Source organism: Bacillota bacterium, from assembly GCA_013178305.1.
Taxonomy (GTDB): domain Bacteria; phylum Bacillota; class Sulfobacillia; order JABLXB01; family JABLXB01; genus JABLXB01.
This window is the reverse complement of sequence record JABLXB010000006.1, coordinates 1-57,671: the sequence shown is the minus strand read 5'-3', so window position 1 is coordinate 57,671 and position 57,671 is coordinate 1. Positions and strand designations below refer to the sequence as shown.

52 protein-coding genes, 1 tRNA gene and 1 pseudogene (1 of these 54 running past the window's edge) are annotated in these 57,671 nt (G+C 62.8%); 11 read left to right on the top strand and 43 right to left on the bottom strand.

The genetic code is table 11. From position 1 onward, the window contains the following. The 9 genes from HPY55_12145 to spoIVA form a co-directional block, all read right to left on the bottom strand. Nucleotides 1-14: transfer RNA gene (locus HPY55_12145), tRNA-Pro, on the bottom strand (it extends 64 nt beyond the left edge of the window). Nucleotides 15-297: 283 nt separating this feature from the next. Beyond that, nucleotides 298-1,464 carry a SpoIIE family protein phosphatase gene (locus HPY55_12140; protein ID NPV71375.1) on the bottom strand — a complete coding sequence of 389 codons (1,167 nt, stop codon included), beginning with the start codon at nucleotides 1,462-1,464 and terminating at the stop codon, nucleotides 298-300. A gap of 5 nt (nucleotides 1,465-1,469) precedes the next feature. After that, nucleotides 1,470-3,212: a PAS domain-containing protein gene (locus HPY55_12135; GenBank protein ID NPV71374.1), complete on the bottom strand. Its 1,743-nt coding sequence runs from the start codon at nucleotides 3,210-3,212 to the stop codon at nucleotides 1,470-1,472. A gap of 17 nt (nucleotides 3,213-3,229) precedes the next feature. Continuing rightward, nucleotides 3,230-3,487: a (2Fe-2S) ferredoxin domain-containing protein gene (locus HPY55_12130; GenBank protein ID NPV71373.1), complete on the bottom strand. Its 258-nt coding sequence runs from the start codon at nucleotides 3,485-3,487 to the stop codon at nucleotides 3,230-3,232. A gap of 79 nt (nucleotides 3,488-3,566) precedes the next feature. Then, nucleotides 3,567-5,660, bottom strand: coding sequence for a 4Fe-4S dicluster domain-containing protein (locus tag HPY55_12125; GenBank protein ID NPV71372.1), 2,094 nt, complete (start codon nucleotides 5,658-5,660; stop codon nucleotides 3,567-3,569). Nucleotides 5,661-5,679: 19 nt separating this feature from the next. Then, the gene (locus tag HPY55_12120) at nucleotides 5,680-8,106 is read right to left on the bottom strand and encodes a 4Fe-4S binding protein (GenBank protein ID NPV71371.1); all 2,427 of its coding nucleotides are present in this window, start codon (nucleotides 8,104-8,106) and stop codon (nucleotides 5,680-5,682) included. Between the two features lie 41 nt (nucleotides 8,107-8,147). Next, complete coding sequence (locus HPY55_12115; GenBank protein ID NPV71370.1) at nucleotides 8,148-8,690, bottom strand: helix-turn-helix transcriptional regulator; 543 nt, start codon at nucleotides 8,688-8,690, stop codon at nucleotides 8,148-8,150. Nucleotides 8,691-8,880: 190 nt separating this feature from the next. Beyond that, a complete protein-coding gene (locus tag HPY55_12110) occupies nucleotides 8,881-10,287 on the bottom strand; it encodes a polysaccharide deacetylase family protein (protein NPV71369.1) in 1,407 nt (468 codons plus the stop codon). Between the two features lie 120 nt (nucleotides 10,288-10,407). After that, nucleotides 10,408-11,886 carry a stage IV sporulation protein A gene (gene spoIVA / locus HPY55_12105; GenBank protein ID NPV71368.1) on the bottom strand — a complete coding sequence of 493 codons (1,479 nt, stop codon included), beginning with the start codon at nucleotides 11,884-11,886 and terminating at the stop codon, nucleotides 10,408-10,410. Between the two features lie 183 nt (nucleotides 11,887-12,069). Between spoIVA and HPY55_12100 the strand changes: the two genes are divergently transcribed. Then, on the top strand, nucleotides 12,070-13,935 hold the full coding sequence (locus HPY55_12100) for a bifunctional homocysteine S-methyltransferase/methylenetetrahydrofolate reductase (protein NPV71367.1): 1,866 nt from the start codon (nucleotides 12,070-12,072) through the stop codon (nucleotides 13,933-13,935). Nucleotides 13,936-13,938: 3 nt separating this feature from the next. Here the strand turns inward: HPY55_12100 and HPY55_12095 are convergent, their stop codons facing one another. The 6 genes from HPY55_12095 to HPY55_12070 form a co-directional block, all read right to left on the bottom strand. After that, nucleotides 13,939-14,949, bottom strand: coding sequence for an NAD(P)-dependent glycerol-3-phosphate dehydrogenase (locus HPY55_12095; GenBank protein ID NPV71366.1), 1,011 nt, complete (start codon nucleotides 14,947-14,949; stop codon nucleotides 13,939-13,941). A gap of 53 nt (nucleotides 14,950-15,002) precedes the next feature. After that, nucleotides 15,003-16,346 carry a ribosome biogenesis GTPase Der gene (gene der, locus HPY55_12090; GenBank protein NPV71365.1) on the bottom strand — a complete coding sequence of 448 codons (1,344 nt, stop codon included), beginning with the start codon at nucleotides 16,344-16,346 and terminating at the stop codon, nucleotides 15,003-15,005. Next, the gene (locus HPY55_12085; GenBank protein ID NPV71364.1) at nucleotides 16,343-17,635 is read right to left on the bottom strand and encodes a DUF512 domain-containing protein; all 1,293 of its coding nucleotides are present in this window, start codon (nucleotides 17,633-17,635) and stop codon (nucleotides 16,343-16,345) included. Before HPY55_12085 ends, der begins: the two co-directional genes overlap by 4 nt. An 82-nt stretch (nucleotides 17,636-17,717) precedes the next feature. Beyond that, nucleotides 17,718-18,737: a DUF3189 family protein gene (locus HPY55_12080; protein NPV71363.1), complete on the bottom strand. Its 1,020-nt coding sequence runs from the start codon at nucleotides 18,735-18,737 to the stop codon at nucleotides 17,718-17,720. A gap of 17 nt (nucleotides 18,738-18,754) precedes the next feature. Beyond that, a complete protein-coding gene (locus tag HPY55_12075) occupies nucleotides 18,755-19,990 on the bottom strand; it encodes a stage II sporulation protein P (GenBank protein NPV71362.1) in 1,236 nt (411 codons plus the stop codon). Beyond that, nucleotides 19,987-20,760, bottom strand: a complete 774-nt coding sequence (locus HPY55_12070) for a DUF1614 domain-containing protein (GenBank protein NPV71361.1) — start codon at nucleotides 20,758-20,760, stop codon at nucleotides 19,987-19,989. The genes HPY55_12075 and HPY55_12070 overlap by 4 nt, the downstream gene beginning before the upstream one ends. 215 nt (nucleotides 20,761-20,975) lie before the next feature. Here HPY55_12070 and HPY55_12065 point away from each other — a divergent pair. Next, nucleotides 20,976-21,263: pseudogene (locus HPY55_12065) on the top strand (hypothetical protein). Nucleotides 21,264-21,345: 82 nt separating this feature from the next. Here the strand turns inward: HPY55_12065 and HPY55_12060 are convergent. From HPY55_12060 to HPY55_11930, 27 genes are all read right to left on the bottom strand, one after another. Further along, nucleotides 21,346-22,944: a recombinase family protein gene (locus tag HPY55_12060; GenBank protein ID NPV71360.1), complete on the bottom strand. Its 1,599-nt coding sequence runs from the start codon at nucleotides 22,942-22,944 to the stop codon at nucleotides 21,346-21,348. Between the two features lie 392 nt (nucleotides 22,945-23,336). Beyond that, entirely contained in the window at nucleotides 23,337-24,311 is a 975-nt protein-coding gene (locus HPY55_12055; GenBank protein ID NPV71359.1) for a hypothetical protein, read from the bottom strand. Between the two features lie 57 nt (nucleotides 24,312-24,368). Next, complete coding sequence (locus HPY55_12050; protein NPV71358.1) at nucleotides 24,369-25,046, bottom strand: hypothetical protein; 678 nt, start codon at nucleotides 25,044-25,046, stop codon at nucleotides 24,369-24,371. Nucleotides 25,047-25,589: 543 nt separating this feature from the next. Continuing rightward, nucleotides 25,590-26,057: an ethanolamine utilization protein EutQ gene (locus HPY55_12045; protein ID NPV71357.1), complete on the bottom strand. Its 468-nt coding sequence runs from the start codon at nucleotides 26,055-26,057 to the stop codon at nucleotides 25,590-25,592. A 136-nt stretch (nucleotides 26,058-26,193) separates the two neighbouring features. Beyond that, nucleotides 26,194-26,658, bottom strand: coding sequence for an ethanolamine utilization protein EutP (locus tag HPY55_12040; protein ID NPV71356.1), 465 nt, complete (start codon nucleotides 26,656-26,658; stop codon nucleotides 26,194-26,196). A gap of 21 nt (nucleotides 26,659-26,679) precedes the next feature. Beyond that, nucleotides 26,680-27,768 carry an ethanolamine utilization protein EutH gene (gene eutH, locus HPY55_12035; protein ID NPV71355.1) on the bottom strand — a complete coding sequence of 363 codons (1,089 nt, stop codon included), beginning with the start codon at nucleotides 27,766-27,768 and terminating at the stop codon, nucleotides 26,680-26,682. A 55-nt stretch (nucleotides 27,769-27,823) separates the two neighbouring features. Beyond that, on the bottom strand, nucleotides 27,824-28,747 hold the full coding sequence (gene eutC / locus HPY55_12030) for an ethanolamine ammonia-lyase subunit EutC (protein ID NPV71354.1): 924 nt from the start codon (nucleotides 28,745-28,747) through the stop codon (nucleotides 27,824-27,826). Then, nucleotides 28,740-30,143 (bottom strand): ethanolamine ammonia-lyase subunit EutB, encoded by a 1,404-nt coding sequence (locus HPY55_12025; protein ID NPV71353.1) that lies wholly within the window; start codon nucleotides 30,141-30,143, stop codon nucleotides 28,740-28,742. The genes eutC (HPY55_12030) and HPY55_12025 overlap by 8 nt, the downstream gene beginning before the upstream one ends. Continuing rightward, complete coding sequence (locus HPY55_12020; protein NPV71352.1) at nucleotides 30,140-30,454, bottom strand: hypothetical protein; 315 nt, start codon at nucleotides 30,452-30,454, stop codon at nucleotides 30,140-30,142. Before HPY55_12020 ends, HPY55_12025 begins: the two co-directional genes overlap by 4 nt. A gap of 40 nt (nucleotides 30,455-30,494) precedes the next feature. Continuing rightward, nucleotides 30,495-31,052 (bottom strand): BMC domain-containing protein, encoded by a 558-nt coding sequence (locus HPY55_12015; GenBank protein NPV71351.1) that lies wholly within the window; start codon nucleotides 31,050-31,052, stop codon nucleotides 30,495-30,497. Further along, entirely contained in the window at nucleotides 31,049-32,410 is a 1,362-nt protein-coding gene (locus HPY55_12010) for an electron transport complex protein RnfC (GenBank protein NPV71350.1), read from the bottom strand. The genes HPY55_12015 and HPY55_12010 overlap by 4 nt, the downstream gene beginning before the upstream one ends. Nucleotides 32,411-32,415: 5 nt before the next feature. After that, on the bottom strand, nucleotides 32,416-32,724 hold the full coding sequence (locus tag HPY55_12005) for a EutN/CcmL family microcompartment protein (GenBank protein NPV71349.1): 309 nt from the start codon (nucleotides 32,722-32,724) through the stop codon (nucleotides 32,416-32,418). Further along, the gene (locus HPY55_12000; GenBank protein ID NPV71348.1) at nucleotides 32,681-33,601 is read right to left on the bottom strand and encodes a hypothetical protein; all 921 of its coding nucleotides are present in this window, start codon (nucleotides 33,599-33,601) and stop codon (nucleotides 32,681-32,683) included. The genes HPY55_12005 and HPY55_12000 overlap by 44 nt, the downstream gene beginning before the upstream one ends. A 16-nt stretch (nucleotides 33,602-33,617) precedes the next feature. Then, nucleotides 33,618-34,442 (bottom strand): ethanolamine utilization protein EutJ, encoded by an 825-nt coding sequence (eutJ, locus tag HPY55_11995; GenBank protein NPV71347.1) that lies wholly within the window; start codon nucleotides 34,440-34,442, stop codon nucleotides 33,618-33,620. Beyond that, nucleotides 34,439-35,107, bottom strand: a complete 669-nt coding sequence (pduL, locus tag HPY55_11990; protein ID NPV71346.1) for a phosphate propanoyltransferase — start codon at nucleotides 35,105-35,107, stop codon at nucleotides 34,439-34,441. The genes eutJ and pduL overlap by 4 nt, the downstream gene beginning before the upstream one ends. A gap of 3 nt (nucleotides 35,108-35,110) precedes the next feature. Beyond that, nucleotides 35,111-35,884, bottom strand: a complete 774-nt coding sequence (locus HPY55_11985; GenBank protein NPV71345.1) for a cobalamin adenosyltransferase — start codon at nucleotides 35,882-35,884, stop codon at nucleotides 35,111-35,113. A gap of 90 nt (nucleotides 35,885-35,974) precedes the next feature. Further along, nucleotides 35,975-36,256: a BMC domain-containing protein gene (locus HPY55_11980; protein NPV71344.1), complete on the bottom strand. Its 282-nt coding sequence runs from the start codon at nucleotides 36,254-36,256 to the stop codon at nucleotides 35,975-35,977. 27 nt (nucleotides 36,257-36,283) lie between these two features. Next, complete coding sequence (locus HPY55_11975; GenBank protein ID NPV71343.1) at nucleotides 36,284-37,765, bottom strand: acetaldehyde dehydrogenase (acetylating); 1,482 nt, start codon at nucleotides 37,763-37,765, stop codon at nucleotides 36,284-36,286. Then, complete coding sequence (locus HPY55_11970) at nucleotides 37,755-38,399, bottom strand: BMC domain-containing protein (GenBank protein ID NPV71342.1); 645 nt, start codon at nucleotides 38,397-38,399, stop codon at nucleotides 37,755-37,757. Before HPY55_11970 ends, HPY55_11975 begins: the two co-directional genes overlap by 11 nt. Nucleotides 38,400-38,427: 28 nt before the next feature. Further along, on the bottom strand, nucleotides 38,428-39,084 hold the full coding sequence (gene eutL / locus HPY55_11965) for an ethanolamine utilization microcompartment protein EutL (protein NPV71341.1): 657 nt from the start codon (nucleotides 39,082-39,084) through the stop codon (nucleotides 38,428-38,430). Between the two features lie 50 nt (nucleotides 39,085-39,134). Next, nucleotides 39,135-40,010, bottom strand: coding sequence for an ethanolamine ammonia-lyase subunit EutC (gene eutC / locus HPY55_11960; protein NPV71340.1), 876 nt, complete (start codon nucleotides 40,008-40,010; stop codon nucleotides 39,135-39,137). A 25-nt stretch (nucleotides 40,011-40,035) separates the two neighbouring features. Continuing rightward, on the bottom strand, nucleotides 40,036-41,400 hold the full coding sequence (locus tag HPY55_11955) for an ethanolamine ammonia-lyase subunit EutB (protein ID NPV71339.1): 1,365 nt from the start codon (nucleotides 41,398-41,400) through the stop codon (nucleotides 40,036-40,038). A 26-nt stretch (nucleotides 41,401-41,426) separates the two neighbouring features. Further along, nucleotides 41,427-42,878 (bottom strand): ethanolamine ammonia-lyase reactivating factor EutA, encoded by a 1,452-nt coding sequence (locus HPY55_11950; GenBank protein ID NPV71338.1) that lies wholly within the window; start codon nucleotides 42,876-42,878, stop codon nucleotides 41,427-41,429. A gap of 18 nt (nucleotides 42,879-42,896) precedes the next feature. Then, nucleotides 42,897-43,232 (bottom strand): ethanolamine utilization microcompartment protein EutM, encoded by a 336-nt coding sequence (gene eutM / locus HPY55_11945; protein ID NPV71337.1) that lies wholly within the window; start codon nucleotides 43,230-43,232, stop codon nucleotides 42,897-42,899. Nucleotides 43,233-43,396: 164 nt separating this feature from the next. Continuing rightward, nucleotides 43,397-43,978 (bottom strand): response regulator, encoded by a 582-nt coding sequence (locus HPY55_11940; protein NPV71336.1) that lies wholly within the window; start codon nucleotides 43,976-43,978, stop codon nucleotides 43,397-43,399. Beyond that, the gene (locus tag HPY55_11935; protein ID NPV71335.1) at nucleotides 43,950-45,419 is read right to left on the bottom strand and encodes a histidine kinase; all 1,470 of its coding nucleotides are present in this window, start codon (nucleotides 45,417-45,419) and stop codon (nucleotides 43,950-43,952) included. The genes HPY55_11940 and HPY55_11935 overlap by 29 nt, the downstream gene beginning before the upstream one ends. A 15-nt stretch (nucleotides 45,420-45,434) precedes the next feature. Continuing rightward, nucleotides 45,435-45,773 (bottom strand): BMC domain-containing protein, encoded by a 339-nt coding sequence (locus tag HPY55_11930; GenBank protein NPV71334.1) that lies wholly within the window; start codon nucleotides 45,771-45,773, stop codon nucleotides 45,435-45,437. 202 nt (nucleotides 45,774-45,975) lie between these two features. On the opposite strand from HPY55_11930, the gene HPY55_11925 reads away from it, so the two are divergent. From HPY55_11925 to HPY55_11890, 8 genes are all read left to right on the top strand, one after another. Then, a complete protein-coding gene (locus HPY55_11925) occupies nucleotides 45,976-46,887 on the top strand; it encodes a hypothetical protein (protein NPV71333.1) in 912 nt (303 codons plus the stop codon). 70 nt (nucleotides 46,888-46,957) lie between these two features. Next, nucleotides 46,958-47,884: a DUF2935 domain-containing protein gene (locus HPY55_11920; GenBank protein ID NPV71332.1), complete on the top strand. Its 927-nt coding sequence runs from the start codon at nucleotides 46,958-46,960 to the stop codon at nucleotides 47,882-47,884. 115 nt (nucleotides 47,885-47,999) lie between these two features. Further along, nucleotides 48,000-49,109, top strand: a complete 1,110-nt coding sequence (locus HPY55_11915; GenBank protein NPV71331.1) for a sigma 54-interacting transcriptional regulator — start codon at nucleotides 48,000-48,002, stop codon at nucleotides 49,107-49,109. A 5-nt stretch (nucleotides 49,110-49,114) separates the two neighbouring features. Continuing rightward, the gene (locus HPY55_11910; GenBank protein NPV71330.1) at nucleotides 49,115-49,756 is read left to right on the top strand and encodes a sigma-54-dependent Fis family transcriptional regulator; all 642 of its coding nucleotides are present in this window, start codon (nucleotides 49,115-49,117) and stop codon (nucleotides 49,754-49,756) included. Between the two features lie 304 nt (nucleotides 49,757-50,060). Beyond that, on the top strand, nucleotides 50,061-51,626 hold the full coding sequence (locus HPY55_11905; protein ID NPV71329.1) for an acyl CoA:acetate/3-ketoacid CoA transferase: 1,566 nt from the start codon (nucleotides 50,061-50,063) through the stop codon (nucleotides 51,624-51,626). Between the two features lie 12 nt (nucleotides 51,627-51,638). Continuing rightward, nucleotides 51,639-52,379: a 3-oxoacyl-ACP reductase FabG gene (gene fabG, locus HPY55_11900; GenBank protein NPV71328.1), complete on the top strand. Its 741-nt coding sequence runs from the start codon at nucleotides 51,639-51,641 to the stop codon at nucleotides 52,377-52,379. A 70-nt stretch (nucleotides 52,380-52,449) separates the two neighbouring features. After that, nucleotides 52,450-53,730 (top strand): GntP family permease, encoded by a 1,281-nt coding sequence (locus HPY55_11895; protein ID NPV71327.1) that lies wholly within the window; start codon nucleotides 52,450-52,452, stop codon nucleotides 53,728-53,730. Nucleotides 53,731-53,829: 99 nt separating this feature from the next. After that, nucleotides 53,830-55,005 carry an acetyl-CoA C-acetyltransferase gene (locus HPY55_11890; GenBank protein ID NPV71326.1) on the top strand — a complete coding sequence of 392 codons (1,176 nt, stop codon included), beginning with the start codon at nucleotides 53,830-53,832 and terminating at the stop codon, nucleotides 55,003-55,005. 107 nt (nucleotides 55,006-55,112) lie between these two features. On the opposite strand, the gene HPY55_11885 is transcribed toward HPY55_11890, so the two are convergent. Further along, nucleotides 55,113-56,288 carry a class I SAM-dependent RNA methyltransferase gene (locus HPY55_11885; protein ID NPV71325.1) on the bottom strand — a complete coding sequence of 392 codons (1,176 nt, stop codon included), beginning with the start codon at nucleotides 56,286-56,288 and terminating at the stop codon, nucleotides 55,113-55,115. A gap of 229 nt (nucleotides 56,289-56,517) precedes the next feature. Between HPY55_11885 and HPY55_11880 the strand changes: the two genes are divergently transcribed. After that, complete coding sequence (locus HPY55_11880; protein ID NPV71324.1) at nucleotides 56,518-57,129, top strand: hypothetical protein; 612 nt, start codon at nucleotides 56,518-56,520, stop codon at nucleotides 57,127-57,129. Nucleotides 57,130-57,671: the final 542 nt, after the last annotated feature.

Here is a 57,671-nt window from a genome sequence, read left to right as displayed (position 1 = left end):
TGCGCTACAGCCCGACGCTCCATATTGCGCAACACGCACGACTATGATAGCACGGCCGGCACCCATTGTCAAAACCACGGAAACCCAGTAATACAGCAGCGCACCTGCGGTTTTGCCTTGGGCCGCCCCCTCCGCGGCCCCACCGTACGATCCGCCGGGACGCCCTGGCCGGCGCCGGACGTCCTCCAAAAAGAAAATGCAGGAGGGGGTAGTCTCCTGCGTTCAAAGGGTACCTGGAGTTGAGGTTACCCGAAACCTGTCCACGAATGAGCCAGGGCTCGGCTCGCCGGCGGGCCTCTAATGGTACTCCACTGTCACCCGCTTGCCGAGCCGCCTGAGATGCCTCACGATATCGTCGATGATCTGCGGCTTCAGCGCCAGGAGCGGCGGAACCCCGGGACTCTGGTGCGCGGGGTTTATCGCCCTCCCGACTATGAAATGAACCCTGTCCGATTGGAGAAGAGTCACCGTCAAGATGCTGGCGCCGTCAGTGTTGAAGAACATCCTCGACAGGGGCACGCCTTCCTTCAGATTGTTGAGTACCCTGACGAGGGTAAGCATCCCCTCGGTGACCAGGTCGATGCCCTCGATGACGCCGATCGGCGGGACTTCGCCATCGGCGCAGCCCAGGTCCACCTCGATCTTCTTTCCGAGGACGCGTGCGACCATGTTCCCCGTGGTGCCGCCGCAGACGACCTTCTTCCCCGGCGCCCGCGCGAGCTTCGCTACCACCTTCGGGTCGTCGGCCGGCTCCCTCGGTGGCCCGACAAGCACGGTCACCGTTCGTGGCGCGCGGATTCTGACCACCACGGCGGAAGCGTCGTCACCGGGCTTGCCGCCGTAGAGCTTCTTGCACAGTGCGGTGATTTCCGCGGCGAACTCCTCCGCGGGAAGGTCCTTGGTGGCGAGCTGCTGCACGTAGGCGCCTACCCTGTCCCAGCCCCAGCCCAGATTCCAGATCCCGCCGATGCCGGCGTGCAGCACGCCGTCACTCACAAGGCACAGCCAGTCGCCGTCGTCCACCGTGAAATACGTTTCCCTGATGCTCCTCTCCCCGACTTTCCTCTCATTGAACGACAGCGGCGGGGAGCCGTTCTTGCCACCGGCAAACACGGCGGGATTGTCGTATTCGGCCAGGTATGCCCTTCCATCCTTGAATATCTGCAAGATGCTGAACGTGCTGTATGCGAGGTGCCTCACCTTACAGACCGGAAGCGTCGATGCCAGCGTCCCGATGACCTCGTCGATCTTGCAACCGCTCTTGAGCATCGTCGAGGCTATCCTCGTCGTCAGAGAGGACAGGATGTTGGCTTTGACGCCGCTCCCGAGGCCGTCCGACACGATGACGATGGTCGAGTCGGCGGTGTGGCTGATGTCGATCGAGTCCCCGCAGAGCTCCTCGCCAGCCTTATTCAGTTGGGACTTCCCGATCTCGATGAACAGCCCTTCCGGCCGCGCTGGCATCTTGCTCATTCCTTCTGCATCAATTCAATCAACCTGGTGAGCAGGACCTTAGTCTCGGCGGTGGTCTCGCCAAGCAGGCCCGCGATCTCCTGGGCGACCTTCATCTGCTTGTCGATGACCTCCTGCGCTCGGCTCACGACAGACTGCCGCGTCTTCTGTTCCTCGCTGCGCCGCTTTGCCTCTTCGGTCCTGTCCACGAATATGCCGATGACCACGTTTTCCTTGTCCACGTAGAAGATCGACTGGTCGGTGTTCAGCGAGTACTCAGGGTACCCTACTCTCACCCTGAGCAGCCTCTTTGTCTCGAGCGCCTTCTCAAAGTTGGACGGGTCGATGATAGTCGACAGGGGTTTGCCGACAACCTTTTGAGCGCTGCAACCGAACATCGCCTCAGCCGCACGGTTGACCTCGACAACGTCAAGCCTCGGGTTGACGACGATGATCCCGTTCGGGGTGGTCGATATGATAACATTGGACATGGATTCGGCGCGCTCGCGCATGTACGGCATGCACATCTGGATGTCCGCGAAGCCGTGGAACACCGCGACCGCTTTCTCGCGGCAGGAACCGTACCCGCACGCGCCGCAATTCAGCTCGTCGTCCGGGCCCATCTTCCCTGTCTGGGCGAGGATGCCGCGGATCGTGACTTCGTCCGGGGCCAGCGTATCGGGTCTCCGGTCGGAGTAGCCCCGCCGGAGGTCGATCTCGGGCCGAACATCGCTTTCGCTGTTTTCACCGGCCACGGCTCCGGCGCCCGAGCGGGCGTGGTAATACTGCAGTACCGCGCGGCGTCTCGAGTTCGAGTCCGGCTCCACGCCTTCGCATGTAACGAGTCCAGGGCCTGAGATGCACCCGCCCGCGCAGGCAAGCATCTCGACCATCTTCATCCGCTTCACGGAGTCGCCGCCGGACCTGACCTCCTGCAGGAACTGCATGCAGTTGTCGAGCCCGGTTACTACGCGGTATTCCTCCGACAGCATGTCGGTGGGCAGGGCAGCCGTTTTCAAGAGCCCGCCGTCCAGCGGGAACAGCCGTGATACGTCCGGCGCAGGGCCGTCGAACGACGATTCATCGAGCGACGATACGTCGACGTGCTCCTGCCGCAGCCAGTCGGCGAGTTCGGCGAAAGTGAGGGCTGCGTCGACCTCGCCACTGGGCTCGGCCTCTTCCTTCTTTGCGACGCAGGGTCCCACGAAGACGACAGCGGAACCGGGGTGCGCCGCTTTCAGGTAGCGCGCGTGGCCGACCATAGGCGAAACCACCGGCGCAAGGTGCGGCATCACTCCGGGGTAATACATCTCGATGAGGTTGACTATGACAGGGCAGGAGCTGGTTATCGACGGCGGGGGGACATCCCCCGCAGTACAAGCGTGCTCCTCCGCCACGGGACCCGCCGCGTACGCGGTCTCCTCCACCCTGCTGAAGCCGAGCTTCCTCAGGGCTGACACCACGCGCCCGTGGCGTTCGCTCACGAACGCGCCGGCGAACGACGGCGCCAGGCTCGCGATGACCTCGCGGCCGTTGCGGATCAGATCCTTGACCTTGTCGACGTCGGGGCGGACCTTCTTCGCTTTCTGGGGGCAGACGAGGAGGCACGTCCCGCACAGCACACATCGCTCGCCCATGACCTTGGCCCTGAGCTCGGACTTGGACGAGCCCCCCACGAACCGTATCGCCTTCACGGGGCAGGACCTGAGACACCTGTAGCAGTCCTTGCACCGCGCTTCAATGGTGCTGATTACGGGCACAGGATCACCCCCCGGCTTCACGAGCCGAGTTCCAGGGCAGGCAGGACCTCGCCCTGGAACAACCCCTCGACATCTTCCTTGTGTACCTGCGTGAATACCTTGTCCCCGATCTTCAACGTAACGCCGTTGGTGCAGCGTTCCATGCAGAAGCTCCCCTTGAGCACGACCCTGTGCTCCAGGCCGCGCGAAGCGAGGAGCTTCTTCAAGATCTCCACGATCTCTCCCGAGCCCCTGAGGAAACACGAGCTACCCATGCAGATCTCGATTGTCACCAACCCGTATCACATCCCCCGGGTAGGCGCCGGGCTGGGCAGGCGCACTCGCCCTGCGTCCCTGCCCAGCCTCAGCCCTGTGTCACTTCAACCGCGACAGCACATTATCGGCGAACACGGATTCGGCGTTCGCTTTGTTGACACCTGTAATGATTTCGTCGTTCACTTTCACGCTAACACCCTCACCACAGCGCTCCAGGCAGAACGTCGCCTGGAGGTTGACCTTCTTCTCCACGCCGTTCTTCTTCGCCGCGCCGAGGAACCTGTCGAGCACGTCGTAGGACCCCTTCAGGAAGCAGCCTGTCCCGACACACACCGAGACGTCCACCGCATCCGGCTCGGTCGACCGCAGTATTCCCGCGATGCGCTCTTCCTTGATCCTCTTGCGGTGTACGTAGTGGGTGTGCAGCGCGTGATGCGCCACCTCCCCGCCGGGCTTCCCGAGCCACTCGGCGTATACCTTGTCCAGGAAGGGGTTCTCCTTTGGATTCTTTATCTGGAGTTCGCGGTCTATCGAGTACAAACCGGAGATCCTCTGCGCCTTACGCCCGCCCGCTACCGCCAGCGGCTGCGCGCCGCTCGACACCGGTTGTCCCCCGCCGCCGACGCACCCGCCGGGGCAGGCCATGACCTCCACGGCGTCGTACGATTCGCTACCGTCCTCGATCGCCTCGATCAGCCGCTCAGCATTCGAGAGGCCTGACACCACGGCCATCCGGATCTTCTGGGAGCCTAGCTGGACCCCGGCCTTCTTGATGCCGTCCAGCCCGCGAACCGGCTCGTACTCGATGTCACCGAGATCCCCGCCGGTCGTGAGGGCGTACGCCGTCCTCACAACAGCCTCCATCACGCCGCCGCTCGCGCCGAAAATCACGCCTGCGCCGCTCACCATGCCGAACGGGGCGTCGAGCGCCGAAGGTTCGATCGCGTCAAACAGTATACCGGCCTGCTTGAACATTGCCGCCGCCTCCACCGTTGTCAGCACGGCGTCGACATCGCGCGAATCCTCCGTAGTGAATTCTGGCCGCTGCGCCTCGAACTTCTTGGCGGTGCAGGGCATGATAGAGACCACGAACACCTCCTTCGGGCTCTTGCCGAGCTTCTTCGCGTAGAACTTCTTCACCAGCGCACCGAACATCTGCTGCGGCGACCTGCACGTCGACAGGTTGTCCAGGAGTTCGGGGTGGAACTGCTCGCAGTACTTCACCCAGCCCGGGCAGCACGACGTGAATATCGGGAGTCTGCCGCCGCCGCTCTTCCTCTCGAGGAACTCGAGCGTCTCCTCAAGTGCCGTCATGTCGGCGGTGAACACTGTGTCGAACACCTTGTCCACGCCTATCATCCTGAGCGCGCTGGCTATCTTGCCGGTGGCCGCCTCGCCCGCCGGCAGGCCGAACTCCTCGCCGAGCGCCACTCGGACAGCGGGGGCTATCTGCACGACCACCGTCTTCGACGGGTCGTGTATGGCGCCCCACACCCTGTCTATCTCGGGCTTCGCCGTGAGCGCGCCCGTGGGGCACACGGCCACGCACTGGCCACAGTTGATGCACTCGACGTCCGCCAGATTCTTCCCGAACGCCGGTACGACGGCAGTCTTCGGGCCGCGGTGCGCGAACTCGAGCACGCCGACGCCCTGGACCTCGCGGCACATCCTCACGCAGTCACCGCACAGGATGCACTTCTTCGGGTCCCTGACGATGGACGGGCTGCTCGTGTCCATCGCGAACTGAGCCCTGGCCGCGGGGCTGCCATCCGCCGGCTTCCCGCCGTACCTTATCGTCGAGACGCCCACCTGGTCGGCCAGCCGCTGCAGCTTGCACTGCCAGTTCTTACCGCAGGTCGTGCACTCCCTGTCGTGTTCCGCCAGGATGAGCTCCAGGATCATCTTGCGTATCTTCTGCGCCTGCTCCGTGTTCGTCCTGATGACCATGCCCTCGCGCGGCTCGATGGAGCACGACGCCTGGAGGCCCATTCCGTCTACCTCCACGAGACACATCCTGCACGCCCCGTAAACGCTGAGCTCCGAGTGGTAGCAGAACGACGGGATCTCAATTCCATTGTTCCTGGCCAGCTCGAGCACATTTCTCTCGCCCCTGATGGGTACCAGCCGGCCGTTCAGGTTCACGCGGCCCTGAGTCGCGGTCACAGCCGCGGCCGCGGTTGCGCTATCTGCCATCCTGATCTCCTCCCCGCCGTTACGACACCCCGATGGCGCCGAACTTGCACTTCTCCACGCACGTGCCGCACTTGGTGCACGCGTCCTGATCGATCACGTAAGGCTTCTTGATCTCGCCGGATATCGCGCCCGCGGGGCACGCCTTCGCGCACACACCGCATCCCTTGCACCTGGACGCCTCTATCCCGTACTTCACCAGCGCCTTGCACACGCCGGCGGGGCACCGCCTCTCCCGGACGTGCGCCATGTACTCGTCCCTGAAGTACTTCATGGTGGTGAGCACGGGGTTCGGCGCCGTCTTACCGAGGCCGCACAGGGCGCTGTTCTTCACGTTCATCGCAGTCTCGTACAGCAGGTCGACGTCCTGCTCGGTCGCCTTGCCCTCGGTGATCTTCTTGAGGAGGTCGAGCATGCGCTTGGTCCCCTCGCGACAGGGAACACACTTGCCGCACGACTCGCTCTGCACGAAGCCCATGAAGAACTTCGCCATCTCGACCATGCAGGTGCCGTCGTCGACCACGACGAGGCCGCCGGAACCGACCATGGCGCCTACGGACGTCAGCGCCTCGTACTCGAGCGGCAGGTCCAGGTGGTCCTTTGTGAGGCATCCGCCCGACGGTCCGCCGATCTGGACCGCCTTGAAGGGCCTCTCGCGCCTCATCCCGCCGCCAATGCCGAACACGACCTCGCGCAGGGTCATGCCCATCGGGACTTCGATGAGCCCCGTGCGGGCGACCTGGCCCGCGAGCGAGAACGTCTTGGTGCCTGCGCTCTTCGCCGTGCCATACTTGTTGTAAGCCTTCGCCCCGTTCGCGATGATGTACGGGACATTTGCATAGGTCTCAACGTTGTTGATCAGGGTGGGCTTGCCCCACAGGCCTGACACCGCAGGGAACGGCGGCCTCGGCCTCGGCATGCCCCTTTTACCCTCGATTGACTGCAGGAGCGCCGTTTCCTCGCCACACACGAACGCCCCGGCGCCCTCCTTCAGCGTCACCCTGAACGAGAACCCCGTCCCGAGGATGTTGTCGCCCAGGAGGCCAGAGCCTTCGGCGTCGGCGATCGCCTTGCGGAATCTCTTCACAGCGAGCGGGTACTCCGCGCGACAGTAGATGTATCCCTCGTCCGCTCCGACCGCGTATCCCGCGATCATCATGCCCTCGAGCACGCGGTGCGGGTCACCCTCGAGCACGCTCCTGTCCATGAACGCGCCCGGGTCGCCCTCATCCGCGTTACACACGACGTACTTCTTGTCGCCCTTCGATTGCCTGGCGAACTGCCACTTCTTGCCTGTGGGGAATCCACCGCCGCCGCGACCCCTGAGGCCGGACGCGGTCACTTCCTCGATGACCCGCTCCGGCATCATTTCGGTGAGTGCCTTTGCGAGTCCCTGGTATCCCCCGATCGCGATGTACTCCTCGATGTCCTCGGAATCGATGAGCCCGCAAGTCCGCAGGACTATCTTCTTCTGACCACTGTAGAACGGGATCTCGCTCTCGCTCCGCGCGACCTTCCCAGTCGCGGGGTCCTTGTATAGTAGCCTCTCGACGATCTCGTTCTTCTCAATGGTCTTTCCGACTATGTCCTCGGCGTCCTCCGGCTTGACCTTGATGTACATGACCGAGCCGGGCTCTATCTTCACGAGCGGCCCTATCTGGCAGTACCCGTGGCAGCCGGCCTTGACGACGCCCACCTTCCCGGCGGCGCGGGGTCCCTCGGTGACCAGCGACACGTCGGCCAGCAGCCCCCTGGAGGCCACGATCCTCCTGATCTCCTCGTACACCTTGAGCGAGCCGTTGGCGACGCACGCCGTCTCGGCGCATACAAGGATCCTTGCCTTCTCGGACCTCATCGCGGATTCGGCCTTCTCCGCCGACGCGACCAGGTCTCCCTTGCGCGATATCTTGAACGTGACAGGTTGAGACGAAGGCCCCTCCGTCGACTGCTCCTGCGGACCGTCCTCTCGCTTGAGCAGGCTCTCCACCAGCTTCTTGCCCTCTTCGGGCGTCATCTGGCCGTGAACCTCGACGTCGTTGACCATGACCGCGGGCGCCAGACCGCACGCCCCCAGGCACGCGACCGGCTCCACCGTGAGCTTCAGGTCCTGCGTCGTGATCTCATCGTCCTTGAGGCCGGCCGCCTGCTTGATTGCGTAGCAGACGTGGTCCGAACCCCGGACGTGGCAGGCGGTGCCGTCACATACCTTTATCACGTACTTCCCCTTGGGACTCAGCGAGAACTGCGAGTAGAAGGTCGCCACGCCGAACACGACCGATGGCGGGATCCTCAGCGCAGTAGCGACGTACGCCAGCACTTCCTCCGGGAGGTACCGGTACTCCGCCTGCACGTCCTGGAGTATGGCAACCAGGTTCGTCGCCTTCCGTCCGTGCTTGGACACGATCTCGTTGAGCTTTGAAAACTTCCTCTGAGCCTCAGCCGCCGTCACCAGAAGAAACCCCCTTCCACCGACAACCCGTCACCGGCGGTTCACGCGCCGGGCGGGCAGACGATCCAGAGCGCCACCGCGGTACGGTCACCCGGGTTACGGACAACCGCGGGGTGCTCGAACATGAAATAGGCCACGTCCCCCTCGTTCAGCGTGTATGCCTTTCGGCCGAACGAGACCTCGATGGTGCCTTCCTGCACGTAGACGAGGTCTTCCCTGTCGTGGCTGTATATGAATCCCTGCTGGGTCGCGCCGGGTTCGAGCCGCAGGGCAACCGGCTGCATCTTCTTGTTCCGCGGGCCGAGGAAGTTCAGGAGCTCCACCCTGACACCGGGATCCCCGGTGACAATGTGCCGCCTGCGATCCTTCCTGACGACCTCCCATTCCTCGGGCAGGTCGTCCCCGGCGAGCAATGCGACGCTCGTATTGAGCGCGCCGGCTATACCTTTCAGAGTCGAGAACGAGGGCGATACCTTGCCCTGCTCGATCTGGTAAATGAAGCTTGGGGTGACCCCCACGCTGGCAGCCAGGTTCCTGACCGACATATGACAGTTCATCCTGAGCTTCTTCAGGCGTTCACCTATCACGGCAGTCCCTCCGACAGGCCCGGGTTTGGATCGCACATCTCTTGCCATTTACTATTATCGAGCCGGACTTTACAGGTGTCAAGTAGATAAGTGATGACTTTCACAATAACTGGCCGCGTTTCATCTACTTGCGGGGAATGATCGGGGTTTCACTCGCGGTTCCGCGGTATTGCTCGGCCGTACTTGCCTACTCCTGCGCGGCGGGCGGGTTGCCGCTAAGGTCGGACAGGACTATCAGCTGGTCCACGGTGACGAACCGGAAGCCCTTGCTCCTCAGATCTTTGATGATCAAGGGCAGCGCCCTCACGGTGGCCGCCCTGCTGCCGCCCTGGGCGCTCAGCAGGCTGCCGCTGTCGTGGAAAAGGATGATGTCGCCACCGCGCGCGCCGGCGCACGTCGAGACTATTTCCCTGTAAGAGGGCTCGGCCCAGTCGCGCGAACTGAGCTTCCATAACACGATCGTGTACCGCTTCTGGATTAACAGATGGCGAACCGCTGCCTGTGCAAGACCTCGCGGGGGCCGAAAGAGCACCGTACGCACGCCGCACACATTCTCGATCGCCTCTTCACACCTGTCGATCTCGTCCTCTGCCTTCTTGCCCGAGAGGAGCGGCATGTTGAGATGAGAGTAGCTGTGGTTGCCCACCGAGTGGCCCTCATCGACAATGCGCCTGGCGATCGCGGGGTACTTCTCCACGTGCCGTCCGACCAGGAAGAACGTCGCACGGACGTCGTTCTCCTTGAGGATGTCGAGCACCTTTGGGGTCCATACCGGGTCAGGGCCGTCGTCGAACGTGAGCGCGATAACCTTGAGGTCGGGGCTTCCGCCGCGCACGACCCCTATCTGAAGCCCGAAACCCCGGTAGACGTACTTGTTGCCGAACCAGAAGACCGCCACGAGGAGGCTGACGATGGCGGCGGCCACGCGGAGCCCGGTCTTCTTCTTGCGCACGGGCTCATCCTCGTCCGCCTCGTCCTCTTCCCCGAGGATCGAGCCGCCTTCGTCGACAGGAGGGGCCTTGCCCTCCGAGATCCTGGCCAGGCCGCCGGCCATCTGGATCAGCACCATGGCGGACATGAGAACGCCATATATCACGAACACGTCGTGGTGGCGAACGAGGTAGAGGATCAATGGAAGGAGGCCGAAGCTGAGCACGGTGCTGACGGACGTGAACCGGGTCAGGCGGAATGCCGCGACCCACACCGCAAGCATGATGAGGAGCGAGGCAGGCGCGATCGGGGCCATCGCCCCTGTGGCGACCGATATGCCCTTCTGCCGCGGGGAGTAGCCCAGGAACGGCCACGCGTGCCCCATGACGGCGAACAGGCCCGCGATCATCATCCCGATCTGCGAGCCGACGAACACCCTGGCGGCAAACACCACAGACAGCCCTTTCACGGTGTTCACCGTGATCGTGGGGATCTCGCCGAGGACGGGCGAGACGATCCTCGCCCAGCGAGAGCCGTTAAGCCTGATAACTGAGGGATCGAACCCCCTCCGCCTGATCCACTCCTTTATTTTGGCCGAGATCGACTCCCCGGGCAGCGAACCTACCAGGTACGACGCTGCTGCGAGTATGCCGAAGCCGTACAACTACACCATCCTTCCGGTGGGATTGCCCCCCGGCGTATTCTGCGCTGGTCAGCCCACATCCTGCAGAAAGAAAAAACGGCCGGGCTGGGCCGGCTCGTTGGCGTAGCCACCGGCGGGTTCCTACAGGATTATGCAGATCAGGCCGGCGCTGCCCTCGTTAACGATCCGTGTCAGCGTCTCCTGAAGCTTTTCCTGGGCGTTCCCAGGCATCCCGTAGAGCTTGTTCTGGATACCCTCCCTCATCAACTCGTGAAGTGATTTCCCGAACATATTCGATTCCCAGATCTTCTTTGGGTCATCCTCGAACTGGTCGAGGAGGTACTTGACGAGTTCTTCGCACTGCCTCTCCGTCCCGATAAGCGGCGTGACCTCGGTGGATATGTCGGCGCGAATCATGTGTATGGACGGCGCCCGCGCCTTCAGCCTGACGCCGAACCTGTTCCCCTGACGTATCAGCTCGGGCTCCTCGAACACCATCTCCGAGATGCGCGGCTGGACCATGCCGTACCCGGTTTCGCGCACCTCCTTCAGGCCGCTCGCCACCTTGTCGTACTCGCGCCTCGCGGTCGTCAGAACCCTCATGATCTTGACCAGGTCGGCTTTGTCTCCTATTTTTTCGTCAGCCATCTCACCGAGTATGTCGAAGAACAACTGCTCGCGAGCGGCTATCTCGACGTCGGCCACCCCGGTCCCCATGTCCATGCGCTTGAGGGCGACCTCCTGCACGAGTTCGCTCATCGACAGCCTGTTGACGGCGCGGTCCACGTCCTTGAGCCTCCGGACGTTCGCCACCGCGTCCCTGACTGCGTCCTCGAACTTCAACTTGAGCCAGTGCCTGGGCTCGAGTTCGTCAACCCACCTGGGCAGGGCGATGTTGACCTCCTTGACGGGGAACTCGTACAGCACCTGCTCCAGGACCAGAACGACGTCGTCCGTGGTCATGCTCGCGCAATCCACCGGAATGACCGAGACGTCATACTTCTCCTCGAGTTCTCCGGCGAGCTGCGACGTCTCCTTGGTGTACGGGTTTACCGTGTTGAGGACCACTATGAACGGCTTGCCAAGATCCTTCAGCTCGGCGACGACCCTCTCCTCAGCGGAGACGTAGGCGTCGCGGGGGATGTCCGTGATGCTGCCGTCCGTCGTGATGACGAGGCCTATGGTTGAGTGTTCCGAGATGACCTTCTTTGTGCCGATCTCCGCGGCTTCCTGAAACGGTATCTCGTGCTCAACCCATGGCGTCAGCACCATCCGCTGGGCTTCGGCCTCCTCGTAGCCGAGCGCTCCGGGGACCACGTAGCCTGTGCAGTCGACCAGCCTCACCCTGAAGGTAATGTTGTCCCTGAAGGAGATCTCCACACCTTCGTCGGGAACGAACTTGGGCTCGACCGTCATGATCGTCCGCCCCGCCGCGGCCTGCGGCAGCGCGTCCCTGGCCCGCTCCCTTTCGTTCGGGTCGGCTATGTTAGGGAGCACCAGAAGCTCGACGAATTTCCTGATAAAGGTGGATTTCCCCACTCGAACTGGCCCAACGACTCCCACGTATATGTCTCCGCCGGTTCGTTCGGCTATATCCTTCAGGACATCGAACTTCTCCATCCACCTATCCCCCCTTGCTCTCGTACGACACATTCATATTCCAAGCCCTAATAGAACTTTCCAAAAAAGCTAGTGCCCGGAAGAACTGGTGCTTCCCATCGTGACCTGGTCGTGCTAGAATACCTGCAATTACCACAACCGCCGCCTCTGCGCGATGGGTGTGTATCCGGAAGGTGGACGACCGTGGCGTCACCATTTCTTGATTCGTTGCGATCGAAGGTGCTCGTCTGTGATGGCGCAGTGGGGACTCAGATTTACGAGAAGGGTGTGCCGTACGGCAGGTGCCTCGACATCCTGAACGTGAACGAGCCGGGCCTGGTGTTCTCCATACACGAGGAATACGTGCGGGCCGGGGCCGACATAATCGAGACCAACACATATGGCGCCAACGCGGTGAAACTTGCCGCGTTTGGGTATGCCCACAGGGTTCGGGAGATAAATCAGGCCGGGGCGGCACTGGCCCGCCGCGCGGCGTCCCGTGGTGTGTATGTGGCAGGTGCCGTCGGGCCCCTGGGACCGGGCCTCGAGCCCCTGGGTATCGCGCGGGACGCCGACGTCCAATCCGTCTTTGAGGAGCAGGTATCCGCGCTCGCCGAAAGCGGCGTGGACCTGATCATCCTGGAGACTCTCTCAGACCTCGCGGAAGCCTGCGCAGCCCTGCGCGCCGTCAAAGCGGTGTGCGACCTGCCTGTCGTGTGCCAGATGAGTTTTCTCGGGGACGGGTACACAGCGGCGGGCGTCAGCCCGCTCACGGCAGCCGCCCGGCTCACTCCTTTGCGTCCTGACGCCCTCGGGCTCAATTGCGGGTCCGGCCCCTACGACGCCGTGACGCCCCTCCGTGAACTGGCGGGAGCCACCGGCGGCGCGTTTCCGTTGTCTGTCCAGCCCAACGCCGGGGTATCAAGGGGCGTCGACGGTCGCGTGGTCTGCTCTTCCTCACCGGCATATTTCGCCTCTTTTTGGGGCGAATGGGTATTCTCCGGGGCGAGGATCATCGGCGGCTGCTGCGGGACTACGCCCGACCACACACGCGCTCTGGTCGACGCCCGGAACCGGATGAAGGCCCCGCAGACCCCGGCACAGGCCGCTATCGCGGCGCCCGGCTCGCGACCGGCCTTGGAGGCCCCAGCCCATGCGTTTCCCGGCAAAGGCCGTCCCGAGGAACCCGGGCTGGTTCCCGGCCGTAACCTGCTGGACAAGATGCGCGAGCGGTTCGTCATAACCGTGGAGATAGACCCCCCAAAGGGGGCCGGGTTCTCCCGCGTCCTCGCCGCGGTAAGGCTACTGAGGCAGTGCGGTGTGGATTCGGTGAACATCGCTGACAACCCAATGGCACGGATGAGGATGAGCCCGATTGCCCTGGCCCACCTGATCCAGGAGAAAGGTGGCATGGAGACGATCCTTCACCTGACCTGCAGGGACAGGAACCTCCTGGGCCTGCAGTCCGACCTGATCGGCGCATGGGCGCTCGGAATCAGGAGCGTTCTCGCTTTGACGGGGGACCCCCCCGCAAGGGGCGACCACCCCGGAGCCGCCGCCGTTTTCGACGTGAACTCGACCGGGCTCATAAACATCGTTGCTGCCCTCAACGCCGGCCACGACGTTTCCGGGAATTCACTGCCGGAGCCAACCCGGTTCGCCGTCGGCGCGGCCGTGGACCCCGGCGCCAATGACCTGGAGCGCGAACTCGGACGCCTCGAGGAGAAGGTATCGGCCGGCGCGGCGTTCGTGCTGACCCAGCCAGTTTTCGACCCTGCAGTGCTCGAGCGATTTGTCGCACGTGCCTCCGGCCTTCGTATTCCCGTAATCGCCGGGATCCTCCCACTGAGGTCGGCCAGGCACGCGCGGTTCCTCCACAACGAAGTACCGGGGATGGTAATCCCTGAATGGATCCGCTCAAAGATGGAGGCCGCAGGCAACGACAGTGCTGCCGGAGTACAGATCGCCGCGGACACACTGCGTGAAATAAAGCCCATCTCGCAGGGGGCCTATATCACCCCCCCGTTCGACAGGTACGAGGTGGTTCCGGAGATCCTCGATTCGTTGTGATGTCTATTCGGTCTTTTTGTCGCGCGTCATTATCTCGCCGACCACGTCCACGGGCCTCCTCCCCTCGAAGAGGACCTCATACACCTTCTCCGCCACAGGCGCCTCCACTCCCGAGGAACGGGCCAGCATCACTACGGACCTGGTGGTCTGGGCGCCTTCAACCAGTGAGCGCGACGAACTGACGAACTCCTCCAGGCTCTGCCCCGCCGCCAGCGCCATCCCCGCGCGCCTGTTCCGGCTGTATTCGCCCATGCACGTGAGCACGAGGTCACCCATCCCCGCCAGGCCCGCGAAGGTGTGCTTGTCCGCGCCGAGGGCGGTGCCGAGGCGGGTTATCTCGGCCAGGCCCCTGGTGATCAGCGCCGCCCTGGCGTTGTATCCCAGTCCGAGACCCTCCGCCATCCCGACCGCCAGGGCTATGACGTTCTTGAGCGCGCCGGCGACCTCCACACCCACGACATCGGGGTTGGTGTATACGCGGAAACTGGGGGTCATGAGGACGTCTTGCAGGTAGCAGGCCAGCGCCGCATCAGCGCAGGCAACCACTGTCGCAGTGGGCAAACGCCTGCCCACCTCGATGGCGAAGTTGGGGCCCGAAAGCACGGCGTAGCCACTGCAGAGGTCGCCCATTTCCCCGGCGGCGACCTCCGATATCCTGAGATAAGTCCCCTCTTCCAGGCCCTTGCACGTTGACACCAGCGCCGGCCTGAGCCCGCCGGTCCGGCGGATCGTTGCGGCGGCAGCGCGGCATACCTCTCGAGCCGCGGCCGTCGGAACGGCGAGTATCACCACTTCCGCGCGGTCGAGCGCTACGGCGACGTCGACCGTGGCCGTCACGCCCTCGAGATTCACCCCGGGGAGGTACTCGCGGTTCTCGTGGGCCGAGTTGAACTTCTCGACAGCATCCGGCCTGCGCCCCCAGATGAACACACTGCTCCCCGCGTCGGTCAGCGGCACGGCCAGGGCGCTGCCCCACGCACCCAGGCCCAGTATCGCAACTTTCCGCAATGCCATCGCCCTCCGGAATGCCCGACCTTCGTCCGGCCGCCGCGGCGGCCGGACGGCATCTACTCTCTCCTGCGGAACCTGATGACCAGGGGTGTGCCTTCGAAGCCGAAGGACTGACGCAAGCGCCCTTCGAGATACCTCACGTACGGCACCTTGACGATTCCCGGCTCATTCACGAACAACACGAACACCGGCGGTCTCGCCGCAACCTGTGTCGCGTAGTAGACCTTCAGCTCCTTGCCTTTCTCGGAAGGCGGCGGCGAGAGCAGAAAAGCCTCGTGTATCACCCTGTTGAGTTCGGGTGTCGGCACCCGGCGGGCGTGCTGGACGGCGGCTTCCCAGGTCCCATCGATGAGGGTGGTCACACCCTGCCCGTCCGTGGCGGTAGTGAAAACCACCGGGGCGTGCGACACGAATCCGAGATGCCAGCGCGCCAGCTCGACCAGCGCCTCGCGGCGCTCCTCCAGTTCGCCGGGCCTGCTCCTGCGGCCAGCCTCGTCTATCGATACGAGGTCGAACTTGTTGAAGCACAGAACCAGCGCCTTGCCCTTATCCTGGACGTACCCCGCTATCTTCTTGTCCTGATCCGTGACACCCTGGTCCGCCGCAATGACCAGGACCGCTACGTCCGCCCTGTCGACGGCGCGGAGCGCCCTGGAAACGCTGTATTTCTCGAGAGACTCGCCGACTTTCGAGCGACGCCGCATGCCGGCGGTATCGATGAACAGGAACTTCCTGTCCCCAATGTCGCGCGCGACGTCAACCGCGTCCCTCGTGGTCCCGGGCTCGCTCGACACGATCACTCTCTCTTCCCCGAGGATGGCATTGAGCAGTGATGACTTTCCGACGTTGGGACGCCCCACAATCGCCACCTTCACGCGGGAGTCGTCCTCCCCCGGGGCCTCGTACTGGGGCAGTAGGGTCGCGATCCGGTCCAGGAGATCGCCTGTTCCGGTCCCGTGAATGGCCGAGACCACCACCGGCTCCCCGAGTCCCAGCGAATACGCATCGGCCTCGGCCGCTCCGGCTCCCGCCCCTTCACCCTTGTTCACTACCAGGATCGCCGGCCTGCCCGACCTCCTGACAACCTCGGCCGCGTCGCGGTCGGCCGGGGCCACGCCGTCGCGTGCGTCAACCACGAGGAGCGTGACGTCGGCCTCGGCCAGAGCGAGCTCAACCTGCCGCCGTATCTGCGCGCCCATGGGATCCCTGGCATCCGCAACGAGGCCCCCCGTGTCCACGAGTGTGAACCATTTGCCCTGCCACTCGGTGTCGGAAGTAATGCGGTCCCTGGTGACCCCGGGGATGTCCTCGACGATGGCCACCCGCTTCTGTACCAGCCTGTTGAACAGCGCCGATTTTCCAACGTTGGGCCTTCCGATTATGGCGACGACCGGCTTCATGGCGATCCCCTGTCTTCCCTCTTGAGTCTTTCGAGCAGGTCCTTCGGAGACGGCCCCGCGACCGCGACCCTGGCGCCCAGCGCCGTTTCGAGGTCGCTCAGCGTCATGTCATCGAGGAACACCCCATCCCTCAAGGACACCGCGGGGACAACGATCAGCCGCCCAGCCGCTCCCCCCGACGCGGCAACGGCCGCGGCGATATCCCGCCCCGTCAACAGGCCGGAGACGCTCACAGTCTCGCCAAAGAACCTGTTCAGGACGGGCAACACGGACACGTCGACGCCACGTATCCGGTTGAGTTCCACGGAGGCGCTCCTGAGCAGCGCAATTGCCAGGCGCCCGCATACGGCGGTGGCCGAAACGCCGCGCGAGAAGGAACGCGGCAATCTCAAGCGCCGGAGGTCGTCGAGGAACGCCGGGGCTATCCCGATACCGTTCTCGTACTGCGGAAAACCCCCATAGTAGTCAAGCGGCGGGAACTCGCGGCCCGTCGCCAGGAACAATTCGTCCGCAAGGAAGACAAACCCATCGCCGTTGGCCCGCCGGAAACGGGCGTGAGCGGCCAGTCCCCAGTCGATCAACCGCGACATTTCCTCGCCGGACATCGCCCTGATCCCGCAATCGCGCCTCTGGAACCTCGTCAATCCCACTGGGACCACGCCCACCGACGCTACGCCGGGCCAGAATCCGGACAGATCCTCGATGGTCCTGTCCAAGTGCTGTTCGTCATTCACCCCTGGGCACACGACCACCTGTGCGTGGACTCTTATGCCGTTCGAGGTCAGGTATTCGAGCCGTTCCATTACGTCCCGGGCCGAGCGCGCCCCCAGCAGGTATTCGCGCACACCGGGGTCAGTGCTGTGGACCGAAACGTATATGGGGCTGAGGCGCTGCTCGACGATCCTCGCGAATTCGTCGTCGCGCATGTTGGTCAACGTGACGAAGTTCCCGTGGAGAAACGAAAGGCGGTAGTCGTCGTCCTTCAGATACAGAGATGCACGCATTCCAGCGGGCAGCCCGTCGATGAAGCAGAATGGGCACGAATTGGCGCAGCGTTTAACACCGTCGAAAACGTCCGACTCGAACGACACTCCCAATGGCTCGTCGGGGTGCTTCTCGATCTCGTAAACGACCCTCTCCCCGCACCGCTTCTCCACCTCGACCTCGATGCGGCCGTCGGCGGCGAGGAACCTTAAGTCGATGACGTCCCGCGGGGCGCGACCATTCACGGCGACTATCGCGTCGCCCGTTTCGATGCCAATCTCGCCCGCGATTCCGCGCGGTTCCACCGCGGAAACGACACCGCGGGGGCTTTTTGGAGTATTGTGCCAGAGCATTTCCCTATCATTATGGAATAGCCTGCAAAGGGCGTCAATAACGCGGGGTGGCCGGCCCGGCGGTGCTTCTCCCCGCGAGTCTCAGGCGGGTGCGGCACGCCAGGGAGACGAACCTCCAGTACTGCCTGCGCACCCCCACCGCCGCCAGGAACCGGCCGGCCCTGACAACACCCAGCCTCCTCGACAGGAACCCACCCACGCGCACCAGGCCCCCGGCGAGCGGAAGGCAGTCGACGAACGAGACCCTTCCGTCCAGGCCGCACAGCGAGGTCGCTTCCGACACAAACCGCCTCGCGGCGGACCGCGAAGGGCCCAGCCCCAGCACGAACACCCTCGCGGCCGTCTGGTCCTCTCCCAGATACACCGGTGTACCGATCTGGTCGTGACGGACGCGGTCGAACCAGCGAAGCGCCAGCAGCTCACGGACCGCCGGGACACGGGATGCAGGCAAGAGCCCCAGGTGTATGGCAGCGGTGGCGACCGACGAGTGCGCGGAACCATAACAGTGATAGAAGACGAACCGGTCCCCCGGCCCGTTGGGCCTGGGGATGGAGGCGGGCAGCGCCTCGCCTGCGCCGCCGCTGGCGAACGCCTGATCTTCAGCCCCGGACACCGGGTGACGGTCGTCCCGCTGCGGCGCGTACCGGAACCTCGTGCCTCCGGCACGCGCAGGTCCTGCGGCCAGGAGCGCGAGTCCGAGGTTCTTGAGTCCCAGATAGCGCCATACAGCGTGTCCCAGTGCCGTCCTCACCGGCGTAGCCCGCCCGCGCACCCCGCAGCGCGCGTCCGACCGGATGAGACTGATCACAGGGGTCTCACAGCAGGCGCTCAGGATTCCTTCCACCGCCTTACGGCCTATGGAAGCCGCACCCCCGAGTCCAACCGCATATACCTCGTTCCCATCCGCGTCGGCGCCGGCGTAGTAAATCCTGCCGCATAAACCCGGTCCATTGCTGGCCCAGAACTCCCGGGGCGTTTCCGCACCACCTGCGCGCGCGAGGGCGTCTTCCGCGGCCGTGTAAGGCAGGCCGGGGGCCCAGTAGAGTATCTTCACACGGGCCCCCTCCCCTGTCAGCTGCCGCAGCCACCCTTGTTCTCCTCGCCATTGCCGCGATTGCCGCGCGAGCCCCCGGAGCCGCCGCGCCGCCGGCTGTGCCCGCCCAGGTAGTTCGCGAGTTCGCGCCCGCCGAACTTCCCGACCTTCGACATGGCCTCTTTAAGTCCGCCAGTCGAGATGAACAGGTAACCCACCACGCCGAGGCCGAGTAAGACCAGGATTCCGCCCAGCGCCCTTGCCGCGCTCCTTCCCTGGGCTCCGGTGGTGCCCGTAAGGCCACCCCCCGGCAACGTCGACGCCCCGACCACCTTCGGGAGGTCGTCCGCCAGAAGGCGTACCGCCCGTTCGGCCTCCTCCCTGCTGTTGGAGTCGGCCCCGACCTCGAGCAACAGCGCCCTATCGTGCAGGTCCTGGTTGAAACTGCCCCTTGCGAGCAGTATGCCTTTGATGAGCCCGGGATGCGTCTTGTCGACGGCCGTCTTGAGCCGCTTCGCGAACTCTAGGTTCGTCTGGTACTTCGGGTTCTGCCTGCCGACCACCAGCATTATCTGCGTGACCCTGTTGCCCGCAACCTGCTTCGTGTACTCACCCGGTGGCGCCGCGTCGCGGTGCACGTCGAACAGCGCCGCACGGGCCTGGCCGACAAGGTTGGCAGCCGTCCTGCGCGACCGGGCATACGCCATCGCGTCGTGCGGAGCGTGGCTCGTCGGGTCCTGCACGGCGTGAATGGTCTTGCCCGTGAGCGCGTCCTTCAACACCGTGCCGACCCTGATCACCCCTCCGCCCGTCCTCACGCTCTCACTCCCCTCAGTAGGCACGTAGGCCTCGTCGGAGTGAGTGTGATATATGCCGACCGAGTTCGCCGGCGCCCCACGGCCGGGCACGGGGGCCTGCGCCCCGCCTACCCCCGCGGCCTGAGCGGCGGGGACCGGTTCCTCGATCGTGACGGTGCCCACCAGCTTGCAGCGGGCCTTGCCACCCGCGACCTCTATCACCTGGTAACGCTTGTTGTCGGCGGAAACGAACTCGTCACCGGCAGCGAGCACGTGGCCGGTGTGCGAAATGACAGCCCCTGTCTCGTTCACGACGGTGACGTACTCTCCCGTCGGCAGTTCCTCGTGGGGGCCGGCGACGGAGGCTGCGGGCCACAACAAAGCCGCCCTATCCGACCGCTCCCGAATAGCCCCCGCCCCGAACGCGACGGCCAGCATGATCGCCAGTATCACCCAGCGGTATTTGGCCTCTCTCACAGATCATCACCGCCCTCATACGGGTCTTCGCATTCCGGCGTCTCGCAAGACTCCCGGCGTGCATCCGTGCGTCCTTCCCCGGGCGAATCCTCGTCGTCGCCGCCGAGCATGCCCGTCAGCCTCGACGTCTTCGGACCCCTCTCGTCCCTCTTGGCGGTCCCTCCCTGAAGCCTCTCACGGCTCTCCCCGACGAGTTCCGCCAGGAGAACGGCTATGATCCCGGCTATGATGACGGCGTCGAACGCGCCGGCGCCGCCGATCCACGTCCTGCCGGGGATCCTCCTCGTCAGGAGCTCGATGTACTGCGCGATGTCGGCCAGTATTACCCCGACGGTGCCCGCCACGAACGCCGCTCGTCTCGACCTGCCCGCGAGATAACCGATGACACCGCCGACTATTCCGGAGACGTACAGTGTGTCGATCATCATCGCGGGAGGCTCTGCGGGCAACAGCTTCCCCGCGCCGTAGATGGCGGCTCCGGTAACCACGGCGGCGATGGTCCCCCGAACCCTTTCGGTTCTCTCATCCGCCGTGCTCAGGAGGTATATGGCCAGGGCCAACGGGACGAGCCCGCCTCCTATGTTGAGCATGAGTTCAGCCGGAGTCCTCACGAGGGTGATGTTCAGGAAACCGCCCACGATGAGCGCGACGATGAACCCCAGGGCGGTCCTGTCGTTGAGCCGCATCCTGTCGAGGACGCGCTGCGCCAGCCCAAAGTAGACGAGAATCGCTGCGGCAAGGAGGAGAATCATGCCAACCGGTACCCTCATCTCTTCAGCCCCTTCCACTTGTGTGACTGTAATTGAAGCGTCGCCAGCCAACGCGGCGACCGTGGCTAGTGGTCCCCATCCAGCGCAGGAATTATGCCGAAACAAGCCGCGAACAGGCACAGGCCCGGTCGCGTCCAAATAGAATAACCCGGATTAAGGGCGGCCTGCCGGCATGGGAGGGGTAGAAGGTGGGCAGTAGTCTGGGGAACGGTGGTCTGGGGAACAACAAGAAGGGCTACGTCAAACGCGTGTTTCCGGGTAACAACACCCCGCGGGGGTTCTTCTCATTTTACGATCACATCGTGACGGCCGACGCCACGCGTATCCTCGTAATAAAGGGTGGTCCGGGCGTGGGCAAGTCCACTTTCCTGTCCAAAATAGCCGAGGCGATGGTGGACCGTGGCTTCGACGTCGAACTCCATCACTGTGCCTCAGATAACGATTCACTCGATGGCGTGGTGTTCCCGCAGATAGGCATAGCGTCGATAGACGGAACAGCCCCTCAAAGCGACGTCCGGAAGATCGACCGATGCGGCCTGCTCCAAGGGGGCTCGCCGCCACGCTGGTTATGATCCTCCTGGAATCCTAATCGGGTATCTGAGCCGGCACCGGGCCGGCGTACAATCCCCGCTCCCTCCGCTTGCTGCTGGGAGGGCCGATTTTGGCCTCCCCACTCCCCGAAAGCCGCGCCTCTACGATTACCACATCGGGACTCGCGGTCACGCTGGTTACGAGCTTCCGAACGATGTTCAGGCGCTCATCGAAGTCGAGCGCCTCCAGGTAGTTCAATATGTGGGTAGCCATAGCCCTGAAATCGTTCACATCCTGAGTCGTCAGGGTGATTCGCGCAAGTTTTTCCTCGAGCTCCACTCGCCTGGCTAACAGTGCCGAGAGGAAAGCCACCAGTGACCTCAAGCGGCGTTCCACTTCCTCCACGGTCACAAGGCCACGTTGGTACAGCTCGACCAGCCGGTTCCTCTGCTCAGCGCAGTCCTCAATCTGTACCTTGACGCCCTGCAACGCGTTCTCGAGGGGCCCCGCCATCTCGCGAGTCCCCTGGAGGATGTCCCGCTCAAGCGCTCCCGGGTCCCGAAGCCACCCCATAACCCCCTCCCATACGATGGATTCAAGCAGGCCGGCCGGGATAAACGGAAGATGGCACCTCGGTAGGTTCGCCTTGCCCGGGCTCCTGGCAGTACACACGTAGTAACGGCGCTTCGTCCCATGGGCGGTACTCAGGTTTCCGTGCAGCGTGCTCCCGCACAGCCCACACGCCACCAACCCGCTCAACAAATACTCGGCGCGGGAGAAGCCCGCATGGTGGCGCCGCGCGAAGGTGATTCTCTCCTGCGCTTTCTCGAATGTCTGCAGGTCCACGATCGGCGGAACGGGAACCCCTATCCATTCTTCCTTGGGTCGCACCCGGCGTCGCACCCTTTGGGCAGGTGGAAGTCGCCGGCTATTTTTGACCCCTGTCGCGTCGTACCGGCGCAGATACATGACCCCAATGTAGGCCGTGTTCGCGAGGATCCGCCTTACCGTGGTTCTTTGCCACACCACGCCCTGGGGAGACGGAATACCCATGTTGTTAAGCTTCGCGACTATTCCGTGGCACCCCACATCCTCGCTGACGTACCAGTCGAAGATTTGACGCACAACGGCAGCCGCAGTTGGGTGGACCTCGAGGGTTTTCTCTTGCGGACAATACCTGTAGCCATAGGTCCGCGGATTGTGCGTAAGCCGCTTCTCCTGGGCCCGCCGGACCTTTCCCCGGGTCGTCCTCTCCCTGATCTTCTCCTTCTCGTACTCGGCGATCGCCCCCCGCAGCGAATAGAAGAGCTTCCCTTCCGGGGTGTTCTTCCACTCGAAGTTAACGAACTCGAGGCTCACGCGGGCGCGTTCGAACTCCTCGGTAAGCAGTAGCTGGTGGGACAGGTTCCTGGCGAGGCGGTCCGGATCGAAGCATACGAACAGGTCCACACCACCCCGTGCCACCCTGTCCCGGAGCGCGTCCAGGCCCGGCCGTTGAAGCACGCTCCCCGAAGCCACGTCGCGGTGAACCTCCACATCCGTGGCGCCCAGTGAGCGTGCGTGGCGCTCACAGGTGGCGACCTGGTCCTCCAATGAGGAACCGCGCTCAGCCTGTTCCTCGGTGGACACTCGCGCGTACACCACCGCAAGCACGGCTTCCCGCCCCTTTCGCCTCTTGAGAACCTCGTTCTACCAGATACCTTTCTATGAGGAAGCGCCTGGCGTCGCGGAGGCCCATACCTCCGTCGTCAACCACCTTCACCACAACCCTGGGGTTCCAGGCTCGGCGAGCGCCCGACCCAGTGTCCCTATTCCTGCAAACCTGTCTCCGGAGCACCTCCGTACCTCGTCTCTCCGTGACTCTGACTAATCACTATGAGGCAGGTCTTGGCCCCTTTGAATGAAAAGCAGAAACCGCGCTTCACTCTCGCCCGAAGGCGGAAGAGAGCAGCGCGGTGTTCTTCAGCGAGGTTCTATGCGTTTCCAGCCGTCACGCGGACGCGCGCGGTCCTGGTCATGATACAGTGGGGGCGCTGCATCCGCAGTCATCCCCGTAGTGCCTCACCGCCGGAGGGCGTTCGCTTGGCCATGAACGGGATTACCAGCAGCAAAACCCCCGCAAACGCTATCCCGCTTCCCGCTATCTGCCACGTAGCGAGGATCTTGAAGACGGTGGCCTCCACCCATGCCTGGAGCGGCAATGCGTTGAAGGGAGGTGAAAGCTGGAATCCGGAGGTCATGCCGAGCAGGGACACCCTGCCCGTCATGCCAAGCGCCGTGACCCCGATTCCTCCCGCGAGGAATCCAGCGCCGAGCCATGCGGCGATCCCACGTCCTCTTCCGGCAACGAGCCAGGCCAGCAGAACCAACAACATTGTCGCCAGCGCCCCGGCGGGTCCAGCGAGCATGATAGCCTGGACCTGCGGCCGAATCCGGGACATCGCCATCACCGCCTGTTCCGCCTGCAACCGGCTGGGCGGAACGCCGTCGGGAAGATTGGATATGGCCTTTTTGATTTCAGCCAGGAACGGAGCCGGGATCTTCTGTGTGGTCAGGTATTCAATGGCCATTGCCTTACGCTCCCGCAGGCTTATGCCGAGTTCCGGCGCCGGACCGCCTTCCTTGAGGAACTTCAGAGACCCTGTGAGCAGGCGGTTTACTTCCTCTTCGATCCACGCCGGGGATACGATTTCCGACATGGCCGCGCGTATTACTTGCGCGATCGCGTCGCGCTCGGACGCCTTGAGATCGGGTTTCTTGAGCAGCTCCGAAGAAGCGGCTTCTCCGAGAAAAGCAGCCGCTGCGCTGTACATGTTCACCTTCTTAAGCATCGAAATGTGGAAGGAGGGTTCAAGAAGCATCGCCCTGGCGGTCCAGCCCGCGGTGTCCACCAGGATCAGGCAGGGCAGCAAAACCACGCACATGAGGAACAACGTGACCCACCGCACAGCTCTACGCGGGCGCCCCGGGATCAGCCACCCAACCGCCAACAGCACGGGAAGGGCCAGTATTATGGGCATTATCGGATCACCTCACCCCTGGATGTCCACTCATGGGGCTGTCGGGGGTTCACCCCATCATGGACCTTTGCACCGCTTCTGGGCGATCGTCATATAGATCATGCAGCCGACAAACCCACCCACCTCAATCGCAGCAAGCCCACGGGGGCCCAACCACGATAGACTGGCTTGCCACGAAGGCACGTAGAAGCCGGGGGAGATGGCTACCCCCACCGTAATCCAGAGGAGAAACACCACCCACGTGAAGGTCATAATTGAATACTTGCGCAGTCCTTCCTTCCGGATCTGGAGCCGTGGCGACCTCAGATTCAGTTCTTCAAGGAAACCCTCGTGGCTGGCTACCCAGCGGGGCAGAGAGATGTTGCGCCGGACCCGGCCAACTCGGGAATCGCGTTCCTGGGTCATCACAAGCCCCTCCGAGCCGGCCCCCAGAAACACGATCTCTTCGTAAGGGGCCAGCGTGCTCCCCAGGACGGTGTTCCTGATTCGTACCCCATCTGGGAGAAGGACTATTGGGCGTGTGGCAAACCCCCAGATGAGCAGGGGCAAGATGCTGAAACACAAAAACATCAACCCGGCGAACGCCAGGCCATCAGGCTGGGAGGATGAAAGACAACACATCCACAGACCCCCGCCCAGTGATGCCATGCTCCACGAGCCCCAGAGAAGGTGCACGGCCCACATCCCGTCTGCCAACAGCCGTCCCTTGAAAACCTTGCGATCAGCGTGTGTCACCATGATTCCCATCCTGTACCTCAATATGGTGGAGGGGCAGCAGTCTACTACTTCACCTCAAATGGGAACGACTTGGTCTCGATATTGTATTACTTTGTGGTAATCTGAATATCCTTTACGACTTCTCCCTCCAGGACAAGCCGATCACCCTTGGAAAAGGACGCATTCCTCTGGAGTTGCATGCCTGGCCCCAATTGCTGTCCCGGAGGAAGACGCCCCCTGGATAGCCATAGCCCGGCAAGGGAGAACAAAGCGCAGTTCATCATGGGCAGGTCGCCTCGTGCATACAGAAGGGATGTGAAGAACGTCATTCCCATGGAAGCGAGGAATTACGGATGCCGCACGAGAGAATACGTAATACGGGAGCCCCCACCGTACTCCCAAGGCTGTGTGTGAAACGGGTGAGCCATAGAAGGACGGTACCGCCCAACCATATGAGAGACGCGTACCACCTCCTGACGTTCCGGGTGTAGAGACGTCCGGCGCAAATCCTGGTTCCGCTATGGCCACCCCCGCCTCATTGGGCTCGAAATCCCTCTTGTGTCACTGGTTTGCCCAGTCAGCCGGATAGGTGGTGTAGAGGAACAGCGCCCTGTCCGGCGTGCTAAACTTTATGCTCGTGCCCTTCGGGATGAAGATGGCATCCCCGCTGAAAGCCCTGTAAGTACGATCCCCGACGATGATGTCGAGGGTCCCGTCCAGCACGTAGTCAACTTCCTCGTAGTTCAGGGTCCAGTCAAACGTGCATTCCCGGAGTTCCATTAACCCGATCGCCATCGAGCATCCATGGGACGAGTTGACGAAATCGACCAGCCGCGCGTTGACCCCCGGCACGAGGTCGAACTGCTTCAGGCTCATTTCCACGCCCTTTATCAGGAAGACTCCCCGGTCGCCTCCCTCAGCCCTTCCCCCCGGGTTTTTGCCCCGTTCCTTCTCAGCACAGCCTGCGGCGCCCCCCAGCACGGACTCGACTACTTCCCTGACTATCCTCTGGATCTCACGGCTGTCCATAAAACAAATAGCCACCTCCCTGCAGTGGCTACACCCTCGTAGCTGTCCACGCCTTTGTGCTGTATGACACATTCGACGAGTCCCTGCAGTCTCCTCTGAATCTCACGGGGAGGGCGGCGCAGCGTTTCCAGGCGGCTCACGTCTTCCGGCGATCTGCCAGGCACGCAACCCGATCCACACCCTCTCCCGTGACTACCGAAACCCGCAGGTACGGCCCGGGGACGCCAGCGCCGGCGAGAAAGCGCTCGGCTCTTGGGAGGTCGGCCTGGGGGGAATCGATCTTGGTGATGATGCCCACCGCCCTGTCGCGGAAGGCGTATGCAAAACCGGGCGGCACGGTAGGTCTTGCCGCCGTGGCGTCCTGCACCACCCAGACGCCCCGCGCGTCTCCCACCTGGCTGAGGACGGCAAAAAATAGCCGGGGGATCTGGACATATTCCCCCGGCGTATCGACCGCGAAGTCGTAGAACTCGAGCGCCTGTGTCTTGGTGACGGGCGCGCCCAGGTCCAGCAACCGCCGTATGAGCGATGTCTTGCCGCTTCCGGGAGCGCCTACCACCAGTATCCTGGCGTTATCGCTCTGTCCCGCCGTCACAGGCATCGGATCCTACTGCCTGCTTCATTACGTCTTCACGTCGGGCTTTGGAGCCACTAGAATGGCCACCAGGATGGCCGTCACGCCGGCCACCAGCTTCCCGACGATCATGGGCAGGATCATTTCCTTCTCGACGCCCGCCGTGAACCCGAGGTGATCCCCGAACGTGAACGCCGCGCTTACGCAGAACGCCACGTTGAGCACCTTGCCCCTGTCGTCCATGTCCTTCATGATGTTGAACATCGGGATGTTGTTAGCCAGGGTGGCCACTAGGCCGGCCGCGCCGACTTCATTCATTCCGAGGCTCCGGCCCAGCGTGAGCAGCGGCTTGTTGAACACCCTGGTTATGACGGTGACCATGGGGTACGCGCCGAGGAGCATGATGCCTATTGCCCCTATGATCTTGATGCCTTCTTCAACCGGAGCCATGCCGGGGATAATGACCACCCCTGTAAGGGTCTCAAATACGATCGCTGCAAGCCCGATTGTGATCATGATCACTACGCCCGTCCCAAACTTCTGGAAACCCGACACCATCCTGGTGGGGATTCTCCAGAGGCCGAGGGCGATCAGTATGGATACAATCGCCACTGGAACCAGGTTGGACACGATCATGCCCATCCCGTACCCTGCCACCAGCCCGCCAGCAAAGCACCCAATGGGTATCGTTATGAACCCGGCGAGCATCCCCAGGGCAAGCCACTTCCTGTCTTCCGACCGTATGATCCCAAGCGCAACGGGGATTGAGAAGACCACCGTGGGCCCCATCATCGAGCCCAGGATTATGCCGGCGAATTTCCCCGCCTCGGGCGTCAGCGCGAGCTCCTTCGCCAGCGGGTAGCCACCCATATCACACGCGAGGAGGGTGGTAGCGAACATCGCGGGATCGGCGCCCAGCGCCTGGTAGACCGGTACGACCACCGGCTTGAGCAACGTCGCCAGGACGGGAGCCAATGAAACCACACCCACCATGGCCAGGGCAAGGGGACCCATGGCCATGAAGCCCTCTTCGAACTGCTTGCCCAACCCGAACCGGTTGCCGATGATCCTGTCGATGGCCCCCAGGATCATGAAACAGGCCATCACAGTCACAATGATCTGGCTTATATTAGCCATGCGCATCCTCCTTTGAAACGTTCTCTAGCTAGCATCGGAACGTCAGGTTTAGCAGTCAACCGGCACCTCCCGTTGTAAGTTTGATACCGCTCGCCCTGGCGGTAATGATCTGCTTCACCATCGAAGCAACGTGCGCACCCGCTTCAACGGGCGGGAACCCTCCGGAATGAATGTTGGCGACCATGCTCATGTCCGACTCGACAGTCTTCGCTCCGGGCCTGTAGCACATGTACGAGCTCATGCTCCTGGCGGTGACCAGGCCCGGCCGCTCCCCGATTATCTCAACTACCACCTCCGGCCTCAGGACCTCACCGATGTCGTTCATGACGGCGACGCGGCCATACCTGACGAATACAGGAGTCCCCTCGCGCAGGCCCTCATGGGAAAGACCCTGTCTGAGAGATGACAGGAAGTCCCTGGCGTTCCCGAGGATCGCCGATGAGCTGAGTCCGTCCGCTACGACCACCTGGACCTGCATCCCGTGTTCGCACCTTCCTTCGAGAACTGCCCTGGCCTGCCCGGAAAGGCGACGGCCGAGGTCGGGCCTTTGCAGGTACTCTTCCTTGCTCGAACACTCCGTCTGGGCACAGACGAGGCCGAGTTCCTCGGCGAAGGCCGCGGGGACGTCGGAGAAAACCGCGTCCATCGCCTGAGCGTGGTCGGCCCGGAACCGCAGCCACGGGATGGTGAGATATCTGGGACCGGCTCTCCCGAGGCCTATTCGCGCCGGAGTGCTCTTTTTGAGCTGGCGGAGGTACTCGGGGTCGGCCGGGTCTCTGACGAAGGTCTTCTCCTTTATGTCATAGGCGGTAATGTCGCTGAGGCAGTCATTGCCGCTATTGCTGAGTACCGAGAACCTCCACCGCTGGCAGTCCTCCTCGGCATCCCAGATTTCGGGAACCGGGCTCCTCGGGGTCGCAGCGGGGCCGATCCTCCTCGACACCTCCTGGACGATCAGGTCAACCAGGGCCTTATCCATTCTTGCAGGCCCCCTTTCCGCGGGGAGGCGACTTCTTCGCGAACACGGATGGGTCACCGGCGCTCTCCGTGAGCCTGCCCGCCTTCATGAACTCCATGTCCTCCAGCCAGGCCTCGAATTCCGGTACCGGCCTGAGCCCCAGGAGCTCTCGAAGGGTGGCGTCGTCGTGATAACTGGTGTCCTGGTAGCTGAGCATGCAATCATCGCTGCCCGGCACGCCCATGTAGTAGTTCGCCCCTGCCAGCGCCAGCAGCATGATTGCGTTTTCCTGGTCGTTCTGATCGGCCCTGGTATGGTTCGTGTAGCAAGGGGCCATACCCATCGGCAGGCCCGTCAACTTGCCCATGAAATGGTCTTCGAGGCTCGCCCTGATGATCTGCCGGCCGTCATACAGTGTCTCGGGACCGATGAATCCGGAGACATTGTTCACCATGAAGGGGTCATAGCGCTTCGCGAACCCGTAGGTCCTCGCCTCAAGCGTCATCTCGTCTGCGCCGTGATGCGCGTTCAGGGACTGTTCGGAGCCCTGTCCCGTTTCGAAGTACATCAGGTTCGGCCCCGTAGCCAGGCCTTTTTTCTTGATCAGCTCGTGCGCCTCGTCAAGAAGCTTCGCCGATATGCCGAACACCGTATTGGCCTGCTCGGTCCCGGCCACGCTCTGGAAAAACACATCCACCGGCGCCCCCTGCTTTACGGCCGTCATCTGGCTCGTAATATGTGATAAGACGCAGGTCTGGGTGGGGATTCCCCACGTCTCAACGAAGTCGTGGGCAGCCTTCATGAGCTTAGTGGTGTTCTCCACCGTGTCCTCGTTAGGGTTTATCCCGAGGACGGCGTCACCGCAACCGTACGTCAGCCCCTCCATTACGGATGCGAGTATCCCGGGAACGCTGTCGGTGGGGTGGTTCGGCTGGAGGCGAAACGCGAGGACCCCCGGCCCGCCGTGCTCGGTGTTCGCCTTCGCGGTGATCCTGATCTTCCTTGCGGCGTAAACGAGGTCCATGTTGGACATGAGCTTGGCGACGCCGGCGACTGCCTCGCTCGTGAGTCCCCTGGATATTCGCTTGATGCCCTCACCGGTGGTAGCGTGGTCGAGGATATACTCCCTGAGCTCCGCCATCGTCCAGTTCTTGATGGATTGATAGATGGGTTCCCTGACGGCGTCGTCGATGACTCGCGTAACCTCATCTTCGTCGTAAGGGATAACCGGGTTTTCCCGCAGGTCCTCGACAGTCATCTCGGCAAGCACCCTCTTGGCCGCGACCCTCTCCGCCGCGGATGTGGCCGCGATACCGGCGAGGGCGTCGCCGGATTTCTCCTCGTTAGCCTTGCCAAGCACTTCCTTTACGGACTCAAACCTGTACTGTCTGCCGAACAACCTGGTCGTGAGCCTCATTCCCGTGTCCTCCCGGACAGCTGGTCGATGACGGCCTCAACAACCCTCTGCCTGTCGCCAGGGGAGGCGCCCGCCAGCACGCTGTCCACAACGCGCGCGACCGCCGTGACTAGGTTATCACCGGACGCTGCCGCCGGCCCGGAATCCGCGGATTCCGCGCCGCCGGGTTCGCCGTAAGCCACCTCGATATTGAACGCATAGATCAGGTCTTTCGCGCCGGGCGTGATGATCGCCCCTTCCGGCAATACCAGGTGTTTCTGGCCGGCGAAATACATGTCGCGGATTTCGTTGGCAGTAACCAGGCGCTTCATCCTTATCCCTCCTTGGACCCCACCCCATTGCCCGGACCCATTACAAGATCGCCCTCAGCACGTCTGCGCTGAGAGACGGGATAACAACCTTCGAAATGAGGAGCCCATTCTGCGCCGCCAGGCTGGCCCCGGCCTCGACCGCCGACTTGACAGCGGATACCTCGCCCACAAGGGTAACGTGCGACTTCCCGCCGATCCCGATGGCGACACGGACTTCCACCGGCACAACGTTGGCGGCCTTCACCGCCGCATCAGCCGAAAGTATCAGCGAAGCGACCGTGAAGGTCTCGATTATGCCGAGCGACACCTGCCCGGTGCTGATGTCGACGGGTGAGGCGCCGAGGATGGCCGGGATGATGGACTCATGGATGTTGGGGATCACGAAATGATCGATGACCGAGCCTTCAGCCGTCTTCAAACCGGCCTCGACGGACGCGTTGACAGCGGCAACGTCCCCGCCGACCATGGTGATGTGCTTGCCCGAACAGACAGTCCTGCAGGCAAGCAGGGTGACCCCCGCCCGTTTCACCATGGCGTCGGCCGCCTCGTAGCCGCGCCCTATACTGATGCACTCAACCAGGCCGATCGCGTTGTTCATGCGCTGCTCCTCCGGATGACCACGGCTTGTTCGTCAACTCGCTCAACTGCCCCGGAAACTGGAGCGTGGACGGGTACCCCCATCTTCCCCGCCGGCACGTCGGCCACCACCTGTCCTTTCTCTACCTGGTCTCCGACCCTGACCTGCGGAAGACATGGAGCTCCGACGTGCTGTTTGAGCAACAGAGTAACCTCAACCGGAACCGGCGCCTCGCCTGAGAACTCTGGCTCGACGTCGTAAGCGTCAAGACCGAGACGCGCCTTGAGTCTCCCCGTCGGGACCAGCCGGTAGGCCCTGGCCGGATCCGGTGGTCTCATGTCGCTGAACTCCGGCCGCCGGCCGGCGCCGGCCAGATCCACCTTTAACCTGGCGTTGATTCGCCTGGGCGCAAGGTGCGACGGGCAGGCGTACGCTTCGCATACCCCGCACTCGGAGCAGAGCGCCGCCATTTCAAAACGCCCCGGGTAGTTCAGCATGTAACTCGCCTCGAGCATCAGCCCGTGCGGCTTCAGCCGGTGTCCCAGGAGGTACCTGGGGCACAACTCGGTGCATGCCATGCACTGAATGCAGTGCGAGCGGGCACGCCTGAGACTGACGTCCAGCGGAGCGGAAAGCCTCCTGATCCACTCGTTATCCTCCGGCATGACGGTGATCGCCGACGTCGCCCTGGTTATCGGATGCCGCAGTGCTGAGACCATCTTCCCCATCAACGGCCCGCCGTCCAGGATCCTGAACGATGCCACAGTGGCGCCGCCTGCGGCCGCGATCGCCTCGCCAAACGAAGTCCCAACTGCAAACCGCGCGGTTATGGGCCTGGCAACGGCGCCCGCGACCGTAACCCACTTGCCTGTGACGGGTTCCCCGTGCTCGACCGCCAGGGCGAGGTTCACGAGGGTCTCAACGTTGTTGACAACCACGCCGACGGAGAGCGGTATACCACCCTGGGGGACCCTCCTGCCAGTGACCTCGTACACGAGGACGTGCTCGTCCCCCGCAGGGTAGAAGTCGCCAAGCAGGAAAATGTCTACAGTACGCCGGTCGCCGTTGGCCGGAGCGAGACCGTCGATGGCGGCCTTCAGGGCCGCCACGGCCGCCCGGTACTTGCTCTTGAGCGCGATTACCCCCCTCGACGCTCCGGTTGCCTCCATGCCGTACAGCAGCCCCCGCACTACTGAGGCGGCCTGCCTCGCCATGATCTCCTGGCTCACGTGCACGAGCGGTTCGCACTCGGCGCCGTTGGCTATGTATACCTGCGCCTGGCTCTCCAGCTTGACGTAAGTCGGGAACGCGGCCCCGCCCGCTCCAACCACGCCAGCCTGACGCGCACTGCGCCCTATTTCCGAATGGAAGCCGGCCAATCTCGTCACTCCCGCGCTCCGGCCTCATCACAGCTCAGGACCCTGGCCCTCTCAACCTCTACGGTGTCGATGATCCCCACGACCGTCGCGTCAATGGGGACGTCCCTGCCGTCGGCCACCATCCGCGCCGAACTCCCGTGCACTACAAGCACCAGTTCACCCTCGCCCGCCCCCAGCTTGTCGCCCGCCACGAGTACGCGCCCGGAGGGTTCCCCCGCAAGGTCGATGGGCTGGACCAGCAGAAGCTTGTAGCCCTTCAGCGACTCCTCTTTACGAGTGGCCCAGATGTTCCCCTTGACCCGTCCGATTATCACTCACATCACCTGCCCTGAACGAGGATGACGCCGCCTTTTCCACCACCCTCTCCACAAGGACACCTCGCTCTTTCAGGTAGTCCAGTGCCAGCGGTGTCACTATGGCCCGCTCGCCGATCCCGAGCGACCGGCTCTCGCTGTGCCGTCCCATCCAGTCCATGGCGCAGCGCAGATCGACGAGCCTGGCTTCGAGCGCCTTTCCGGGCGCCGTGGGGGGTGAGGGCCGCGGCGCAGGCGCGCCCGCAACGGGCCTCAAGTATCTGGCAACCCCGGCGGCGAGACGCCCAGCCTTCACTGTCCGCGCTCCGTAGGACTCCAGCGTCCTGATATGTCGCAGGACAGTCTGCCTGTAAGCGGCGGGACCAAATTCAACGGCCAGCGAGTCGGTTACCAGCACTACCGGCTTTCTCAGCAGGAACGCGCACGCCAGCGCATCGCTGACGAGTGAATCCCTGATGCCGAGGGCGGCCTTGGCGGCGGTGTTCTGGGTGAGGAACGGCGCAATCACCACCGAGCTGCGGTTGACCAGGTCGTACGGGTTTGAACAGGCACCCTTCGTTTCATCGATGAGATCCACCGCGCCCAGCTGTTGCGCCACTTCCCGGCCCAGGACCCGCGAGGCGGCACGAGAGAGTATACAGTCGAAGCGGACCGGCATCGCGGCAATCTCCCGGAGCTGTGCCGACACGGTGTCCGTAGAACCGGTCCCACCCGTGAAGAGCACCAGCACACAAGGCCCGGCCGGGTCGGCCGACGGCGCCGCCTCTGGAGCCGTCTCGGCCGTCGTCTCGCGGCCGGGTCCGGTCGCGTCCCCACGCAGGGCTTCGATCACCTGCCGGACTATGATGTCAACGAGTTCCTTGCGATCGCGGTCCAACTTGCGCCACCGCCTTTCACGCACACGACATGGCTATCCCGAGCGGTGTGACGAGAAGCGGGCTCCTTGGCTTTAACGTCCTGATCCCGGTTTCTTGCTCGACTATCCGCTCGATTCCGGCCAAACAACTCGTTCCACCAACGAGGTAAATGACGTCAACCTTGAACCGCCTGGTATGCTGGATGATTATGCTGGAAACCTTCTGTATGACGGGTTTTACCAGGGGCACGATCTCCGCTTGCCTGGACGGGTCGGTTTTGATGGCCTCCGCCTCCGCGAACGGGATCTTGTACGCCCCCGCAATCACCAGAGTAAAGTGAGTACCTCCTGTCGGTTCATCGGCGGTGTACACCACCTCTCCGTTCCGGACGACAGCTATGCCGGTGGTCCCGCCGCCGATATCCACCACGGCGCCATCCCTTATGCCAAGTACATTGTTGGCAGCCGTAGGTTCATCCACGATAGCTGTGGCCTCGAATCCGGCGGACTCACACACGTATCTCACGGTGTTCATCGCGGCCCGCCCCGTCCCGGGTGGGTAGGCGCCGGCGGCCCTCGAGAGCTCGCGCCCCAGGGCGTTCTCGATCTCGTGTTTCAGCCTCCGGACGGTTCTGACTGCCCCCGTGAAGTCGACTACCAGCCCGTCCCGCACCACTTCGGCGTAGCAGTACCGGGCGGTAACAGGTCTTTTGATTTCATCGACGACGGCCACCACCATGTAGGCGGTGCCCAGGTCGACGCCGGCAAGCAGATCACCGGAAGCGCCGTCCAGGTTGGGGCTCTCCACTCCCTTTTCCAGGAGGTCTATCAGGGTATCGGCGCGATCCAGGGCCGCGTTCAAGGCATATCGACCTCCTGCACCACGAGCTCCGCCGTGTCCCCGGTCTGCAGGCCGGCGGCGTTCGCCTCGTCTGTGTCGGCGTGAAACTCGAGCGAGAAGTCGTCCCGGACCCTGAGCGCGACGTCCGAGAAGATCAGCCTCCGGTCCCCGGTGCGAACAACGACCAAGACGTTCTGCCCGTCCGAGAGGCCGAGCGACGCGGCCTGCCCGGTCTGCATGTGAACGTGCCTGCGCGCAACGATGACCCCTTCTGGGAGGGCCACCGACCCCCGTGGCCCGACGAGCACGGCCCCCGTGCTGCCCGAGAGGTCGCCGGATTCCCTCACCACGGCCGGAATGCCGAGGTGCAGGCAGTCAGTGCGGCTGACTTCAACCTGGGTCCGTTTGCGCAGCGGACCCAGGACTCTCACGGGAGCCAGCGCACCGCGGGGACCCGCCAGCAGCACTGTCTCCATGCAAGCGAACTGCCCCGGCTGCGAGAGGTCATTGCGCTTCTCGAGACGATGTCCCTCTCCGAAAAGCCTCCGGCAATCGTCCTCGCTCAGGTGAACGTGCCTGCCCGACACCCCTACGGAGATTTCCAGGCGTACTCCCGCCCGGGCCCGCCCTCGCTCGAGGTGACGTCTGACCTGCTCGACTATGATGTCGATCACGTCGCTGGACATCCTTCATCTCCCCCTGGCAGGGGCATACTTCCCGGCGGCCAGCCTGCACATCATCACGTAGGCTACGCTCGACAACCTGTTCAAGGCCTGTATGATGTCCTGCCTGGATGGCTCGGAGAACTGATCCGGCCAGAAGGCCTCGACGGCCAGGAGTTCCGCCTGCCTTATGCCGGTCCTCACAAGATTGAGCCAGCTCATGACCTCGCCCATTTCGTAGGACGGCAGTATGTGCTTGATGCCCAGGGACGACGCGGGGTCGTGCGATACGGCTCTTACCTCCGCAGCGCTCATGCCCATGATGTTCATGTCCGGAAGCGCCCCATCCAGGACCTCGGCTCTCAGCACCTGGCGGGTGTAATCCAGCAGCTCGCTGAGGTGCTTGACCAGCTCCGGCAATCCGCCCCTCTGCGCGAGGACCTGGGCCTGGATGATGAGCCCCTCGGTCGCGTCGATCTGGCCCCTCAGCCTTATGCGGGGATGGAGCTTGGGTACGAGCCTGTTGCCGCGGAGGTGTGTCATGAACTCGGGCTTCTCTGCCAGCACCCCTCCGCATGGCAAACAGGCGAACCTGGCCCCGGGTTCGTGCTCTGCCGGGGCAGCCTCACGATCCTCGTGGCCCGGTCTCTGAACCTCGTCCCCGATCACCAGCTGGATCCCCTTTTCCGCGAGGAACGCGCGCGCTGACGGCGTCACTATCGTTCCGGGATCGACCCTGCAGGTATGGAGTGGGCCGGTCTTCATGGCCTCGCGCAACTGCATTTCGGTCAGCACTTTCACGCAACCACCCCCATGTCAGCTCCGTGCATGAAGCGGGCCGACAGGCGCCGGGTGGACCCGGTGGTCACGCGGGCCCATCCGGCCCCGCGATCAGGAATCCATCGTCTTCGTCTTGACGCTATCCTTGGGCAGTATCATCTCCACTTCAGGGTGCGGCCTCGGGATCACGTGGACCGATACCAGCTCCCCTACCCTCTGGGCAGCCGCCGCTCCGGCGTCCGTCGCAGCCTTGACCGCGCCCACATCGCCGCGGACCATCACTGTAACCAGGCCACCCCCAACGTGCTCTTTCCCGATGAGCGTCACGTTGGCGGCCTTTACCATGGCATCGGCGGCCTCGATCGAAGCCACGAGGCCCTTCGTTTCGATCATGCCTAGAGCGATCTGGTTTTCAGCCACTTACATTCCCTCCCCTTGAGTCTTACCCAGTCTCCTCACCACTTCGCGCACGATCTCCTCAATATCCAACGCCGCGGCCTGGCCGCCGGCCGGCTGGCAGGGCGGGCAGGCGGGCGGGCGATACCCTTCCGGCTCCCGAAGGCCGTATGCAACTCTCTTGATGTTGAGCAGGTGCAGGGGGCCTATGTTGTCGGCTGTCGCGCTTCCGCCCCACGTCCCGCACCCCAGGGTCAGCGCCGGATCCAGCCCCGTGGTCGCGCCGACCGCCCCGTGCGACGCCGGCGTGTTCACGAGGATCCGGAACGCGGGTTTTTTGGTCGCGAACTCCATGATGACCGCATCATCCCTGGAATGAATGACCATGGTGTGACCGATGCCCCCGAACCTGAGCATCTCGATGCATATCTCGCACGCCTTCTCCCAGTCCGGGACCGAATAAAAAGCCAGCACCGGCGACAACTTCTCGCGGGAAAGCGGGTAGTCTCTGCCGACGCCTTCCAGTTCCGCGACCAGCAACCTGACGTCATCAGGCACGGTCACCCCTGCCATCTGCGCGATCCTGGTGGCAGGTTGGCCGACCACCCTGGGGTTGACCACGCCCGAAGGGTCGATCACCACCCTCGAAACCGCCTCGATCTCGGACCCGCTCAAGAAGTACGCGCCGCGCTTGTGCAGTTCGTCTGCAGCCCTGTCCCTGATGCACTGATCCACGATAACCGCCTGTTCCGAGGCGCAGATCGTACCGTTGTCGAACGTCTTGGAGATCACGATGTGCTCGACAGCCCTGGCCACATCCGCCGAGCGCTCGATATAGGCGGGGACGTTCCCCGGGCCGACCCCGTAGGCGGGTTTGCCGGAACTGTATGCCGCCCTCACCATGTCCGACCCGCCGGTGGCGAGTATCAGGGCTATCGAGTCATGCCGCATCAGCTCGTGAGTTGCCTGGAGGGTCGGCGAACGCAGGCAGCCAATAATCCCCTCGGGAGCGCTGGCCTTGACTGCGGCCCTGTGCATCGCATCGACAGCCTCCGACGTACAGCGCGCAGCGCGCGGATGGGGACTCACGACGATCCCGTTCCGGGCCTTGATTGAGATCAGGCACTTGTACATCGCGGTGGAGGTCGGATTGGTCGTCGGCGTCAGGGCGGCGATGACGCCGACCGGTTCGGCGATCTCGATCACCTTTTTTTCGGGGAACCGGTAAGTGACCCCGACCGTTTTCAGGTCCTTGATGAACCCATACACACCCCTCGTGGCAAGCAGGTTCTTGACGACCTTGTCCTGCCAGACTCCGAGGCCCGTCTCCTCAACTGCGTGTTTGGCCAGCCACTCCGACGCCCCTTCCCCGGCCTCCGCCATAGCCTTCACGATCTGATCCACCTTCTCTTGAGAGAAGGTCTTGAGCTCTTGCTGGGCCGAGGCGGCTCCTGCAACCAGGTCCCTCATGTCCTGTATGGCAAGCAGGTCAGGGTCAATGCGCATCGCTGTCGCCTCCCCCTTCGAGCGCGGCCGCCGTCATCTCCAGCAGGAGCTCTTCCTTGCGCGCGTTCGAGATTTCTATCCCGCTGAGGCGGATGTTGGGGATGTACCTTGCGATCTTCCTGAGCTTCCAGACCGGGGCGTCGCTCAACACGCCGACGTCCTCCATGAGCGCTTCAACATCTGTCCCCCTGACGATCTCCCTCACCCGGGCGGTCGCCGCCGGCAGGTCTTCAGCCGGTATCTCGCCGGCGGGCGGGACCTCCGGCGACAGGTATTCTGGAGCAGCCGCGCCGGGTGATTGCTCGCTGGATGAAGCGATCTCGGTTTCCGGCGGCCTGAGCGGCGCCGGCCCCCGCGTGCCGGGCCCGTATACGAGCTCGCGGATCCCGGCGTGGGGCCTCGGGATGACGTGCGCCGACACGACCGTCCCTACCCGACGGGCGGCTGCTTCCCCCGCCGAAACGGCAGCATTGACGGCTCCAACATCGCCTGTTACCCGTATGGTGACGAGACCCCCGGTAACGAAGTCCATCCCCGAGAGCCTGACCTGAGCGGCCTTGAGGCACGCGTCCAGAGCCTCGATGGCCCCCACAAGTCCCCTGGTCTCTATCAAACCTATAGCCTCTCCAGCCACACGTCATCAGCCCGTTTCATGGGGTTTTTCAGAAACGCTTCGGATAGCGCGCAACTTCCATTACGGCCGCCGCAAACGCGTCACACGCCGCCTTGCATGCGGACTGGGTCCCCGTGAGGTGCGCCCCGGCGAAGTTGGTCTCGGATGGCGGGCCGAAGAACTGGACCATCTTCACCTCGGCGGCCTTGATGGCCTGGTCCACCGCGTACAAGGCCTCAATGGGCGGGGCTATCAAGTACGCAAGAGGCTCGCCAGCCGGAATGCCGCACTGCTTTGAAAGGAATGTCCCCGTCCTCGAGATGCAGTGCGGATACATTGCGATGGTTCCCTCTTCGTTCGCCGCGTAGAAACACGCGTCGCGTTCGATACACTCGATGGCCGCGTTGATACCGGCCTTGACCTCAGCAGGGTTGGGGCCCGCCAGGATGCCGATGAACTCGCCCGAGAGCGGACCCGAGGCGTGCGCCGCGCCGGCGTAAAAGGACCTGGCGTAGACCACCTCCACCTCCGCTTTCTTGGTCGCCTCGTCCACGGCCGTGTAACCAACGTCGTCGATGTTGCAGGTCAGCATCCCTACACTCTTCTGGTGGGGCTGGAGCTGGAGCTTCTCCGCCATAGACTGGTTAATACTGGGGATCAGTTTGATGGCGAGGACCTCCGCGCGGATTGGCTTGAAGCCGTACACTCTTGACTCCCTCCTTGTCGACTCTGTGTCAGCCGCCTGGCGCCGCCGTCTTATGCCTGCAGGTTGAGCCCGCTCGCCCTCGCGTCGAATATCTTCCTGGCGATGCTGGCAGCGTGGGCGCCAGCCTCAGCCGGAGGCAACCCCCCCCTGTAGATGTTTGAAATCAACATGCGTTCGGACTCGACAGTAGACTTGCGGGGCCGGTAACACATGTAGCAGCTCATGCTTTCCGCGGTGACAAGGCCCGGGCGCTCGCCAACCATCTCCACGACTACTTCGGGCTCGAGGACTTCCCCGATATGGTCCATGATCGCGACGCGACCGTACCTGACGAAAAACGGAGTGCCGCATTCGAGGCCGTTCGATTTGAGTCCCTGGAGCAACGCAGGGAGGAAATCCCCGATGTTGGCCTCTATGGCCTTCGAGCTCAGACCGTCCACAGCCACTACCTGGACCTGTGGTTTGGCCTTGCAACGGGACTTGATGGTGGAGATCGCTTCCTCGGACAGTATCCGGCCCAGATCCGGCCGGGTGAGGTACTCGTCCTTGTTCGTGGCGGCGCTCTTGACGCAGAACAGGTCCATTTCTTCCATCAGGCCCTCATCGACCTCGCCCCAGACTGCGTCCTTCGCCGCGGCGTGATCGGCTCTGAACCTCAACCACACCTCGGTAAGCGGCCGGGGGCCTGCCCTGTCCACCCCGATCCTGGCGGGAGTCGTCTTCTTCAGCTGGATCAAACCGTCCAGGTGCAGTGGTTCCCGCATGAACACCTTTCCCTTCAGGTCATAGGCGGCCAGATCGGGCAATCCACCATCCTCCCCACCCGGGGCGCCCGCTCCGGGGGGCTCCGGCGCGGGGACGGTCCCCACCCCCAGCCTGTTTACCACTTCTTCAACTATCTTTCGGATCTCGGCTTCCGTTACCATCGCACCGAACCTCCTTGTGAGCGCTTCACTTCAGGAAGATAGTGGGGTCTCCGGCCTTATGGGTGAGGACGCCGTTCTCCATCAGCCCCATCTTCTCGAGCCACTTCTCGAACTCCGGCGCGGGCCGCAACCCGAGCGCCTGGCGGAGCGATGGGGTGTCGTGGTAGCTCGTGCACTGGTACATGAGCATCGGGTCGTCCCCCATCGGCACGCCCATGAAGTAGTTGCATCCCGCCGCCGTGAGGAGAACGGCCAGGTCCTCCACGTCGTTCTGATCGGCCTTGGCATGGTTGGTGTAGCACGAGTCGCAGCCCATGGGAATGCCGGTAAGTTTGCCCATGAAGTGGTCCTCGAGGCCGGCCCTCGTGATCTGCTTGGCGTCGTACAGGTACTCGGGGCCGATGAATCCGACGACGGTATTCAGGAGGAGGGGGTTATATCGTTTGGCAAGCCCGTGTTTCCGCGCCTCCAGGGTCATCTGGTCGGCTCCATGATGGGCGTTCGCGGAGAGCTCCGAGCCCTGGCCGGTCTCGAAGTACATGAGGTTCGGCCCCCTGGCCACGCCGTGCTTCCTGACGAGTTCGTGCGCCTCGTCCAGCATCGCCACGTTAATGCCGAATGCCTCGTTGCCCTTCTGCGTCCCCGCAATGCTCTGGAAGACGCATCCGACGGGGGCACCGGCCCGGATGCACTTCATCTGGGTCGTCACGTGTCCCAGTACCGAATGCTGGGTGGGGATCTCCCACTTGACGATGAACTCGTACAGCGCGTTGAGCAGCCGGGTCAGGTTGTCGACGTCGTCAATGACGGGGTTGACCCCGATGACCGCGTCTCCAACGCCGTAGGTGAGTCCCTCCATGAGCTCGGCCATGATGCCCTCGACGCTGTCCGTGGGATGGTTGGGCTGGAGCCTCGCGGCCAGCGTGCCGGGCAACCCGATCGTGTTGTTGCACCGGCCGACCCTGCGGATCCTGGCTGCCCCGACGATGAGGTCCATGTTCGACATGACTTTTGCGACTCCGGCGATCATCTCGCTCGTGAGACCACGGCTGATGCGGTCGATGTCGTCGCCCCTGGTCCTGTCGCACAGCATGAACTCCCTCAGTTCCGCGACGGTCCAACCCTTGATCCCGGTGTAGGCCGGCTCGTTCACCGCGTCCTGGATAACCCTCGTTACCTCGTCCTCTTCGTACGGAACGACAGGATTGTTCCTGAGGTCTTCCAGGGTCAGGTTGGCCAGCACGTGTTTGGCGGCGACGCGTTCGGCGTCGGTCTGCGCCGCAACGCCCGCCAGCCTGTCGCCCGACTTCTCCTCATTCGCCTTAGCAAGGACTTCCTTTATGTCCTTGAACTTGTAAACCACACCGCGAAGCGTAGTCTTGAGGTTCACAGCATTACGTCCTCCCCTCGCCGATTTCACTCATCCGAGAAAACCAGGGTCTTGACCACGACCGGCACAACAGTCCCACCGTAGAGTGGCTCCCCAATATCGATGTAGTCTCCGCTTTCGACTCGAACCTGGTCGACACACACGATTGCGCGGTCATGATTCAGGATGGCCTGCAACGATTGCCCGAGCACTTTCCCGTAATCGCCGCCGCTCACCACAACTATGGGGGCGTTTCTCGCGCCTGCGAACACGCCGGCTATGGCACGCGCAAGCCGCTGTACCTCTTCGAAGCCCGGGCGCGCGACATCGAGAGCCACAGCGACAGGCTCGGCGTTGCCCGCCTTACCGATTACATAAAGTGCCCGCTCGATGGCCCGCTTCGTATCCTCGACGTCAGCGGGGAGGCTACCCGCGAGAGGTTTGGCGACAGGAACATTCCTGAGAGGAAGAACGCCCGGCTCACTCAGGAAAATGGTGCTGCCGCTGAGCTCGGTCATGTGAGCCCCGGCGCCGATCACAGTGGCGTAGATCGTCTGGTCGGGCCTGAACACCCGCGGACTCCCAAACAGTCCCGTCCTGCGGATCTCCTCGGCCAGGAGCGGGCCGAAATCGCCGAACCTAACGGCTTCGTCGATCGTGGAAACCTGGCCACCCGAATACAGAAGATTGCCGACGCCGCCCGAAAAGCAGATCTCATCGGGAGCCGCTCTGAGGCCTCTCGCCTCACCGATCATCAGAGAGGAAGCAAGGCCCGAGAGTACACCGCTCATTACCTCTTCGAGCACCTGCGCGAGTCGACCGGCAAGCCGCCGGAGCCGGTCCATGTGGACTGTCTGCCCGGTCCGGAAGTCCAATCCGGTGGAATTGAGAACGGCGAGGCCGGGAGCCGATATGTGCTCGATCATCCTCGTGGAGGGATCGACGCGTATCAGCCTACCTCCCACATTGAGAGCGATCGCGTCCTCAGGCTCGCCCCCGGAGAACAGCGCGATATTGGTGGTTCCTCCGCCGATGTCCAGGTTCGCCACCGCGTGCCCGTACTTGCGGGACCTGGCCGCCGCCCCGGAACCGCGTCCGGCAATCAGCGCTTCCAGCTGCGGCCCCGCTGTCGCCACCACGAACCTGCCGGCATTGGCAGCCAGCCTGTGAAGAAGAACCTGAGCGTTGGACTTCAGAGCCGCCTGGCCGGTGATAATGATAGCCCCGCTCTGCACGTCACCCGGTAAGACCCCCGCCTTCTCGTACTCGCGGAGTATCAGCCTGGTAAGCGCTTCCTCATCGATGGCCTCTTCTCCGCAGAACGGGGTTGGGTGTACGTCGCCAACGTAGATGACTTCCTTGGAGACGATCTCCACGCGCGGCGTCGATGTGATCGAGCCAAGGTCTTTCAGCCCCAGCCTGGTCAGAACGAGTATCGTCGTGGTGGTTCCCACGTCAAGCCCCATGCTCAGTACTGTTTCGGTGACGTGCTGTGACAAATCGGATCCTCTCCCGGATTACCTGGCGTGAGTCCTGGGCAAGACATTCTCCACTTCTTCGTGCGGTCGCGGAATCACGTGTACGGATACGATCTCACCGATCCTCTGCGCGGCCGCCGCTCCGGCGTCTGTCGCTGCCTTCACCGCGCCGACGTCGCCCCTGACCATAACGGTGACCAGCCCGCCACCAACGCGGACCTTGCCGAGCAGGCTGACGTTGGCGGCCTTGACCATGGCATCAGCCGCTTCAATGGCGCCCACGAGCCCCCGCGTTTCCACCATACCCAGCGCCTCCACCCAACACCACCTCCAGCGATCTTCTGAAAGAAAAACAAAACCCGAGCCATGCAGCATCATCGCTGCACGACCCGGGGCTTCCGTTGCCCCAGTCGAACCGTCATCGCCGACGGTCCCGTTGCCTCAATTGTCCGATTCGCCTATTCTACGCGATACTTCGAAATCCCTTCTGGGTCCCGCCAGATCGTCGGGGCGAGGGGAAAACCTGCTTGTGGGGGATCTCACTGGTCAATGAGTTTACTGAGGATTACGGCTTCCGCGATATCCCTGACCGGCTTCCTGGAATCCATGCTGGCCCGCAGCATCCTCCGGTGGGCTTCGTCCTCTGATATCCCGTATTTTTCCATGATGATGCCCTTTGCCCTGTCAAGGCTCTTTCGTGCCTCCAACCTGAGGGAAAGCTCCTGGGTCCTTTCCCTCAGCCCGCAGAGCTCGCTGAATCGTGCCAGCGCAACGCGGATAGCCGGCATCACATCGCTGTCCTTGATGGGCTTGACCAGATAACCGTGCACGCCAATATCCGCAGCCTTCTCCACCACATCCTTCTGGCTGTAAGCAGTCAGTAGTAGCACCGCGCACTGTGTCTCCTGGGCCAGGACTCTGGATGCCTCAAGCCCATCCATCTCGGGCATCTTGACGTCAACGAGAGCGAGGTCGGGCTTCAGACACCTGACCAGGTTGACGAGGGTTACGCCATCCCCTGCCTCGCCGACCACCAGGCACCCCTCTTCCTCGAGGAGCTCCCGCAGGTCCATGCGGATGATGGGTTCGTCATCAGCGACGACCACCCTGATTTGCGCCATCGCCAAACACCTCCTGAGACTCCACCGTTTTCGGAAAGGTAATGTGTATGTGAGCGCCGCTTACATTGGAGAACCTGATCATGCCCTTGAGGTCTTCTTCGACCAGCGCATGCACGATACTCAGCCCGAGGCCACGCGACTTCCTTATCGAGAAGTGTTCGGGGAAGCCCCAACCATCGTCATGAACTTCGATGGACACTATCGAAGCGCTATCCCTGAAGACAATGTTTATCGAGCCCTCTTTGCGCTCCCCAAATGCATGGTCTATCGCGTTGTGCACGAGCTCGTTGATGATTAGCCCGACGGAGGTTGCCTGCTTGCTGGTCAACACGATCTCGTCGCCCGATATGTTCGTGACGATGTTCCTGTCCGGCTCTATCATGGTGCTCTTGAGCATCTGGGCGATTTCCTGGGCGACTTCCTTGACGTTTATCATCTCGAGGCCTTCCCTGGAAAGCACTTCGTGCACTATAGCGGTGCTCATGATGCGGTTGATCGAGTCTGCAAAGGCTTTCTTTACCGAAGGTGAATCGACTCGCCTCTGCTGAAGCCTGAGGAGGCTGGCTATCGTCTGAAGATTGTTCTTGACCCTGTGGTGAATCTCTTGTATGACCGCGGACTTGACCATGAGTTCCTTTTCTTTGCTCCTGATTTCGGAGATGTCCCGGATCAGCATGATGTAGCCCACGACTTTCGCGGCCCTGAGCAACGGCAGGGCCTTGATCAACAGGACGAGGTTACCAACGTTGATTTCCCGTGTCACAAAGGTGCCGTCCTCGAGCAACGCCTTCGCAATGGACGAATCCAGGCTCAGGTCAGTGAGCTTGCGGCCGATCACGTCATTGTGAATACCCAATTTCTTGTAGATACTGACAGCAATCGGGTTTGCATATGTCACGACACCTTCGTGGTTTGCGACTACCAGAGCGTCCATGAGGATGTCGGGGAGGGCCCTGTCCTGCATCGCCACCTGAAGAAGTGTTTCCGTCAGTTGCTCCGCAGTTTCCACGAGCAGTTCGACCTGCGCCTCAGTCCTCACCTGCTCGGTGATGTCTTGCTCCATTATGAGGGTCCCTATTGTCTGGCCCGGCGGATTCAGGATAGGAACAACGCTCTGCTTAATCGGGATACCTTCCTGTGAGGTGCCCCTCATGCCCAGCGTAAGCTGGCCTGTTTGCTGGGTCCTGATCACCGCCGGTTCATTCTGCTTCAACGCAAGCTGGCCCACAACAGAGGTCCTGTATAGAGAAGGCGCTGTATGAGGCTTAGCCTCGGCGATTACCACCGCGACATCCGGATCTCTGGTAGCGCAGTCAATAAAGAAGTCGGCCTGGGTGATGTCCGCCATGCTCTGGAGGTTCGCGGCCATCTGCTCAATGATGGCTATGTCCTCATCGTTAAGGTTCGTGTGCTCCACGCACAGTTCGCGGATTATTCCCACGCGCTCATCCCCCCTTCACGACCTGGTCACCATCGCAGACGTAAAGCCGAGGACCCTGGACAGTACGCTGCCAACCTGGTTTAGGGCGGCCTCGACCGCGGATACATCCCCGCTTATCACGAGAGAACCCGTGAACCTGTCGACGAAGCCTATACGGACCACCGCCGCCTTGGTCGCTACATCCGCGGCAATGATCGCCCCCTCCCCGGGAGTTATGGTTACGATTCCTATCGCTTCATGGTCGTTCAAGCCGATTTTCGAGGAAAGGGATGCGTTAGGGTGCGCTATCAGGTGAAGGAGGGTGACCTGTTTGCCGGGTACATACTCTTGAATGACCCGTTGCTTCTCGCTCATGGCGATTACCCCTCAGCATTTCGAATTTCTGGATTCAGTTTTTTACCATTCTACACTGTACACCTTGCCTTCCTTCCTGGCAGCAGCAAACCCTATGTGCCACACGTAACGAATGACAACTGGACTGCTAGGAACGGGTTCACATTATGTGGATGGTGGCATGCCATCCCGTGGAGATTCCCAAAACGGAACATGCCACGTGTTGGCCCCCAGTTCACCGCGCCTCTTCACGCGTCGCCCCTCCGGCGGTGGGTGCGGTTCGACGTCTGTAACAACCATCCACGTGGTCGACCCGAAGAACCCGGGGGCGGTCGATGAGATAATACACCTGGGCGACTACTGGAACGAGGACGAGCTCCGGAAACACCGTGACGAGATTATCGCCTGCAACAGGGAGGTCGGCCGCTGCTTCGAACGGGCCTACCGCTTCCTCCGCGCAGCGAAGGCGGTCTACGACGACTGGGAGGCCGCCAACCTCGAGGGCCTGGACTTCGGCAAGGCCAACAAACTGGCCGACGACCTCATATGGGAGATATTCGGCCTTCAGAGGGTTTCGCACAAGGTCGGCCGAGACAGGCACCTCTTCGCCAGTGCGATAACCCCCAACGGCCTCATGAACTACCTCGATACCATAGTCGGCCGCTGCCGCAAGGTCTACGTCATCAGGGGAGACCCGGGCACCGGCAAGTCCGTCGTCATGGGCAAGGTCGCGCAGGCCGCCCTGGAGCGGGGTTACGACGTCGAGCTCTACCACTGCCCGCTGAACCCCGAGAAGATCGAGCACGTGATGATCGAGGGCCTGGGTGTGGCGCTCGTCAAGTCGATCGAGCCTCACACGTACCTCCCATCCCCCCACGACACGATAATCGACATGAACGAGTTCCTCTCACCCGAAGTGGTGAAGAAACACGCCGCCCTGACAGTCGAGGACTCACGACTCTTCGCCGACCTGTTCGGTCGCGCGGTGTCGTTCATACAGCTTGCCAAGGAGGTCCACGACCGGATGGAGGGCTACTACACGCCCGCGATGGACTTCCAGGGCATATCTGCACTCCGCGAGCGCACGCTCGAGCGGATACTCAAGTACGCCGACGAGGCGAGGCCGTGGCGGTAAGAACCCGGCGCAATACCTTATGTAACGAATATAATGTCATGGAAACACCTTTGAAGGGAGGTATCGCGCCTTGCCTGATCTTGCCTGTAAAAACGGCGTGAGCCCGGGGCACTTTCCCGTCGCCGGTTTGGCCAACGTACTCCCGCAGGCCACGCTGCAAGACATGCCGTTCTTCACCGGCATAATGAGGGACCACGCGCTCCTCATACGCAGCGGTGTAGACCCGACTCAGGCGACCGTGGTGGAGCAGGCGGAGTGCTTCGCGGGCGTGCTGAACCCGCTCGTCGCCGAAACCTGCTTTTTCCCGCCGATGGCCCACCCTGCGGCAATACTCATGCTGATCCAGGAGACGCTGCCGCCCGTAGTGGGGCTGCGCAACTTCAAGGTCGCCATCTACGAGGCAATCAAGGAAGGGCGTGCACTGGGGGGTATCGTTCCGCCGCAACTCATAGATCACATAAGGCGTGAGGCTGACTGGTACATTGGGCTGCTCGGCCACAACCTGTGCATGCCCCCGGTCACCCGCGGTACGCTCGGGTTGTGCGACGGCAGGGATTCTGCGTTCACCCTGCCGAGGGCGGCGCTCGCGTTCCTGCCGCCGGAGGCCGTCACCGCTGCAACCCTGGAGGCAATCCAGTTCTGGGCGAGGATCCACGCCGAGCACGCGGAGGTCCTTGCTTCCGAGACGATCCCCGTAGCCCAGGAGCGACTGCGGAGGGATCTCACGCGCTTCGCTCCGCCGATGTACGAACTCGTGCGGGCGGCGCGCGCCGCCGAGTGCGGCCGGAGGGATCCCCACCGCCCGATCAAGCGCGCCATCAATCTGTCGTCGAAATGGGTCTGTTTCCTGAAGTCAGTTGTGGAGGCCGTCATAGCGGGCGACGTCCCGATGGGCCACACCAATTTTTGGCCCTTGCTGGCCGACCACATTTACCGCGAATCGCAGTACTCGCTCGACCTTTTCCGCCTCGGGCACACAGCGGTAACCCGGTCCTGACACTGCGGCATCTGGCCGCCGACCCGGCGCCCCATCGCGGGGCGCCTTTTCGTTGGTATTCTTCTTGCAAGGAGATGGGATAGCCTGATGAAATAGAAACACCGGGGGGATTGGCATGGCCGGGCGACCGGGTTCCGGCAGTCCTCCAAAAGAAGTCCTGCAGGCAATATACGACTCCTTCATAAACGGCATCGTCGTGATAGACCGCAACGGGACGATTTCGGCGTTCAACCGCGCAGCCGAAACCCTGACCGGTGTGCGGGCCGAAGACGCCCTCGGCAAACCGATCGCGCAGGTCATCCCCAACAACGGCCTGCTTCGGGTGCTGGAGCACGGCCACGCCGAGGTTGCCCAGACGATGAATCTGGGCGACAACACGGTGATGGTCAACCGGGCCCCCGTATTCAAGCACGGTCGCATTGACGGGGCGGTCGCTGTTTTCCAGGACATCAATGACCTCCGGCCCCTGGCGGATGAACTCGCCTCGGTCAAGGCCTCTCTCGAGACCCTCGAGACCATCGTGGACAACGCGTGGGATTGGATCGTCGTCGTGGACCGCGACGGCATAATCACCATGATCAACGACGCGTACTGCGAGTTCCTCGGGGTCACGAAGGAGCAGGCGACAGGCACCCACGTGACCAAAATCATCGAGAACACGCGCATGCACATTGTCGCGCAGACCGGAGTCGCCGAGATCGGTCACGCGCAGAAGATCAAGGGGCAGGAAATGATATGTATGCGGGTCCCGATAAAGAAGGACGGCCGGGTGATAGGCGCCGTCGGCAAGTCGATGTTCAAAGATGTCGGCGAGCTCCGGCAGCTAGCACAGCGCCTCCGCATCCTCGAGGGTAAGGTAGCGTACTACGAGAGGGAACTCCCCGGCATCCGCAGCCCACGCCACACGATGGACGACATCGTCGGTTCCTCGCCAACCGGCAGGGAGGTCAAGGAACTCATACAGAAGGCGGCGCGCCAGTCGAGCAATGTCTTGCTCACCGGCGAGACCGGCACCGGTAAGGAACTTGCCGCGCACGCCATCCATGCCCTCAGCCCGAGGGCGCAAGGCCCGTTCATCAGGGTGAACTGCGCAGCGATCCCGAGGGACCTGCTCGAATCGGAGCTGTTCGGATACGAGACGGGGGCCTTCACTGGAGCGAGCAGGGGCGGAAAGCCTGGACGGTTCGAGTTGGCCGCGGGAGGAACGATATTCCTCGACGAGTAGGCGACATGCCCATTGAAATGCAGGCAAAACTACTGCGGGTGATCCAGGAGAAGGAGTTCGAGCGCGTCGGAGGCATACAGAGCATCCGGACCGACGCCCGCATCGTATGCGCCACCAACAAGGACCTTCCCGATCTAGTAACCCGGGGGAAGTTCCGCCAGGACCTGTACTACAGGTTGGCAGTGGTCGTCATCAATATGCCGCCGCTCCGGCGCCGGCGGGAGGATATCCCGCTTCTCGTGAGCTACCTCGCGGGGAAGATCGCAAACGAGGCCGGCGTCACACCCAAGAAGGTATCCCCCGCCGTCATCGAGGTATTCAGGCGGTACGAGTGGCCGGGCAACGTCCGAGAGCTATGCAACGTCCTCGAGAAGCTCATGAACGTGGTCGAGGGTGATGAGATCCGCGCCGGCGACCTGCCGTTCAACATACGGAGGTGCACCGCCACAACTGCCGGTTCCCGGGGCACGGGCCTCAAGAAAATCGTGAGCGACACCGAAAAGGACGCGATCCTGGATGCCCTCCACGCGACCGGCGGAAACCGCAAGCAGGCTGCGGCGATGTTGGGCCTCGCCAGGTCCGCATTCTACAGGAAGATGCGGGCACACGACCTCATTAAACCTCCTCCGCCAGGACACACCGCCTGAATCCTGCGTGACCATCCCAGGTTGCCTCACCGCTTTGCAGATCGCGGTGTCCCACATGCGGTACATGTCCAGCATAATGGACACCTTCCCCCACCTCCTCACCCCAACGCGCCTCGACAGGTCGTTTAGCCGCGCAATTCTGCAGTCCCCGGCCTCCCGGGTTGCCCGCGAATGTCCCTGATTTAGGACACACCGCCCGCCGAAAACCTTGTCACCAGCGCTGTGCGGGATGGCACGCCATTTGCTCTACAGTATCCCCGGGTGCGCGCGACCCAAAATCCCGGATTCCAGGAGGGGGGATACGATGTCGAAGATCGTCTCGGTTGAACAAGCCCTGTCGCTGATCAAGGATGGCGATACGATCGCCACCTCAGGGTTTGTGGGCATTGGACATCCCGAGGAACTCACATTGGGCCTCGAAAAGCGGTTCCTCGAGACCGGTTCGCCCAGGAACCTGACCCTCGTATACGCGGCGGGCCAGGGAGACGGCAAAGACAAGGGCATGAACCATTTTGCCCACGACGGTATGGTCAAGCGTGTGGTGGGCGGCCACTGGAACCTGGCTCCGAAACTCGGGAAGATGGCCGTTGAGAACAAGATCGAGGCCTACAACTTCCCGCAAGGTGTCGTGACCCATCTCTTCAGGGACATTGCTGCGGGCAAGCCCGGCACTATCACACACGTCGGCCTCAAGACGTTCGCGGACCCCAGGGTGACGGGCGGGAAGCTCAACAGCGTGACGAAGGAAGACCTGGTCGAGGTCATCACGATCGGGGGGCGGGAGTGGCTCTGGTACAAGTCGTTCCCGATCACGATCGGCCTTATCCGCGGGACGACTGCGGACGAAAATGGCAACGTCACTCTGGAAAAAGAAGCCCTCCACCTTGAGTTCCTCGCGATTGCCCAGGCAGCGAGAAACAGCGGCGGCAAGGTGATTGTGCAGGTGGAACGCGTGGCGCAGGCGGGAACCCTCAATCCCAAGGCAGTCAGGATCCCCGGCTGCCTCGTGGACGCGGTGGTCGTCGCCAGGCCCGAGAACCACATGCAGACGTTCGGCGAGCTGTACAACCCCGCCTATACCGGCGAGTGCAAGATTCCCGTGAGCCGGATTCCGCCGCTGCCGCTCGATGAAAGGAAGGTAATCGCGCGGCGCGCCGCCCTCGAGTTGAAGCCGGGAGCCATAATGAACCTGGGCATCGGCATGCCTGAGGGCGTGGCGTCGGTGTGCGCCGAGGAAGGAATCAGCCACCTGTTCCTGCTTACGGTCGAGTCCGGCCCCATCGGCGGCATCCCGGTCGGTGGACTCAGTTTCGGAGCGGCGATCAACCCGGAGTGCGTGGTAGACCAGCCTAGCCAGTTCGACTTCTACGACGGCGGCGGCCTGGATATCTCGTGTCTCGGGCTAGCCCAGGCGGACGAGAGCGGCAGCGTCAACGTGAGCAAGTTCGGGCCGAGGATCGCCGGGGCGGGCGGGTTCATAAACATCTCCCAGACCGCCAAGAAGGTGGTCTACTGCGGTACCCTGACGGCCGGAGACCTGGTCCTCGAGGTCAAGGACGGCAAGATCAACATCGCGCGCGAGGGTAAATTCAAGAAGTTCATCAAGCAGGTTGAGCACATCACGTTCAGCGGTGACTACGCGCGCGAGAAAGGCCAGGCCGTCGTGTACGTGACGGAGCGGGCCGTGTTCAGCCTCAAGCCCGATGGGTTCTACCTTACGGAGATCGCGCCCGGCGTCGACCTCGAGCGTGACGTCTTGAACCAGATGGAGTTCCGGCCCAGGATAGCATCGGATCTCAAAGTCATGCCGGCCAGCCTGTTCGGGGAAGGGCTCGTGGGCCTTGCGGATCATTTCAGGAAGATCGGGTAAGGGGGTAACGGGGTGAGACTCAAGGATAAGGTCTGCGTCATCACGGGCGCGGGCAGGGGCATCGGAAAGGAAATAGCCGCGACGTTCGTCGCCGAGGGCGCCAGGGTTGTCGTCTGCGAGGTCGACGAGGCGAGCGGCGCCGGCGTGGCTAACGAACTGCGATCGGCCGGGAAAGAGGCCGTGTTCCACAAGGTTGACGTGACCGACCGCGCCTCGATCAAGGCCATGGTTGACGTCGTGCTGGCAGAGTACGGCCGGATCGACGTGCTGGTCAACAACGCCGGCATAACCGCGGACGCCCTCCTCGTGAAGATGGGCGAGGACCAGTGGGACAGGGTCATCAACGTTAACCTCAAGGGGGTGTTCAACTGCACGCAGGCCGTTGCACCGGCCATGGTCGCGCAGGGCAAGGGCAAGATCATCAACATCTCGTCGGTCGTCGGTCTCTATGGCAACTTCGGGCAGACCAACTACGCGGCCACGAAGTCCGGTGTGATCGGCATGACCCGGACGTGGGCGAAGGAGCTCGGCCGCAAGGGGATCACCACGAACGCGATTGCTCCAGGTTTCATCCTGACCGAAATGGTCCTCAAGATGCCTCAGAAAGTACTCGACGTGATGGCGGAAAAGACGCCTCTCGGCCGCCTCGGGCAACCGAAAGACGTCGCCAACTGCGCGCTGTTCCTTGCGTCTGACGAGTCGGACTTCGTGAACGGCGCGGTGCTCTCCGTGGATGGGGGCATCGTGTTGTGACGCAGGCCCCTGCCCTCACGGGTAGGGGTGTGTTCCGATCCAACGAATACAACACAAGGGAGGCTAGAAAATGCTCTGGGGTATCATCGTCGGACTCGGACTATTGATGTTCACTTGCATGAAGGGGGCGAGCATAATCGTCGCCAGCCCCGTCCTGTCCGCCCTGGTTGCAGCCACGGGCAGGGTTGACATCCTCAAGGTGTACACCGACAGTTACATGACTGGCGCCGCGAACTACTTCAAGAGCTGGTTCCCTACCTTCTTGCTGGGCGCGCTGTTCGGCAAGATCATGGATGACACCGGCGCGGCCGCCGCCGTCGCGCACTGGATCGTTAAGACCATAGGGAAGGAGCGCGCGATACTCGCGGTGGCAGCCGCGACGGCCGTCTTGACTTACGGCGGTATCAGCCTGTTCGTGGTCGTTTTCACCACGTACCCGCTTGCGCTCGCCCTCTTCCGGGAGGCGAACCTCCCGCGGAGGCTGATCCCGGGCACCATCGCGTTCGGCGCATTCACTTTCACGATGACGGCCATCCCGGGCACGCCGCAGATCCAGAACATAATCCCGACGAAGTACTTCGGAACAACTCCGACGGCCGCTCCTATAGTTGGCCTCATCTGCGCCGCGTTCATCGCAGGAGGCGGCCTCTGGTGGATGTACAGGCGCGCGTCCGAGGCGAGAACCAAGGACGAGGGCTACACCCCGCCGGAGAAGGAATCCAAGGCGCCGACGGATCCCTCCCAACTGCCCAATGCGGCGCTGTCCATCCTTCCCCTTGTCTCGGTCGTCGTGCTCCTTAACGTCTTCAAGATGGATATCATCGTATCACTGGCCGCCGGCGTGCTCCTGGCCCTGGTCCTGTTCTTCAAGCGTATGGCGAACCCGCTCGCCTCACTGAACCAGGGCGCGACAGGGTCGCTGCTCGCGATCATGAACACCTCCTGCGCCGTCGGTTTCGGCACCGTCGTCCGCGCCGTGCCGGGCTTCGCAGACCTGGTCAAGGTGCTGAGCGGCGTCTCCCTGGGCAATGGCCTCATATACGCGTTCATCGCCGTGAACGTGCTGGCTGGCGCCACCGGGTCCGCCTCGGGCGGCATGAGCATAGCGCTGGAGGCCCTGTCCAAGCAGCTCCTGGCTACCGGGGCCAACCCGAACCTTCTCCACAGGATCACCAGCATCTCGTCCGGCGGGCTCGACACCCTGCCTCACAACGGCGCGGTGCTGACCCTGCTTGCGGTCACCGGTATGACGCACAAGGATTCCTATATCGACGTCTTCATGACAAGTCTCCTGATCCCGGTACTGGCAGGTGTCCTTGCCATTATCCTGGGCTCGATCGGCCTCGTGTGACGCGCGGTAACCGCAACTCTAAGTGGCTCGGCCCGGTAGCCTCTCCGGGGGCGCCGGGCGGGCCGCGACGAAGGACCAGACGGAAAGGGGTGGTTTCTTTTGAGGCGTGCCGTAATAACAGGCGCGGCTAGAACGCCGATAGGCACATTCGGCGGTGCCCTGTCAACGGTTTCCCCGATCGACCTGGGCGTTGTGGCAGTGAAGGAAGCCATGGCGCGGGCGAAGGCGGCCCCTGAAGACGTCCAGGAGATCATCATGGGTCAGATCCTCCAGGCAGGGCTCGGCCAGGGTCCGGCCCGCCAGGTGGGCGTCAAATCCGGGATCCCGGTGCACGTCCCGGCGATGACCGTCAACAAGCTGTGCGGCTCGGGGCTAAAGTCGGTCGCGCTGGCAGCGCAGTCCATCCAGGACGGAGAGGCTGACGTTATCGTCGCAGGCGGAATGGAGAACATGAGCCTGGCCCCGTATCTCCTGCCTAACGCGCGTTACGGCTACAGGATGGGGCACGGCCAGATCGTCGACACCATGATCAAGGATGGCCTCACGGACGTATTCAACGACTACCACATGGGTATCACGGCCGAGAACCTCGCAGTCAAATACGGCATCAGCCGCGAGGAACAGGATGAGTTCGCCCTGTCCAGCCAGCAGAAGTGCGCCGCAGCGATGGCCGCCGGCAAGTTCGTGGACGAGATCGCCCCGGTCACGATTCAGTCCAGGAAGGGCACGATCGTGGTGGACAAGGACGAGCATCCGAAGCCCAACACGACCAGGGAGCAACTTGCGGCCTTCAAGCCAGCATTCAAGAAGGACGGCACCGTCACGGCAGGTAACGCGTCGGGGATCAATGACGGCGCGGCGGCTGTCGTGGTCATGTCGGAGGAGAAGGCCTCCAGGATGGGGGTTCAGCCGCTGGCGACCATAGCCGGTTGGGCCACGGCGGGCGTCGACCCCTCCATCATGGGGATAGGCCCTGCATACTCCACCCGGAGACTGCTTGACAAGACCGGCCTGAAGCTCGACGACATGGACCTCATCGAGGCGAACGAGGCATTCGCGGCGCAGTCGCTGGCCGTGGCCAGAGAGCTGAAATGGGACATGTCGAGGGTCAACGTCAACGGCGGCGCCATAGCGCTCGGCCATCCAGTCGGGGCAAGCGGCGCGAGAATACTTATCACTCTCCTCTACGAGATGAAGAAGCGAAGCGCGAAGCGAGGGCTCGCCACGCTGTGCATCGGCGGTGGAATGGGTATATCGATGATCGTCGAGATGTAGTCTTCCCTCTGGTAAGGTCAACGCCCGGCCGTTATCGCGGTACACGGGGTGTTCCGCGATAACGGCCGGGCAAGCGGCAGAACGCACCAAGCCGGAGCGTGGTTTTGTTACTCCGAAGGCCCCGCGGAGCCTGAAGCCGTCCTGGGAGGACGCGGTCCGAAGAACTGGTAGTAGTGGCATTCAATCCGTCCGTTGTAAAGCTTGCGCTTCTTGTCCGCAAGGCGTCCGAAAATACGCTCGAACCGGGGATGGGGTGAAAGGATGTAAAGGGACCACGTGGGAATGGACGAGAACACCCTGCCCATCGACCTGTAAAGGCTCTCGGCTTCGCGCAGCTCGCCCAGGCGCTCGCCGTACGGTGGGTTGCATATCACGCAGCCGTACTCGGCGGCCACCTTCAGGTCCTCCACCCTGGCGTTCGTAAAGCGGATGACGCTTCCAAGCCCGGCCAGCCCCGCGTTTTCCCTCGCGAGGCCGACAATCCCCGGATCCGCATCAGAACCGTAGACCTCCAGGCGCCCATCCCGCCGCTCGAGGTCGCGCGCTTCGGACCTCGCCTCGATCCATAGATTCCTGGGCAACGTCCTCCAAGACTCGGCCGCGAACGCCCTGCGGAGCCCCGGAGCGCGGTTGAGCCCGATCAGGGCGGCCTCGATGGGTATCGTCCCCGACCCGCACATGGGGTCGAGCAGGAACCTGCCAGGCCGCCACCCGCTGAGGAGCACCAGCGCCGCCGCCAGTGTCTCCTTTAGCGGCGCTCCCCCCGCAACCTCTCGGTACCCGCGCTTGTGCAGGCCAGCGCCGCTCGTGTCTATTGTGAGCGTCGCCACGTCCTTGAGCAGGGCGACCTCCACCGCATACACCGGCCCCGTCTCATCGAACCACGACCGCCTGTACCGGCGCTTCATACTCTCGACTATCGCCTTTTTGACTATCGCCTGGCAGTCCGGAACGCTGTGGAGCGTCGACCGTACCGACCTTCCTTCAACGGGGAACCTGCCGTCTTCCGGTATCCAGTCAGCCCAGTTCAATACCCTGGTCTTCTCGAACAGCTCGTCGAACGATCGCGCCTCGAACTCCCCGACTTTCAGCACCACCCTGTCCGCGGACCGCAACCAGAGGTTCGCCCTGCATATGCCCGAAAGGTCAGAGGAGAACGCCACCCTGCCGTTCAGGGTCTCCAGGTCGGTATAGCCGAGCGACGAGAGCTCGCGCGCGACGACGGCCTCAAGGCCGAAAGCGGCGGTCGCTATGAGCTGCACCTTCTCGAGACGGTTCGACATCCGCGGACCTCCATGTTCCAGACTGCACTCCATGTTCTTCGCCAGCGCTCCCTATCCTTCACCGGCCCACCTCACACCCTCCCTGCGCCCTGCTCCTACCCCCCACGCCGGTGCGGGTTCGCGCGCCGGCCTGGTAGTGCTCCCGGGCTTGAAGGTGAAACGCCGCCGGGGCCGAATGGTGGGCTTAGTATCAGCCTGCGGAAACGTTCTAAGTCAGGGGTGAGCCAGATTGGAATTCCGCGAGGTAGTGAATGGCAGGAAGAGTGTGAGGAAATTCCGGCCCGATCCGGTGCCCACGCAGGACGTGCTGGACGTGATCGGCGTGGCGGTGCGCGCCGCCAACGCCGGGAACAAGCAGAACTGGCGATTCTACGCCGTCTCCAACCCCGGGATGATCGCCGGGATGCGCGACGCGGTAGATTCGGAGATCAAACAGATAAAGCGGGCGGCGGGCAGGAGCCCCGACTCGGACAGGTTCTCGATTTTCTTCGGCGAGGCGCCCCTGGTGATCGCGGTTGCATCGAATCCATATGAGTCGTCGATGGACAAGTTGATGGCCGAGGCGGGCATGCCGGAGGACGAGAGGATCAGGCGGCGGCAAAGGCCGGACATCCAGAGCATCGGCGGATGCATACAGCTCCTGCTCTGCGCGGCGCACGAGAAGGGATACGGCGCCTGCTGGATGACCGCGCCGATGGTGGCCAGAGACCAGCTGGAGAAGATTCTCGGCATTGAACCACCAGCGGAGCTCTGCGCTCTCATACCGGTGGGGAAACCGGCGGAGGACCTCCCGGGGACGTCGAGGTGGCCGCTGGAGAAAGTGGTGACGCTCATCGAGTAAGCGCGCCCGCAGCCCCATGTTAACCATATCAAGCATTCCGTAAACATGAGTGCGGTAACCTCTATTGACGCGTGCCCCGTACGCGTGATAGCATACCACCAATACCACGAAGGTTCGCGCGATGATTGGAGCTAGTAGGCGCAGCACCACCGGCTGAGCGACCCGGGGACGGTGAGAGCCCGGGGCCGGCAGGAGCGACTGAATGGATCCAGGAGCCGCGTGTCCGAACGCCAGTCCAAAGCCGGGATGGGCCAGTAGGGCGCGCCGGAGATCCACCGTTAAAGGGAGAGGGTATAAGGGGCAGATTGCCCCCGTACCTGCAACGAGCGAGGCCGGGGAGAACTCCATCTGCGATCCCCGGACTAAGCGGGGTGGCACCACGGTCGAAACCCGTCCCCAATGGGACGGGTTTTTGTGTTGTGCGCCCGGCAGGGCGCGTTCACTAGTGGGTGAGAGTCCCATACAGGCCCGACAGGGGGAACTGTTAGCCGGACGGCAAGGGTGTCCACTGTGAGGTGGAATCTGGAGGAAGCCGCAGGCAA

Coding starts and splice junctions, on each gene's coding strand:
- HPY55_12140 (NPV71375.1), bottom strand. CDS start 1,464: ATGCCAGCGCGGCCGGAAGGGCTGTTCATCGAGATCGGGAAGTCCCAA.
- HPY55_12125 (NPV71372.1), bottom strand. CDS start 5,660: ATGGCAGATAGCGCAACCGCGGCCGCGGCTGTGACCGCGACTCAGGGC.
- spoIVA (NPV71368.1), bottom strand. CDS start 11,886: ATGGAGAAGTTCGATGTCCTGAAGGATATAGCCGAACGAACCGGCGGA.
- HPY55_12095 (NPV71366.1), bottom strand. CDS start 14,949: ATGGCATTGCGGAAAGTTGCGATACTGGGCCTGGGTGCGTGGGGCAGC.
- der (NPV71365.1), bottom strand. CDS start 16,346: ATGAAGCCGGTCGTCGCCATAATCGGAAGGCCCAACGTTGGAAAATCG.
- HPY55_12070 (NPV71361.1), bottom strand. CDS start 20,760: ATGAGGGTACCGGTTGGCATGATTCTCCTCCTTGCCGCAGCGATTCTC.
- HPY55_12055 (NPV71359.1), bottom strand. CDS start 24,311: ATGCCCATAATACTGGCCCTTCCCGTGCTGTTGGCGGTTGGGTGGCTG.
- HPY55_12045 (NPV71357.1), bottom strand. CDS start 26,057: ATGGACAGCCGTGAGATCCAGAGGATAGTCAGGGAAGTAGTCGAGTCC.
- HPY55_12040 (NPV71356.1), bottom strand. CDS start 26,658: ATGCCTGTGACGGCGGGACAGAGCGATAACGCCAGGATACTGGTGGTA.
- eutH (NPV71355.1), bottom strand. CDS start 27,768: ATGGCTAATATAAGCCAGATCATTGTGACTGTGATGGCCTGTTTCATG.
- eutC (NPV71354.1), bottom strand. CDS start 28,747: ATGGATAAGGCCCTGGTTGACCTGATCGTCCAGGAGGTGTCGAGGAGG.
- HPY55_12025 (NPV71353.1), bottom strand. CDS start 30,143: ATGAGGCTCACGACCAGGTTGTTCGGCAGACAGTACAGGTTTGAGTCC.
- HPY55_12020 (NPV71352.1), bottom strand. CDS start 30,454: ATGAAGCGCCTGGTTACTGCCAACGAAATCCGCGACATGTATTTCGCC.
- HPY55_12015 (NPV71351.1), bottom strand. CDS start 31,052: ATGAACAACGCGATCGGCCTGGTTGAGTGCATCAGTATAGGGCGCGGC.
- pduL (NPV71346.1), bottom strand. CDS start 35,107: ATGTCCAGCGACGTGATCGACATCATAGTCGAGCAGGTCAGACGTCAC.
- HPY55_11980 (NPV71344.1), bottom strand. CDS start 36,256: ATGATCGAAACGAAGGGCCTCGTGGCTTCGATCGAGGCCGCCGATGCC.
- HPY55_11975 (NPV71343.1), bottom strand. CDS start 37,765: ATGCGCATTGACCCTGACCTGCTTGCCATACAGGACATGAGGGACCTG.
- eutC (NPV71340.1), bottom strand. CDS start 40,010: ATGGTAACGGAAGCCGAGATCCGAAAGATAGTTGAAGAAGTGGTAAAC.
- eutM (NPV71337.1), bottom strand. CDS start 43,232: ATGCTGCATGGCTCGGGTTTTGTTTTTCTTTCAGAAGATCGCTGGAGG.
- HPY55_11940 (NPV71336.1), bottom strand. CDS start 43,978: ATGGCGCAAATCAGGGTGGTCGTCGCTGATGACGAACCCATCATCCGC.
- HPY55_11930 (NPV71334.1), bottom strand. CDS start 45,773: ATGAGCGAGAAGCAACGGGTCATTCAAGAGTATGTACCCGGCAAACAG.
- HPY55_11915 (NPV71331.1), top strand. CDS start 48,000: ATGGCCGGGCGACCGGGTTCCGGCAGTCCTCCAAAAGAAGTCCTGCAG.
- HPY55_11910 (NPV71330.1), top strand. CDS start 49,115: ATGCCCATTGAAATGCAGGCAAAACTACTGCGGGTGATCCAGGAGAAG.
- HPY55_11905 (NPV71329.1), top strand. CDS start 50,061: ATGTCGAAGATCGTCTCGGTTGAACAAGCCCTGTCGCTGATCAAGGAT.
- HPY55_11895 (NPV71327.1), top strand. CDS start 52,450: ATGCTCTGGGGTATCATCGTCGGACTCGGACTATTGATGTTCACTTGC.
- HPY55_11885 (NPV71325.1), bottom strand. CDS start 56,288: ATGTCGAACCGTCTCGAGAAGGTGCAGCTCATAGCGACCGCCGCTTTC.